This is a genomic window from Paenibacillus jilunlii (assembly GCF_900102965.1).
GTDB classification, from domain to species: Bacteria; Bacillota; Bacilli; order Paenibacillales; family Paenibacillaceae; genus Paenibacillus_AQ; species Paenibacillus_AQ jilunlii.
This window is the reverse complement of record NZ_FNGM01000017.1, coordinates 1-57,671: the sequence shown is the minus strand read 5'-3', so window position 1 is coordinate 57,671 and position 57,671 is coordinate 1. Positions and strand designations below refer to the sequence as shown.

Below are 57,671 nucleotides of genomic sequence, written 5' to 3'. Positions count from 1 at the left end.
TTCAACGAGTAGCTGCTATCTTCGTTCTGTACCACTGTCGGCTGCGGGAGGAACGGGATCAGCTTTGCCTTCACGCCGACCGGTCCGGCTCCCGGACCGCCGCCGCCGTGCGGGGTGCTCATTGTTTTGTGCAGATTCAAATGCACAACGTCAAAGCCCATGTCGCCGGGGCGGGTAATGCCCATAATTGCATTGGAGTTCGCTCCATCATAATAGAGCAGCCCCCCGGCTTCGTGTACAATCCGGGCGATTTCCACGATTTGTGTCTCGAACAATCCTAGTGTGCTCGGGTTGGTCAGCATGAGGGCTGCGGTGTCGCTCCCGACAGCTGCCTTTAGAGCCTCGAGATCGACCATCCCTTTGTCATTGGAAGGGATCGTTACGGTTTCCAGACCGGCTGCAGAGGCACTGGCCGGGTTCGTGCCGTGCGAGGAATCAGGCACGATGACCTTGGAGCGGGTTTCGCCGCGGCTCTCATGGTAGGCGCGGATCATCATCAGCCCGGTCCATTCACCATGGGCCCCGGCTGCTGGCTGCAGGGACACAGCATCCATGCCGGTCAGGGCAGCCAGATCCTTTTGCAGGGTATGCATCAGTTCGAGTGCCCCCTGAATGCTCTCTTCCGGCTGGTACGGGTGAATCTTGGCCAGGCCGGGGAAACGGGCGACATCCTCGTTAATCTTCGGATTGTATTTCATCGTGCAGGAGCCGAGCGGATAAAAGCCGTTGTCGACGCCGAAGTTGCGGCGGGAGAGCGCGGTATAGTGGCGGATGACATCCACTTCCGATACCTCCGGCAAGACAACGGGCTCACTGCGCAGCAGTCCCGCCGGAATCAGCGCATCGATGTTTTCTTCCTGTGGAACATCGCACTGCGGCAGGGAATAGGCCGAGCGGCCGGGACGGCTAAGCTCGAAGATCAGACTTTGTTCCGGTTTCATATACAGCCCTCCAGTGCGCCTTTGAATTGGTCAATTTCCGTTTTGCTTCGTTTCTCGGTTACGGCAACCAGCATATGTCCGGCCAGCTCGGGATAATCCCGGCCCAAATCATAGCCTCCAAGGTAGCCTTCCTTCAGCAGCTTGGAGTTGATCTCACTGACACTGCTTCCTTCCGGCAGCTTCAGGACAAATTCATTGAAGAACGGTGCCGTAAACGCAGGGGATGCACCGGTTATTTCGCCGAGCTTGCCCGCAGCATAATGGCTCTTGCGGATATTCAGTTCCCCAACCTCGCGCATGCCCTCTTTACCCATAACGGACAGGTAGACGGAAGCGCACAGCGCAAGCAGCGCCTGGTTGGAGCAGATGTTGGAGGTGGCTTTTTCGCGGCGGATATGCTGCTCGCGTGCCTGCAGTGTCAGCACGAAGCCGCGTTTGCCGTTACGGTCAACGGTCTGGCCGACGATCCGGCCCGGCATGCGGCGCATAAGAGGTTCGGCTACGGCGAAGAAGCCGCAGGTTGGACCGCCGAGAGAAGCTGGGATGCCAAGCGGTTGAGCGTCACCGACTACGATGTCGGCGCCAAGCTTGCCCGGCGTTTCGAGAATGCCAAGAGCGAGCGGGTTGGCGCTGACCACGAACAGGCCTTTGACGGCATGAATCAGCGGCTCAATGGCGCCAAGGTCTTCTATAGCGCCGAAGAAGTTCGGCGACTGCACCAGTACGGCAGCCGTGTCGCCGTCGATCGCAGCGGCGAGTTTCGCCTGATCCGTTACTCCGTCTTTGTAGTCTATTTCTACAACATCGAGGCCCCATGCACCCGCAGAGGTGCGCAGTACCTGGCGTGCTTCCGGATGTACCGTGCGGGAGACGACCAGCTTTTTGCGTTTCGTCGCACCGGCGGCAAGCACAGCGGCTTCTGAGAAGGCGGTTGCTCCATCATACATACTGGCATTGGCTACCTTCATGCCGGTCAGCTCGCAGATATAGGACTGGAATTCGAAGATTGCCTGCAGCTCGCCCTGGCTGATCTCCGGCTGGTAAGGGGTATAGGCGGTATAAAATTCCGAGCGGGAAATGACATGGTTAATGACAACGGGGATATGGTGGTCATACAGCCCTGCGCCAAGGAAGCTGGCGTGGGTGTCGAAGCTAGCATTTTTGTCGGACAACTCTTTCATATGGCGCAGCAGCGCGTACTCATCAAGCGCTTCTGACATCGGCATCGTTCCCTGATAGCGGACAGCTTGCGGGATATCGGCGAACAGCTCCTCCACGGACTGAATCCCGACAGCCTCCATCATCTCCTTGCGGTCTTGCTCGGTCATCGGCAGATAACGGTGCTTCATTGCGGCTTCACTCCTTGGCTCTTTTTATAAAATGGTGCTTTGACCACGGCCGCCTTAAGCTGCTTGCCGCGGATCTCCACATAAACCTCTGTTCCGATTTCTGTATAGGCGGCATCCAACAGGGCCAGGCCCAGATTGCGTTTCAGTGTCGGGGACTGCGTGCCTGTGGTAACTTCCCCGATCTTCACTCCATCCGCATAGACCGGATAATGGGAGCGCGGAATGCCGCGGTCAATCATTTCGAGGCCCACTAGGCGGCGGGGCAGTCCGGCTTCCTTCTGCTTCAGGAGCGCGTCTCTGCCGATGAAGCCGGCTTTGTCCAACTTCACGAAGAACTGGACGCCTGCTTCCAGCGGCGTAATATCCGCCGACAGCTCCTGGCCGTAAAGTGGCAGTTTTGCTTCGAAGCGCAGCGTATCGCGTGCGCCAAGCCCGGCGGGAGTCAGACCGTGCGGGGCACCTGCGGCAAGCAGGCCGTTCCACAGCACAGCCGCTGTGTCCAGCGGGGCGTACAGCTCGAATCCGTCCTCGCCGGTATATCCGGTGCGGGAGAGCAGAACCTCCACGCCGCAGACTACGGCGCGCTCGATAAAGTGGAAGGGGGCAAGCTCCGCGAGGGGAGCCGTTGTCACTTCGGCCAGGATCGTTTCGGCCAGAGGTCCCTGCAGTGCGAGCAGCAGCGTCTCATCCGAGACATTTGTCAGCGTCACTCCGCTGAATTCATCAGTAAGATGCTCCTGCAGCCACTCGAAATCCTTGTCGATATTGGAGGCGTTGACGACCAGCATGTAACGCTCTTCGCCGAGGCGGTAGACCAGGAGATCATCGACGACTCCGCCGGTTGGGTAGAGCATCAGCGTGTACTGCGCACCGCCATCCTGAAGACGGCTGACATCGTTGGTGGTCATCAGCTGCAGGAAGGCCTCTGAGCCACTGCCGCTGACCATGAATTCACCCATATGCGATACATCGAACAAGCCAGCCTGCTGGCGGACAGCCTCATGCTCTTTCACGATTCCCGTGAACTGCACCGGCAGCTCCCAGCCGCCGAAATCAATACATCTGGACTCCGCGTAGGCGGAGTAGAGATCGTAAAAAGGCGTTCTTTTCAAAGCATCCATCTGCTCACTCCCTTGTCTGATTACATGCGAAAAAGGACAGGCGAAAGACAAATATGCACAACCCGCATATAAGTCCTTCGCTCTGTCCTTTGTACCTGAGAGTTACCCTGCCGCCCAGCGCGCAGGTTTCCCCGTTGGTGATCCAGACCCTGCCAGGCGGGGCCGGATAGCTCTCCAGAGATGCGTCCGGCAAAGGTCCTTTTGCCTGAGAGATTCACCCTCCCGGGCTTACTCCTTCGGCGCTGTCTTCCTGTGAGACAGTCTCTCCCTATGCCATCATTCGCAAACCGTATTGTTTTCTACTGACTCCATTAAACCGGGTATACAACTCCGCTGTCAACAAAAAAACGTCAAAAAGATGACAAATTTTATTTTCCTGTTAGTTATATTGACATTGAGCAGCGCGATAACTTAGTCTATAACTAATTTTACAACTCCAAATTTGGAAAAGAGGCGGCTTAAGAATGAGTGAAGTGCTAGACAACCTGTTGTACAGCGAAGAGCACGAATGGGCACAGCAGGGTGAAGGGCGCATAGTACGTGTCGGGATTACGGATCATGCCCAGCATCTGCTTGGCGATATCGTATTTGTGGAATTTCCTGAGGTTGGCACAGCCATCTCGGCAGGCGACAGTGTAGGCAGTATCGAATCCGTCAAGACGGTGTCGGAGCTCTATTCCCCGGTATCGGGAACTGTGACCAAAATCAATGACGCGCTGGAAGCCAGCCCGGAATTGATTAACGATCAGCCATACAGCGGCGGATGGATTTTTGAGCTGGAAATCACTGGGGAGTTCGCGGAGGCGGCATCCGGACTGCTTGCGGCGGCAGCTTACCGCGAATTGATCGGAGAATAAAATACCAGGAAGACGGCGGTTTTCCGGCTTTTAAAAAAGGCAGACCCTTCACATTACATTTATTGTCACTAATGTGTGAGGTCTGTCTTTTTGTGATATTTTATTTTGGGAAGATATTCACATGCTGTCAAGAATGGGATTTCACCTGCTGATCTCTGAGTTGACAGTTGAGGCTACTCTTCTTCCTGAAGCTGCCGCAGGACCGTAATCTCAACGCGGCGGTTTTTCTGCCGCCCCTCTGGGATGGAGTTGCTGACAGCAGGGCGGGTATCCGCATATCCGGCATACTGAAACTTACCAGGACTGAGCCCCTCATTATCTAAAAAGAAGCGCAGCACCGAAAGGGCGCGGGCGCCGGACAATTCCCAGTTATCATTATAACGTGACCCTGCAGACACTGGCGTATTATCCGTATGGCCTTCGATGCTGATCGTGGCTCCAATCCCGCGGAACAGGCCAGCCAGCTGCCGCAGCGCGGGAAATGCAGGCGCCTTGAGCTCGGCTCTGCCGGCATCGAACAGATAGCGGTCGCTGAGCGTAATCGCGATACCCTGCGGCTTGTCCGCCACAAAGATCTGACCGCCCAGATTATTGTCTTCGACATATCGGGTGATGACGCCCATCAGCGCAGCAAGCTTCGCTTCCTGATCGCGGAAGGCCTGTTCACGTGCCGATGGCTGTGTATCGGCTGGAGGACTGGCTGCCGGGCTGCCGCCCGCATTCTGCTGCTCCTGATTCATACCGGATTCAGCACCGTCTCCGGTTTTACCCTTCTGCCCGTTGCCTGTTCCTTCGGACTCCATTCCTTTTTGACCCTCCAGCAAGCCGTCTCCGCCATCCAGCACCGGATTTCCGCTTTTGAAGGTGTCCGATAAAGAACCGGTCACGATATTGAATTTCTGTGTGTCCAGACTGCTCATGGCATACAAAATTACGAAAAAAATCAGCAGCAGCGTAATAAGATCCGCATAGGTGATCATCCAGCGGTCACGGCTTTCCCGGCCTCCCGTGCGGGGTTTTCTCCGGTTTCTCTGTCTCATGACAGGCCTCTTGTATTGTCGGTGCTGCGTTCTCCGGCGGACCGGTTCAGGAACGAGCGGAGCTTTTTGCGCACAAGCTGGGGATGATCCCCGTTCTGCAGGGCAAGAATGCCTACCATAAGCATTTCCATCGAACCCAGCTCACTTTGGCTGCGGGATTTGATTTTGGAGGCAATGGGTAAAAATATTAGATTAGCACTGGCTACACCGTAAAGCGTTGCCGTAAAAGCAACTGCGATTGATGCTCCCAAATTGGAGGGATCGGTAAGGTTGCTGAGCACGCGGATCAGCCCCATGACCGTGCCGATGATGCCCATGGTGGGCGCATAGCCGCCTGCGGCTTCAAATATTTTGGCATAGCCTTCGTATTTCAGCTCCTTGGCGTCCATCTCCAGCTCCAGAATCTGCCGGACCTGCCCGGGGTCTGTACCGTCAACAATGAGCATAAGGCCCTCGCTGGTAAAAGGATCGGTATGCTCTTCTGCCCGTTTCTCCAGGGCGAGTACACCGCTGCGTCTTGTCACGGCAGCCATAGAGATCAGCTCTTCGGCTTGTTCTTCCGTAGTGTCCGCATGTCTGCCAAAAGCCAGCCGCAGCGCCGCTGGGACGGAACGCAGCCTGGAGGCCGGGAAGCTGATCATTACGGCGGCAAGCGTGCCTCCGAATACAATAAGCGCTGCATTCAGCTGGAGCAGCCCGGACAGGCTTCCGCCTTCCCAAAAAAAGCCGCCGATCAGCGCAGCCAGACCGGCCAGCAGGCCGATAATTGAAGTAATATCCATGAGTTCAAGCTCCTTAAATTTCTATATATTATGGTTTGCATGAATCTGGGCAACACTGTATAATAAACGGGAACAAGTATTCTTATCTTCCATATATTTCAGAGCAGTATGGAGAGAGAATCATCGGGCCACAATTATAATATATTCATATATTTTAGACGATAGAGGGGAGACGGGCAAATGAGTGATATTGTCGTCAGTACGCAGACTTTTCAATTGGAGTCCGAGTATACACCCCAGGGCGATCAGCCTCATGCCATACAAGAATTAGTAGACGGCATCCGGCAGGGCAAGAAGCACCAGACGCTGCTGGGAGCGACCGGTACAGGGAAGACCTTTACCATCGCACAAATGATTTCCAAGCTCAACCGGCCTACGCTGGTTATTGCGCACAACAAGACGCTGGCTGCCCAGCTGGCGAGCGAGTTCAAGGAGTTTTTTCCTAGCAATTCTGTAGACTACTTCGTCAGCTACTACGATTACTACCAGCCAGAGGCGTACATTCCCTCCTCCGACACCTACATCGAGAAAGATTCTAGCATCAATGAAGAGATAGATAAACTGCGCCACTCCGCGACCAGTTCCTTGTTCGAACGGCGTGACGTTATTATTGTCGCCAGCGTTTCCTGTATTTACGGCCTCGGCTCGCCGAAGGAATATGGAAGCCTGCTGCTGTCGCTGCGGGTGGGGATGGAGAAGCCGCGGAACCAGATACTGAGCCGGCTCGTGGATATCCAGTATCAGCGCAACGACATTAATTTTGTGCGGGGCACGTTTCGTGTGCGCGGTGATGTGGTAGAGATTTTCCCGGCCTCACAGGGCGAGCATGCCATCCGTGTAGAGCTGTTCGGCGATGAGATCGAACGAATTACAGAAATCGACGTGTTGACCGGGGAATTGATCGGGGAACGCGACCATGTGGCGATTTTTCCGGCCTCCCACTTTGTTACCCAAGAGGAAACGATGCGCGTGGCTCTTGTCAATATTGAGCGGGAACTGGAAGAACGGCTGGCCGTACTCCGGGATGCCGGCAAGCTGCTGGAGGCCCAGCGGCTGGAGCAGCGCACCCGCTACGATATCGAGATGATGAAGGAAGTCGGCTTTTGTTCCGGGATCGAGAACTATTCCGGACCGCTTACCTTCCGTGAGCCTGGAGCAACACCGTATACACTCATGGATTATTTTCCTGATGATATGCTGATTGTAATCGACGAATCCCATGTGACATTACCGCAGATCCGGGCGATGTACAACGGCGACCGGGCGCGCAAGACCGTTCTCGTGGAGCATGGCTTCCGCCTGCCGTCTGCGCTCGACAACCGGCCGCTGAAGTTTGAAGAATTCGAAGACAAGGTGAATCAGATCGTATATGTGTCAGCCACACCGGGTCCTTATGAAATGGAGCACTGCGATACTATGGTTGAACAGATTATACGTCCTACCGGTCTTTTGGACCCGATTATCGAGGTGCGTCCGACTGAGGGGCAGATTGATGATCTGATCAGCGAAATCCGTGAACGGGTGGAACGCGACGAGCGTGTGCTGGTTACAACCCTGACGAAAAAAATGTCCGAGGACCTGACCGATTATTTCAAGGAAATCGGCATCAAGGTGCGCTATATGCACTCCGACATCAAGACGCTGGAGCGTATGGCGATTCTGCGCGATCTCCGGCTTGGCACCTTCCATGTTCTTGTGGGGATCAACCTCTTGCGGGAAGGGCTTGATTTGCCCGAGGTATCCCTGGTTGCGATTCTCGATGCCGACAAGGAGGGCTTCCTCCGCTCGGAGCGTTCGCTGATTCAGACCATTGGCCGTGCGGCCCGTAACTCTGGCGGCCGTGTAATTATGTATGGTGACCGTATCACAGAATCCATGGAAAAAGCTATGACCGAAACCCAGCGCCGCCGGGAAACACAGATTGCCTACAACGAGAAGCATGGCATCACCCCAACTACGATCAACAAGAAAGTGCGCGATATCATTGAGGCGACGAAAGTTGCCGAGTCCAAGGCCGAGTATCTCACCGGAGTGGGCGGCAAGATGAGCAAGAAGGACCGCCAAAGCCTGATGCAGCGTTTGGAGGCCGAGATGAAGGATGCCGCCAAGAACCTGCAATTCGAGCGCGCCGCCGAGCTGCGTGATGCACTTCTGGAGCTGCGGGCCGAATAATGCTCCCCCAGCCACACTCTTGGTGTTTCCGCAAGTACAGGACGGCGCTGTCCCGGCCGTTACTTTTAAATAAATGTTGCCCTTGCGCATCCCGGAGGGACAGCCCGCAGTTCGCTTTATCTTTTGCGTATCCCGAAGGGACAGCCCGCAGTTGAGGCACTTTGCGCATCCCGAAGGGACAGCGGGTTTTCCCTGTAGCGCCCACATTTCAGCGGTCCCGTTAGGGACAAGCGCTCCTTTCGTCACACTAGCTAGGTCCATTCTCTCCAGCTCTTTCGCCAGCAGCCTTGCGGGTGTCCAGAGGGTGCAACCCTCGGGGCCCTCCCTTGGCTAAGGGAGGGTTTGGGAGGGATCGAAAATTTTTATTCAATTTAAAAGGTTTTTAGGAGGGTATACCGTTGGCGAACGAAAATATTGTAATCAAAGGTGCGCGAGCGCACAATCTCAAGAACATTGACGTAACGATTCCGCGTGACCGCTTCGTCGTGCTGACGGGACTTAGCGGCTCCGGCAAATCGTCGCTGGCGTTCGATACAATCTACGCTGAAGGACAGCGCCGTTATGTAGAGTCCCTGTCGGCCTATGCCAGACAGTTCCTCGGGCAGATGGAGAAGCCGGATGTCGACTCCATTGACGGGTTGTCTCCGGCAATATCTATCGACCAGAAGACAACAAGCCGCAACCCGCGTTCAACCGTAGGCACAGTGACGGAAATTTATGATTATCTGCGGCTGCTGTTCGCCCGGATCGGGCATCCGCACTGCCCGGATCATGGCATCGAAATCACTTCCCAGACGGTTGAGCAGATGGTAGACCGGATTATGCAGTATCCCGAGAAAACCCGGCTGCAGATTCTGGCGCCGGTAATCTCCGGCCGCAAGGGTGAGCACAAGGGGCTTTTCAGTGATATCTCGAAGCAGGGCTTTGTCCGTGTACGTGTGGACGGTGAGCTGCGTGAAGTCACTGAGGATATCGTACTGGAGAAGAACAAGAAGCATACCATTGAGGTTGTAGTCGACCGGATTGTGATCAAGGATGATGTGCAGACGCGGCTGACGGACTCTCTGGAGACCGCGCTGAAGCTTTCCGGCGGGCAAATTCTGGTTGACATCATCGGCCAGGAGGAACTGCTGTTCAGTTCAAGCTTTGCCTGCCCGGTATGCGGGTTCAGCATCGAAGAGCTTGCCCCGCGCATGTTCTCGTTCAACAGCCCCTTCGGAGCTTGCCCGGAATGCGACGGGCTTGGGATGAAGATGGTTGTCGATCCCGACCTTTTGATTCCAGATCAGGGGAAGAGCATTGAAGAGGGTGCTTTCCTGGCTTGGACAGGCAGCACATCGAACTACTATCCGCAATTCCTGAAATCGGTGTGCGAGCATTTCAAAATCCCGCAGAATGTTCCCGTGAGCAGTCTGTCGCCAGAGCATATGAATAAGCTGCTGAACGGCACAGGCAGCGAGAAGATCCGCTTCCGGTATGAGAATGACTTCGGACAGCGGAAGGATGCGCTCGTTGCTTTTGAAGGGATTATTCCCAACCTGGAGCGGCGTTACCGTGAGACAGCCTCCGATGGCATCCGCGAATTCATTGAAGGCTTCATGAGCGCCAAACCTTGCCATGTGTGCAAAGGCAAAAGATTGAAGAAGGAAATTCTCGCTGTAACGGTCAATGACCGTAATGTTGCCGATGTCACTGATCTGTCCATCGGCGATTGCCTCCAATTTTTTGACAACATTGCCCTGAGTGAGAAGGAAACGGCCATTGCCCACCTGATCCTCAAAGAAATCAGCAGCCGCCTGGGCTTCCTGGTCAACGTGGGACTGAATTATCTGACGCTTAGCCGTGCGGCCGGCTCGCTCTCCGGTGGTGAGGCGCAGCGGATCAGACTGGCGACCCAAATTGGCTCCAGCCTGATGGGCGTGTTGTATATTCTCGATGAACCGAGTATCGGTCTGCATCAGCGGGATAATGACCGGCTGATCTCAACACTTGGGCATATGCGCGATCTGGGCAATACCCTGATTGTGGTCGAACATGATGAGGATACGATGATGGCTGCCGACTATATCATTGATATCGGCCCGGGTGCAGGGATTCACGGCGGTCAGGTCATGGCCCAGGGCACCCCGAAAGAGATTATGAATGACCCGAATTCCTTGACTGGGGAGTACCTGAGCGGTCGCAAGTTCATTCCGGTTACTGCCAAACGGCGTGCTACGGATGACCGTTGGATCGAAATCCGCGGCGCCAAGGAGAACAATCTGAAAAATGTGAACGTCAAAATTCCACTTGGTGTTTTTACAGCCGTAACTGGGGTATCGGGTTCAGGCAAATCATCGCTCGTGAATGAGATTCTCTACAAGAGTCTGGCCCGGCAGCTGAACAAAGCGGTGAAGGTCCGTCCGGGTCAGCACAAGGAAATCCGCGGGCTGGAAAATCTGGACAAAGTCATTGATATCGACCAGTCGCCAATCGGGCGGACTCCGCGTTCCAATCCGGCCACCTATACCGGTGTATTCGACGATATCCGCGACCTCTTTTCCAAGACCAACGAAGCCAAGGTACGCGGCTTCCAGAAAGGCCGCTTCAGCTTCAATGTCAAAGGCGGACGCTGTGAGGCTTGCCGTGGAGACGGCATTATCAAGATTGAAATGCACTTCCTGCCGGATGTCTATGTTCCCTGCGAAGTCTGCAAAGGCAAACGCTATAACCGGGAAACGCTCGAAGTGAAATATAAAGGCAAAAGCATCTCCGATGTGCTGGAGATGACCGTAGAGGATGCTACTGAATTCTTCAAGAATATTCCGAAGATTCACCGCAAAATGCAGACCCTGCTGGATGTTGGACTGGGTTACATCAATATCGGCCAGCCGGGAACAACCTTGTCCGGAGGTGAGGCGCAGCGTGTGAAGCTGGCTTCCGAGCTGTACCGCCGCAGTACCGGCAAGACGCTGTACATTCTGGACGAGCCGACAACGGGGCTGCATGTGGATGACATCGGGCGGCTGCTTGAGGTGCTGCATCGTCTGGTGGACTCCGGCGAATCCGTACTCGTCATTGAGCATAATCTTGATGTGATTAAGACTGCCGACTATATCATTGATATGGGACCTGAAGGCGGAAGCGGCGGGGGGACTGTGCTTGCTACGGGGACACCGGAGAAGATTATCGAGGTGGAGGAATCCTACACCGGGAAATACCTGAAGCCTGTACTGATCCGCGATACGGAGCGGACCAAAGCCCTGGAACTGCAGACTTCGGACATCGGATAAGCGGACAGCATATAAGCCGCGGCGACAGAACCGCTTCTGTCCTGTAGCCGAAGAATAGGTAGGGCCGTTGCAATTCATACGGCCCTTTTACATACATGCAGCTAAATTAATAACTGCTGACCCCAATGATAATTTTGAAGGCATTACGCATTTTTCTGGAACGCTTGAAGCCTTCTCTGCTATCTATAATCCATACGGTCTTTCTTATCCATATTCTTATATACAACGAATGGAATTTGAGAGGGGGCACAATTCCCTTTTCTTCGGTCTCTGTGCCGTCACTCCATTCCGTTTCCGTCCGCAGCATCCATCTGTTGCCTATACCGAACTCAATATATTTCAAAAGATATTACTCCTTGGATTTTGTGTCATCACTCAGTCTCCAAAATAGCAGTAAGCTGCTCTTGAAGTACCGGCACACCCACCCGGTTCGTGAACGCATAGAAATTCTCCTGCTCCTGCCGCTGCTCTGTGTAGAAGGAGATGAACTGCTCCAGAACCGGGCCTACCCGATCACTCTTTATACGGCCCTTCAGCGGGCGGGCGAATTCGGCCGCAGGACCGCAGTCTCCGCAGCCAAGCGTCCCGCCTACAGCAATGTCGAACGCATCGACCATGCCGTCCGGTGTCTTGATCAGCGTACCTTGCAGACCGATATCGGCAACCTGCTTTTGCCCGCAGGCATTGGGACAGCCGACGAAATGAATGCGCAGCTTCTCATCCAGATGGACATGCTCATCCAAATATGCAGCAACACTGACCGCACGCTGCTTGGTCTCCACGAGGGCCAGGTTGCAGAATTCATTGCCGGTGCAGGCGACGGTGCGGCTGATGAAGTTTTTGGCGGTTGGCGACAGCCGCTGCAGCACCGGGGCATCCAGTAGGGCTTCAAGCTTATCATCCGGTACCCCGCTGATAATAATGTTCTGGGTCATCGTGGTGCGGAGTTTACCTTCGCCGTACTGATCGGCCAGCCCGGCCAACTGCTCCAGCTCATCGCTGTTCAAGCGGCCGACTGGAACGTTCAGGCCTACGTAGCTGAGACCTTTCTGGACTTCGGGATGCACGCCGTCAAAATAAGCAGCCTGCCACCCAGCCGTCTGGTCTTCTCCGCGAGAGGGCAGTTCGCCTACGGCTTCAATCAGCTTCGATTTGAATTTCTCGGCACCCCAGTCGGCGACGAGGAATTTCAGACGGGCATGGTGGCGTTTCTCCCGGTAGCCGTAATCCCGGAACAGGGTAACCACCCCGGCAGCTACCTTAAGCGCTTCTTCCGGCTTCACGAAGACATCCAGCTTTTGCGCCAGATGAGGTTTGGCCGAGAGTCCGCCGCCCACCATCAGATGGAACCCTTGGGTTAGAGCGCCATCGATGACTTTTACTGCAGGTGTATAAGCCAGATCGTTAATTTCCGCCTGCGCATTATTGTACTTGTTGGCAGATACAGAGATTTTGAATTTGCGCGGCAGGTTGGAGAAATCGCGGTTCAGCATGAAAAAATCATTCAACTGCTCGACTATACCTGTGGTATCAAACAGTTCATCCTTATCAATCCCTGCCAGCGGGTTGCCGACAATGGTCCGTGGACAGTCGCCGCACGCTTCGAAGGAATAGAGCCCGGCCGCTTCAAGCCGCTTAAAAATATCCGGCAGATGCTCGACCGTCAGCCAGTGGAACTGGATGGCCTGCCGTGTAGTTATATCGATTAGATTCCGCCCGTACAGTCTGGCGATTTCAGCCAGTGTTCTGGCCTGGTCTGAGGTCATAATGCCTGTATTAATGCGCACACGCATCATGAAATGTCCTTCACGCGGCTTTTGCTGGTATACCCCGGCCCACTTGAACAGATCCAGGTCATCGGCCGGAATGGAGCTGTAGCCCTCCAAGGCATATTTTTCAATAATGGTGCGGATCACATCAAGCCCGTCTTTCTGCAGTTTGACGAATTCGAACTTGCTAAGTTTCTCGGGAGCAGCGCTCCATAATGGTTCGTAAGCCATATCCAGCATCCTTTCTGTATACGTTCATAAGCCCGATGGTAACACAGGTAAGGAGCCGCAGGCAGTGAGGGTTGTGGCAAAGGGTATAACGATTGTTTATGAATAAATAAGGACTTGCTGATAGTTCGAACAGGCATAAGCAGAGCATGTCCACCATAAGATTCAAAGAAGGATATTTTCGTTAAATAATGATATAAGCACGCTCTTTGACAAAGGATGCACACACGCAAGTGAAGATCCCCAATTGCTGTTGTGCAGCATAATTTTCAGCCCGGAAAATATTTTTGTGACAAATACATAATTTTTTAAGCATTTTCTATTGCGTCACTGAAATGGTAGCGATAACATAGAAGGAGATATGGAATAGATGAACTTGCTTGACAATACTCTCGGGGAGGTAATGCCATGCTGCTTGCTGAAGCTGCCGTGCAAGAACCGTCTAAATTTCATACCTTCGATGTATTTATGATTTTGTTCACCATTCTGATCTTTATTGGAGTGATCCGCCTGCTGCGGGCACCCCAGAAGAACAAATTTGCCATTGCCTTTGGAGTCGTGAGCCTGCTGGTATTCGTGGTTTCGGACTACGCGATGGTGATGAACTGGTTAAGCTAGGAAGGGTTAAAATTACCCCTGGTACAGGCTATAAAATTGCAGAGTCGGAAATGCCCAAAAGACACCTTTACCGCCGCTGACGTGGCTGAAGGCGTCTTTTTATCATTGTGCAGGAGTGTATTAAGCATCTTTTAGAGTTTTGTAGACAGGGAGAGGGCCGGTGAAGGCGATGAAGTGGGGGAAATGGATGTATAAAAAGAGCCTTGGCATACTGCTGTGCGGGGTGCTGTTGTCCGGGGCGGGAGGCGGTACACCTTCAGCGCTTGCAGCGGCATTTCCGGACAACCGTCCGGCTGCGGGTGCAGTTAAGAGCTTCGGTGACGTGGCTTCTGGACAGGTGGCCGCTGCGGCAGCCATCAGCAAAAAGAATACAGCGGTCACAGCCGATGCTGTGCCGCAGATTATTAAGGCGGTGTCCCCCTCAGTGGTGGGTATCATCGGCAAATATACGGGTGATCCCGGCAGCGGACCGGATGACCGGTACAATTTGACCCATGGCTCTGGCATTGTAGTCAAAGCAGACGGCTGGATTATTACCAATGCCCATGTCATAAAAGGGCTGCAGAACGCGGTCGTGGTAACATCAGACGCTAAAAGCTACAGCATCACCGCCTCCTATCTGGATGAGGTCAGTGATCTGGCTTTGGTCAAAATCAATGCCAAATTCCTGAAGCCTGCCAGGTTTGCCAGTGCAGCAAATCAGATTCAGGTCGGGGAAAAGGTGATTGCGATTGGGACACCGATCTCTTTTTCATTGCGGAACTCGGCTACAGTAGGCGTGGTGAGCGGACTGAACCGTGCGGTGGATGCCGCCTACAGGCTGATCCAGAGCGATACGGCGATTAATCCCGGCAACAGCGGCGGTCCGCTGGTCAGCATGAAGGGCGAGGTGCTGGGGGTGAACAGCCTGAAATACGCTGCGGTTGGTGTGGAGAATATGGGCTTCTCCATTCCGGCGGATACGGTTCAGTACATCATGAACCAGCTGTTCAAATACGGAGAGGTGAAACGACCCAGTCTGGGGCTGGAGCTGGAGGAGAGCTGGTCTGCGATTGTCGGGCTGCCTGCACAGGATCCGCTGACTGTAACGAAGGTCGTGTCTGCGGAAGCGGAAAAGGCGGGGATTGCCGCAGGCGACGTGCTGTACGCTATTGACGGTCACCGGGTTGCTTCGCTGGTGGATATCAACGAATGGTTCAAAGGCTACAAGCCGGGTGCGGCAGTGAAGCTGCTGATGCAGAGTGACGGGGATATTGTGACCCGCAGGCTGGTGCTTGGTCAAGGTGACCCGCTGATCGGCGGAGTGGAGGCGGAGGGAGATGGAGATGCTGAGGCACATACAGAGGAATAACAGATCCCCGATGGAGGCACAGATCACAGTAAGCAGAATGTTGCGGTGCGGGCTTTGCACATTGCTGGGAGTACTGCTGCTGCTGGCATGGCTGCCCATCCGGGAAGCACAGGCGGCGGAGCAGAAGCTGCTGCAGCTGAGCCTCAAACCCGGGAGTACAGCTGCAACCGTTAACGGTGAGAAGGCTGTGATTCAAAAGCCCATAGAGGATAACGGAGTGGTGCTCGTCCCGCTGGGAGTATTCAAAAAAGCCTTCGGCAGCACTGTATCCCTTGACGGGGACGATGTGGTTAAAGTAATGTACGGACCCCATACCGGGGCCATGACCATTGGCAGCACAACCGCCTGGAAGGATGGGGTCAAGGTCACACTGCCTGCTCCGCCGCGTATCGTAGATGGGACGCTGCTGGTGCCGCTGCGTTTTGTGGCCGGAGTGCTGGGAGCGCGTATCTCTCCCGTCAGCGGCGGAGGGCTGGTGGTGACACTGGCCTCATCAGCGAGTGATGAAGACACGCCGGAAACCAGCGGCATTGACAGCGATGTCGGCAAAACACGGATAGGCAACAGCTACTATCACTGGAGCCTGAACTATCCGCCGGGTCTTGTGGTCGGTGACAGCGGCGGCAATGAAAGTGTAGCCACCTTTACAAGTGCGGAGAATCAGTATTACCTGGAGGTTCATGCCTTACCGCTCGAAAAAGCCGCCGATCCGGAAGAACTGCTGGACAGGCTGGTCCGTGAGGCGGAAGAAGGCGGAGAGACCGTTCTGGACCGGGCGGCTTTTCCGGATGAGGCTGTGCCTTACGCGCGTATTGTCAGTAAGGACACCAGCGGTGCTTTGTGGGAAGGAAGGCAATATTATAGCGGCGGAATATTGTATCAACTCTATCTGACCGACGATACGGCAGCCAATTACAAGGATCTGAACAAATATGCTTCACTGCTGAACTCATTCCAACCCTCATTCAACGCCGGGGACAAAAGCATCCGCGACCTTTCAACAGTCAAAAACGGATTGCGCGAAGGCTACAACGACGATTATGGCTTATCGCTGCAGGTGCCTGCGGATTGGAGTATGGATGACCAGCACCTGAACTATGAGAGTACAGAAGGAAGCTATCTGCGGGCAAAGGTCACTTCCGTCCCGTCAGGGTCTACGCTGGAGAGCTGGAGCAAAGATCTGGATTCGCAGATAAAAGACACCTATGTGACCGGCGCCTACGCCATACAGGACGCTGTAAAGGCGGAAGTTTCCGGTGAACCGGCGCTCGTAAAAGAAACAAGGCTGAATCCAGGCAGCGGCTGGAGCACCAAATATCAGATCCTGCTGCAAAAATCCGGGTACCGCTACTACGTGGAATATCTGGCAGCGGCGGGGCAGGACGAGGATAAGGCGAGGTTCCAGACGATCTTAAGCTCGATAGATATTGATTTTGACCGGGTCAAGGAGAATTTCGGCAAGCTGGAGACGGAGGATTATCCGGCGCTCCGCAGCCAGGCTGTAACCAAAAGCTCCAAAACCTACGGCTACAGCATCGATATTCCACGGCTGTGGACACCTTATCAGGATGTTTTTGAGACCCAGACCGTGGAGTACCGCTTCACCGGCGGGCGTTTTCTGATCAATACGAGTCCGGAGGGTTCAGTGGACTATGCCGTGGGCTTGCTGCAGAGCTATTACAAGAACAGCAAAAATGACCCTAAAGGCCCGCAGCTCATCAAGGTAGAGGAAACCACCTTTGCCGGAGTTCCTGCTACCCTGCTGACTGTCCGCCAGACTAAAGGCAGCATCCCTGTGCAAACGCAGCAAGTGGTTTTTGGTAATAATGATCTGGTCTATACCCTCACCGTAACCCTGAACGACGCCAACGCAACTGCTGTACAGCAGGCTGATCTGGAGAAGACGCTGAAGTCGTTCCGGCTTGCGGGAGGCGAGTAGGGGATAGTTAGGGAGAGTACCGAACGCAGAGGGCTTCGGGAGTACAGAGGAAAGTATGGATCTGTGCAGATGTACAATTGGGCCAGACAAAGAACGTCCCATTGCCATTTTGGCAGCTTGGGGCGTTCTTTTTTTATCTTAAAAGGGGGAGAGGTTAAGGGGTGGAAATTTTGAGAAGGAACATGAAGCATTAGTAGAGCGGCATTTAAGCTTAAGAACGGGTGAACGGCAGGGACGGCTGGCCAGAGGGCATCAATATGCGGAGAAGCTGCTGCTGGAAAATGTATGGTGGCCGTTGTTCGGGAACTTGGATCATCTGCATCCAGAGTATGAGGTGTACGATTGGAACCGGAAATCGCAATTTCTCGACTTTGCGTTCCTTCCGCCTTATGGCAGATTCGGACTGGAATGTGACGGCTATCAGAGCCATGTGGAAGACATGGACAGAGAGAAGTTCAGCTATTCTTTAAACCGGGGCTTTCTATAACCCCCTCCTAAACATCTGGCGGCAAAATGTCCACAATTCGGTGTCCGGCCGATTTGACGCCCCGCAATCCATATAAATCTTGGCAAATCAATGGCGCGCAGATGTGATATTTGATACAATTAATAAGTTAAAAAGCTGTAAATGACCCGCCGGCAAGGCGGTTTGGGAGGATATAAATGAACGAGAAAGAAATACGCAGAGAAGACGTGGAGCTGCTGGCTCCGGCCGGTGACTGGGACTGCATGCGTGCGGCGGTGGCGAACGGGGCGGACGCTGTCTTTTTTGGCGTAGAGAAGTTTAATGCAAGGGCGAGAGCGAACAACTTCCGCATGGACGAGCTGCCGGAGATTATGGCGTTTCTGCACAGCTATGGTGTGAAGGGCTTCCTGACCTTTAATATACTGGTGTTTGAAAATGAACTGGCAGAGGCTAAAGAGCTAATCGATGCCTGCGTGGATGCAGGTGTGGATGCAGTCATTGTGCAGGATTTGGGGCTGGTTAAACTGATCCGCGAGATTTCCCCGGACTTCCCGATCCACGGTTCTACCCAAATGACAATTACTTCACCGGAAGCGGTGGAGTTCACGAAGCCTTGGGGGCTGGAGCGCGTAGTGCTTGGCCGCGAGAATAACCTGAAGCAGATTCGTACGATCGGAGAGCAGGCGCGCCTGCCGATGGAGGTTTTTGTGCATGGTGCGCTGTGTGTCTCCTATTCGGGCCAGTGTCTGACCTCGGAAATGTGGGGCGGACGCTCCGCCAACCGGGGGGAATGTGCGCAGGCCTGCCGTCTGCCGTATGACCTCATGGTGGATGGTGAAGTCAAGCCGATGGGCGATGTCACCTATCTGCTGTCGCCTAAGGATCTGGCGGCGATTGATCTGATGCCGGAGCTGATCGAGGCAGGGGTAACTTCCTTCAAAATTGAAGGCCGCCTCAAAAGCCCGGAATATGTAGCGAACGTGGTCAGTAAGTACCGTAAGGCGATTGACCGGTATTTTGACGGAAATTGGTCCCCGGCGCCCAAGGAAGATATCCGCGAACTGCAGCAGAGCTTCTCCCGCGGCTTCACGCACGGGTTCCTCGAAGGAACGAACAATAAAAAACTCGTTGACGGCACCTTTCCAAAAAGCCGGGGCGTCTATATGGGGACTGTCGAACAGATTCTGCGTGACGGCGTCGTATGCCGGATTCATGCTCCCCTGAAGCGCGGGGATGGCATTGTATTTGATGCCGGTGATCCGACGAAGAAAGAAGAAGGCGGCCGCGTCTACGATCTGCGCCGCAAAGGCGTGAAGCTTGAGGGCGAGGCCGGAGAAGGGTGGATCATTGACATTGTTCCTGGCCGCAACGACGTAGACCTGCGCCGCCTGCATGTCGGCGACCGCATCTGGAAGACCAATGACCCGGCGCTGGATAAGGCGCTGCGCCAGACCTATGAAACCGAGAAGCCCTATCGGGTCTTCCCGGTGCAGGTGAAGGTCGAGGGGCGCGCCGGCGAGCCGCTGGCCACCTGGTGGACGGACGTTCAGAAGAACGTTACCGTCCGTGTGGACTCGGAGCTGCTGCTGGAAGCTGCGCAGAAGCGTCCGATGGATGCCGCCCTGCTGGAAGAGCAATTCGGCCGCCTGGGCGGGACCGTATTCCAGCTGGAGGCGCTGGAGTCGCATCTGGAAGGCGACGTGATCGTGCCCATGCGCGAGCTGAACAGCATCCGCCGCCAGGCGGTGGAGCTGCTTGCGGGCGAGCGCCCCAAACCTCCCGTATACGTGAAACGGGAGGTAGAGGTTTACGGCGGCGCCTCCCGCAGGGGCGCCGCAGGGAGCACCATCCCGGATGTGAGGGATGGTGCGGGTGCGCGCGGCGGTGAAGCGGAGCTTACCGCGCTGTGCCGCAGCCTGCCGCAGGTGCAGGCTGCCCTCGAAGCCGGCGTAACGAACATTTACGCCGATTTCGAATTCATTAAGCAGTTCCCGGCAGCGGTGGACGCTGTACGGGCTGCTGGGGCCAGCATTGCGCTGGCCACGCCGCGCATTCATATGCCCGGCGAGAACGGCTACCATGCCAACATCCTGCGCCTGCAGCCGGATGCTGTCCTGGTGCGCAATACAGGTGCGCTCTATTACTACTTGAAGCGCCGCATGGAGCAGCCGGATGCCGTGCATCCGCGCCTGATCGGCGACTTCTCCCTGAATATCGCGAACCACCGGGCAGTGGATTTGTTCCTGGAGGCGGGCTGTGACAGAATTACACCGTCCTATGACCTGAACATCCAGCAGATGGTCGATCTGCTGGAACACAGCGATACCTCGCGTATAGAGGTCGTGATTCATCAGCATCTGCCGATGTTCCACACAGAGCACTGCGTCTACTGCACCTTCATGAGCGAAGGCACAGACTATACGAACTGCGGACGCCCGTGCGAGGAGCAGCGTGCTTCCCTGCAGGACCGTATCGGAATGGCTCATCCTGTCCGTGTAGACGAAGGCTGCCGCAATACCGTCTACAATGCGGTCGAACAATCCGGCGCGGAATACTTGAATAATTTCCGGGAGCTGGGCGTGAACTCATTCCGCGTCGAGTTTTTAGAAGAAACCCCGGAGCAGGTTGAAGAGGTCATTAGCCTTTACAGCCGTGCGCTGCGCGGAGAGATTTCCGGCACACAGGTATGGAAAAGCCTGAAAGCCACCAACCAGCTCGGAGTGACTCGCGGACAACTGGTAAATGCAAAGTAAGCCGGAAACGGTTGGATTGTCAGTAGAGCTTACAGCAGACAGAATAACCGTGATCCCGCTTTTGCCCGGTTGGATGCGGACCCAACTGGTTCTGAAGAGCCTGAGGCCTAGTTCTGTTGTTATGGGCTGTTTATAGCTTAATTTAAATTACTTAAGCCAGTGTGACTGAAGAGATTGCAAAGCTCTCAGCGCACTGGCTTTTTTTCGTAATATAGGCCTGCTTTCTCCAATAACCACACTGCCAAAATCAAACCAGAACTGCTATAATTAAAGCAAATATGCCATTTTCCTTTAGCGCTAGAATGAAAATGAGAGAAGATTATTGAAGGAGTCCTGTCATGAAGATCCGTAAGGCTATTATTCCCGCGGCCGGTCTGGGTACCCGCTTTCTGCCCGCGACCAAAGCAATGCCCAAAGAAATGCTCCCGATAGTAGACAAGCCTACCATCCAATATATTGTTGAGGAGGCCGTTGCTTCCGGCATTGAGGATATCATCATCGTAACGGGTAAAGGCAAACGGGCGATCGAAGATCATTTCGACAATTCGTTCGAGCTGGAATTTAATCTGGCGGAGAAGCAGAAATGGGAGCTGCTGGAGTCTGTACGCAAATCCTCTGAAATGGCTGACATTCACTACATCCGCCAAAAGGAACCAAGAGGGCTGGGACACGCTATCTGGTGTGCCCGCAAATTTATTGGCAATGAGCCGTTTGCCGTACTGCTCGGGGATGACATTGTCCAAGCGGACAAGCCATGTCTTAAGCAGATGATTGAAATATACGACCAATACAAGTCGTCTATTGTCGGAGTTCAGCAGGTGCCCTGGGAGGAAGTCTCCCGCTACGGTCTGGTAGATGGTACGGAACTGGCTGAGCGGGTATATAAGGCCAACCGACTGGTAGAAAAGCCAAAGAGAGAAGAGGCGCCATCCAACCTCGCGATCCTGGGCCGGTATATTCTGACTCCGCGTATTTTTGACATGCTGGAGGAGCAGCAGGTAGGTGTTGGCGGGGAAATCCAGCTGACCGACGCCATCTCCCGTTTAAGTGAAGTGGAACGCATTATTGCTTATGATTTCGAAGGCAGACGCCATGACGTCGGCGAGAAAATGGGTTTTATCCAGACGACCATTCATTATGCCCTCCAGCATGAGGAGCTCAAGGAAGGCCTGCTTGATTACCTCAAAGAGGTGATCGACAGCGAAACGCAGAAAGCGTCGAGGTAGGCAGGCTGACCTGACAGCTTTCAGTAATTATCAAGAGAATTAAGCGCCCCGTTGAACTCAGTCCGCAGGGCGCTCTTCTGATTTTAATCCGGCCATTAAATCTACAGATCAGAAGTAATAATACCTTTCCCTTATCTCTCGCAAAAAGGTGCCATCCTCCTCAGAGGACGACACCTTTTTTGTTTAAATATATAAAATTATATGCTTCACGCAATAAATCAACCTTAGATTTCTCGCTGAAACGATACCGTCCTTTTTAAGGACGGCATAGCCGTTTCTGCTTGACCAGCCTATTTGATTAGTACTGCGTATTCACAATAGCATCTATCTGAGCGGCTTCCGCAGGATCTGCGGCAATCAGCTTGTCGTAGACTGGTTGATCTTGATCAAGCCCAGCCTTCTTTAAGGCTGCCAGATACCAGCGGGCCATCTCACGGTTAGTGGCATCGTTATAATCTCCGCTCAGCCCAAGCTTTAAGGTCTCTGAAGCGGCTGGAATCTGACCGGACATCAGCTGGATTCTGCCTGCGTTCAGCGCAATTGCCGGAGGAATGGCAAGCGATTGGACTTGTAAGTCAGCCTGCACCTGATTATAAGCGCTAAGACCGACATTTAGGTAAGTTGTTTTACTGGTGGCATCCTGCTGGGTGAAGGCCTGCTGAGCCAGCTCATACGAGCGGGCAATGAGCGAGCTGTACCAGTTCGTATCCCAGAGCGTTCCACTGTTTACGACATCCGTATAAACATCGCCAAGTCCAAGCTTTAAGGTTGCTGCCGCTTCCTCATTTTGTCCTGCCATCTGCTGCATTTTACCGGCATTCAGGGCAATCGTTGGTGTTACTGAGAATGCCCGGCCCTGCAGCTGCTCTGGAGGCAGAGTTTTCAAATGTTCTACACCATCAGTTACATGTTTATAGGCATCCAGACCAATGGTCAGGTATTCCTGCTTTTTAGCTTCATCTTTTTCGGCATTTGCCGCACGTGCTAACGCCTGGGAGCGGCTGATCAAAGATTCGTACCATTCAATATCCCAGTTGAACTTATCTGCGTTATCCCGATAGACGGCGAAGGCGAGATCGTTTTGCCCCTTCAAATCATACGAGGAAGCGAGTAGAGTGAGCAGAATCTTATTATTAGGTTCGTACTTGAGCGCACGGTTCAGCACGCTGAACGCTTCGTTCAAGTACTGCTCATCTTTAGTTTGATTAAAAACCTGATGATCCATAGAGGCGAGATATGCCGCTGCTTCCGGATGGTAAGGGCGATCTTTTAGAGTTGCTATCAAAGGTGCCTTGAGCTCCTCATAGGACTGGCTTACACCGATCAACCGCTTAGCTTTCATTACAGAATTGCTTGAGCCGATCGCACTGACCGACAGGAAGAACATGAAAATTATACCGATAGCCAGGACTGCAAGGTAACCGTAACGTATACCTGGCTTATTCCAGTTCCGGCGCAGCGGTTTGCTGTCCATGGCGGCGCCCATTCCGGCAAGGCCGATAAACACCAGAATTCCCATAAAGGCATAACTGAGATTGAAGTCCAGTATGCTGTGAACAAGAATCGACAAAGCAATGATGTAGAATATAAATCCATTATCAAATTCATTTTTGTCCCGTTTAAGGTATCCACGAATGTATTTATAGAAAATGTAGCCGATAAAGCCCATGAAGACAACAAATCCGACAATTCCGACTTCGATCAAATATTGCAGGAAGAAGTTATGCGCCTGGCGGCTTGTATACGGGTAGTCCTGGTAATGCTCATAGAGCGAAGCCCAGCCTCCACCCCCGGCGCCAATAATGGGATAATCCTTCACGACTTTCATAGCATCTTTATAAAAAGTAATACGTTCCAGTACACTGTGCTGCTTGAAGTTGATGTTCTCCAGCCGTGTCTCCATGTTAGCGGGGAGAATGGTACGTGCGCTTGTCCCGATCAGCAGAAATGCGGCTACGGCGACCAGTACAACCGAAAGGAGCGGCAGCCACAGCCCTGCAAGCTTGCGCGATTCCCAGCTCTCCAGTTTATTTTGCAGCCAAGGTTCCACAAAACGCTGAATGATCCACCCGCACGCGGCAACAATCGCGGAGGCGCCAAGCAGATAAGCCCAGCCTTTAAGAGCAGCAGAAGAGCTAAAGGCCGTGCTCAGTTCAGTCCCAAGATTGGTCACCGGGCTTGCAATCGCAAGCGAGGCGAGACCGGCAATTCCTAGATGGAGAATCCAGAGAATCTGCTTCACAGGCTTCAGAGACAGCAGGAGCAGAATAAAGACTACGGGCAGCATAACTAGTCCCCCGCGGGACAAGGTCAGCAGCAAGGAAACAATGATTGGTACGAGCATGAATCCGTGAGTCAGCGTCCCGTACCATTTTTTGGAGCGAACCAGTGCAAAGACAGCTACGAACAGAAAAGCCATCAGGAAAGCTGCGTATGTATTCGCATATTGAAAAATCGAAGTCAGCCGCAAACCGTTGGAGTCGGTCATAACCGCATCCAAATATTTACCGCCGCGCACCGTATCGGAGAACCAGCCAACCAGTCCACCGGCAAATTTCCAGGCGCCCAGCCAGTTCAGCAAGCCAAAGCCCACGATAAAATAGGCAACGGCCAATACGGCATTTTGAATGACAACATTTAGTTGCTTTTGCTTCAGCAAATATAACGCTATAATGAATACTGCAATATACATACTCTGAATAAAGAGAATGTTCATCGCCATATAATGCGAAGCAGCGCCAAATAGCGACAGAGCATAAGTTATCGGCAGCAGCAGCGAAGCCACAGCCAGCAGGTCACGCTGCTCCTCTAGCTTGAACTTCTTATAGTACAAGCCGATCCAGACCAGCAGCATTAGGCCGCTGAGCAGACAAGACACATAAATCGGCTTTTCATAGTCGATCTGCTGCCCATTAAACAATCCAACCTGAAATGGGGTCCACACCAAAAACACAATAAAAGCAACAACCAACGCCCACACCGGGCTGGATATCTTTTCAACATTTCTCGACTGCACAGCATTTTTACCGTATACTGGTTTCGACACGTTTTAATCTCCTTTTCCTGAAGGTACGAAAATATTTTAGCATATTCGTAGGGTGCACGACCACTTATTAACTTTAGGTAATATGTAGAGAAAGAGATGTATATAATCTCGTAAATATAGTTGGCCTAAAAACTTACTGTTTCATTAGAAACAATGAGTTCTTAGGCCAATTTCATTGGAATTCATAGCATTTATACAGTGTAATTAATATGTGAAATTTAAATTTGCATCCTTTAAAAGCGGCGCTGTTTCATCTTTTGCGGATAACACTGGCACTATATCGATAGGCCACTTAATTCCTATCGAAGGATCATTCCACAGAATTCCTCCGTCACACTCTGGAGCATACAGCTCATCACACTTATACTGTACCTCTACATTCTCGGTTAAAGTCATAAAACCGTGAGCGAAACCCTTAGGGATAAGAAGTTGTTTTTTGTTTTCGGCGGACAGTTCAATCCCGAACCATTGTCCGTAATTAGGACTTCCTTTGCGGATATCGACAGCAACATCAAAAATAACTCCTTTTGTGCATCGAATAAGCTTGCTTTGCGCTTTTGGATTTAGCTGAAAATGCAAACCACGGAGTGTTCCTTTAGTTTCCGAGAAGGATTGATTGTCCTGTACAAAATCAAGCGATATTCCCTGATCTTTAAACTTGCTCTCGCTGTATGTCTCCATGAACCAACCACGGTGATCACCAAAAACTTGTGGTTCGATTACCCACACATCTTTCAACTCAGTTTCAGTGAATTTCATTGTTCTCACACTTTCTGTAATTAGTATTGAATCTTGCCAGTGGCTACTTTCATAAGATATTGCCCATAGCCCGTTTTACTCAACTTTTGCCCACAATCCCATAGATGTTCTTTAGTAATCCATCCATTAATATATGCAATCTCTTCAAGGGCTGCAATCTTAATCCCTTGGTGATCTTCTATCGTTCTTACAAAGTTGGTGGCGTCAACTAAACTCTGATGTGTTCCCGTGTCTAGCCAAGTGAAACCGCGGCCAAGAAGTTCAACATCCAACTGCCCGAGTTCAAGATAGGCTTCATTTACTGAAGTAATTTCAAGTTCCCCACGAACGGATGGCTTTACGTTTTTGGCGATTTCCACTACACGGTTATCGTAAAAGTATAAACCTGTCACGGCATAGTTTGATTTAGGCTTATTAGGTTTCTCCTCTACACTGAGTACCTTGCCCTCCTCATTAAACTCAACCACGCCAAACCGCTCCGGATCTTGTACATGATAGCCGAATACAGTTGCGCCCGCATCCTTGCTGGACGCACGCTGTAACATTTTACGAATTCCGTTTCCATAATAAATATTGTCTCCGAGAATCATTGCTACCGAATCATCACCAATAAAAGATTCACCTAAAATAAAGGCTTGTGCCAAACCGTCTGGGCTAGGTTGAATAATATATTCGAGTGTAATTCCAAACTGTGATCCATCCCCGAGTAAATTGGAAAATCTAGGAGTGTCCTCAGGAGTAGAGATAATAAGGATTTCTTTAATGCCTGCTAACATTAAGGTAGACAAAGGATAATAAATCATAGGTTTGTCGTAAATTGGAAGTAACTGCTTGCTGGTAACCATGGTTAAGGGGTACAGTCGAGTTCCACTGCCACCCGCTAAGATAATGCCCTTCATTGTTTATTCCAACTCTCCCTTTATTCTGAGTAATGATATAATGACTGATGCTGTTTATGTGGACGGTGTGGCTATAGAAAACTATACTCATTTTACTCTGAATTATTGCAGCCTGTCCATTTTTACTCAGCAATACTGTTCTCAAACAGAAAAAGTCTTTATATTCTTAAGTTCCTTATAGAATTTTCACGAAGATATTTTTACATATCTGTAAACGCTATGGGGCAAGCTACTGTAAACCAATCGCTTTGTGTGATAACATTAACTTGTTTTTGTTATTAGGAGGGGATAATTTAGAATTGATTAATGAATCGGCGATTTCGTCAATTAATCCCACTTGAATTGCTGAATACATAAAAATAAAATGAAAGAATGTTATTTGACTTGGTGGTCTAATACGAAGTTATAACTAAATTAAGACTAATCAGTAGTTAGGAGAAGTACTAAAATGAAAGCAGTAAAACGCATTCTGTTGTTAATTTGTTCAATTATTGTTTTAATGATGTCCTATCACTTTATAAACCTATACTCTAAAGAAAACGTCAAGACGTATGTTCAAATGAAGGTAAGAGCGGACGTTCCTATCAAGTTCCAACTCTTTTTTTCAAATACTAATAATGAATGGAAAGAAGAGAATTCCAGTACTATAAATTACAACAATACTCAAAGTTGGCAAGATTTAAAATTTCTGATTCCTGAACAGAGCCGTTATATTAGACTTGATACTGGTAGCGCAAAAAATCAGGTTGATATTAAAGAGGTTTTTATTCGAAGAAATACGGATGTAAAGGTGAATTTAGATAAAGCTAATCCAACGTTCAATCAAATGTCAATAAAGATTATTGACGATAAAGTGGCACGCATTTCGTTACAATCAACTGGCAATGATCCATTTCTATTTTTTGATGCAAGTAAATTCATACAAGAAGCCCAATTGAAATCGAAATGGAGCTTTAATGGAGTTGCTGTAACTCTGGCTTTTTTAACTGCAATTTCCGTTTATTTTATACTCAGATATATCAAAGATTCATTACGATTAATAAAAGATTTTATGAGGAATAGAGAGTTAATATTAAATTTAGCGAAAAACGACTTCAAAACAAAATATGCTTCTTCTTATCTAGGTATTTTATGGGGATTCATTAACCCTTTGTTGACTATAGCCACCTACTGGTTCGTATTTCAGGTTGGACTACGAAATGGTGATGTTGGGGATGTGCCATTTATTATCTGGTTTATCGCTGGTATCATTCCATGGTTTTTCTTCTCCGACGCTCTATCGAGTGCAACGAATGTATTTACTGAATACAGCTATCTTGTGAAAAAAGTAGTATTTAAGATCGAATTATTACCTATTGTCAAAATAATGTCTGCGTTTTTTGTTCAATTATTTTTTATAGTTTTTATCTTTATAGTGTATGCGGGTTATGGCCGTTTCCCAACGTTATTTAGTTTTCAATTATTATACTATTTGGTATGTTTAGTTGTGCTTGCTGTTTCAATATCTTTTTTTACTTCAGCTATCTTTCTATTCTTTAGAGACTTGAATCAAATCATTGCGGTTATACTTCAAATGGGATTTTGGTTTACGCCTATTGGATGGTCTGTAAGTATGCTCTCTGACACTTGGGCTAGAATTTTCAAACTGAATCCAATGTATTATATCGTCCAGGGTTATAGAGACTCCTTGGTCGATCATATTATGTTTTTCAATCGTCCATATCAGACGGCTTACTTCTGGTTGTTTTGTCTTGTGATGTTTACTGTAGGTCTTAAAACATTTAGGAAACTAAAACCGCATTTTTCTGATGTGCTATAGGAGTGTTAATTAATGGACAGAATAATTGAAATTAATAATATAGTTAAGAGTTATAAACTTTATAATAAACCTGCAGATCGATTTAAAGAAGCAATACATCCTTTTAAAAAAAACTATCATAAAGAATTCGTTGCGTTAAATGGAATAACACTTTCAGTGGAAAAGGGAGATGCCATTGGGATATTAGGGAGGAATGGATCAGGCAAATCTACTCTATTGAAGATAATTACAGGGGTATTAACTCCTACCAGTGGGACCGTAAATATTGACGGTAAAATATCAGCTATTCTAGAGTTAGGAGCAGGATTTAACCCTGAATATACAGGAAAAGAAAATATTTACTTAAATGGACTTATGATGGGATATAGCAGAGAAAAAATGGAAGAGAAAATAGAATCAGTTATAGAATTTGCAGATATAGGTAATTTTATTAATCAGCCAGTCAAGCTCTACTCCAGCGGGATGTTTGCAAGACTGGCATTTGCAGTTTCTATAAACGTTGAACCTGATATATTAATAGTTGACGAAGCATTGGCTGTAGGAGATACCAGGTTTCAGACAAAATGTATAGATAAAATGAAAGAATTGAAAAAAAGTGGAACAACAATACTGTTTGTATCGCATGCATCTGAACAAGTTAAAAGATTTTGTAATAAAGCTGTTTGGATTAAAGATGGAAAGGTAGCAGCTCAAGGCGACTCTAGTGAAATCGTAGACTTATACGAAGACTTCATGAGAAACGATGTGGAAATAGCGGAAAGGGAAATTGAAAATCAATTACCAGAGGCTGTTCTTCAAATGGATTCGGATTTTGTTTTGCCTGCGAATCCAGATGTATTAGGACTTATCACGGATGTTAAAATAAATAAAACTTCATTTAGGACATTTGAAGAGGTAATAGTAGAGATAGAATATGAGATCTACGAAGAGATAATAGAAGATTTATTATTAGGCGCGGCTATTTATACTCCGAACCGTGATTATATATTTGGCCCTAATACCTTTCTGGAAAAAGTTTCTATACCAAATAGATTGGGCAGACATAAAGTGAATTATTGTATACCTCAACTCCCTCTACTTGGCGGTACATTTTGTTTAGATGTAGGACTTTTTAACAATGAAGGAATTGTTAATATTCATTATAAAGAAAATGCAGTATCTTTTGTTATCACCAATAAGTATTTTTCTGAAGGGTTAGTATACATTAAGCATAACTGGGAGGTGCTCAAATGATCGATATTCTCTTTGATCAATATCAACGGTATAACAACGTTACAAATATAATTAACTCTTTGAGAGGTAGTGGTCAGACATTCAACATTTTAGAAGTGGGAGCTAATGAGCACCAGAATTTGGAGAAATTTTTACCACTTGATCAAATAACTTATCTTGATATCCAACTGCCAGATAGTTTAAAGGACAATCCTAAGTATATTTTAGGGGATGCAACAGCAATGGGTTTTTCAGATGGATATTATGACATTGTTGTTGCACTGGATGTGTTTGAGCACATTGCTGAAGAAAACCGAGAGAAGTTTATAAGTGAAATTCACAGAGTGAGTTCTGAATTTTTTGTGATTACTGCCCCTTTTCATTCAAGTAAGGTTGTTGAAGCAGAAAGAAGAGTAAATGCTGTTTACAAGTCTATTTTCAATAAAGATTTCATCTGGTTGGAAGAACATATGGTTAATGGATTGCCAGATTTGAAAAAACTTTCAGCTTATTTGGATTCGAGAGGTATCAACTATACGATAATGAGCCACGGGAGTTTGGAAATATGGGAAAAAATGATGACAATCCATTTTATTGCTGCACAAAATTCCAGATTAGGTATATACAGAAATGAAATTGATAGATTCTATAATCAATACATGTTCGATAATGATTTTGTGGAAAATTCGTATAGGAAGATTTGTGTTGGGACTAAAAAAAGAGATTTAATCTCACTCCCCTCAATTCAAACGAATGAGCAACTCAGAGAACAGCATTCTTTTATGCTGGGGGTTTTAGAAGAACGTTTTTATGTGCTAGCTAATCTTAATATTAGTGAGGATGATAATGCTCCAAAAGATTTTGTGCAGATTTTTATGGATGAAGGAAACGGTTACTCGGAATTAAAAAGTATAAAAATTGAACTGCAAAATAATAGACAGCATATTAATATAGAATTTGAGCCTGGTATGCTCAAAGCGCTACGAATAGATCCTTCAAATTATATGGGGACATTCGAAATTAATAACATTCGTTTAACTGCTACCCACGGTGATGGTGATCTTATTTCTATGGAAGAATTATCAATGAATGGAAACTGGGATTTGAGATTTGAAGATACATTTGTTTTTTTAAACGACGACCCATTTGTTATATTGAATTTTGCTTCGCAATTATCCGTAAAAAGTTTTAGTTTCGATCTTATTTCTTTATCAAAAGATGAGGCTCTTATTTCTGCAATAGGACATTTTGATAAGCAATTGGCGAAAGCTAAATTAAAAGATGAGGCTAATATGAAGGAAATACATGCAGTTAGAGAACTATTAAAGGAAGCCAAAGAAAAAGAAGAGAATATTGAGGGGGAAATGCAACTAATCAGTGAACAATCTTCAAAACGTATAGATATATTAGAAAGTGAAAATAAAGATCTGATGTCTACAATTAATAATTACGAGCGTTCTAATAATTTATATCAAGAAAAGACAGAAGAATTACATCAGGAACTGATTAAGATACAACAATCCAATGAAAAATATAATAATGAACTAAATGCTATTTATTCATCCAAAGGTTGGATATACTTAACGAAGCTTAAAAAATTTTTCGGGAAATAAAACTGGGGAATAATAAGAAAGTAGGTGCACTTTTTGTTTTATAGTATAAAAAAATTCTTTTACTTAATAATCGGTACATTTGGATTTAGAAGTAAATTGAACTTGATACCCACTAATGACTTATTTGGTAATGAAAAGCAGTGGTCCTCGGTGGGGTCAGACCCTTATTTTATTGTGGAGGGTCCTGTTATTAGCGGTTGGAATGAATTGTTTTGGGAGTCTGTCTCTGAAGAGAATATCCCGCTTAAGATTTACTGGGATAATGGGGATGGGTTCAGTGAGGATAGAAGTGCTATAATTGGAGAGATTTCAAAAGGGGAAAATAAAAAAAAATTATTAATCTATATTGCTGACGATGCTAAGAAAATCAGAATAGATCCTGGTGAAAAAGAAGTGAGTTTTACATTCGAAAATTTGAAAATTCGTAAAGTAAGCAGACTTTCCGTTTTTATAAGTGCCATAAAGAAATATAGTTCACAAAGGGGACTGAGTGTAAGACAGTCTGGAGATATATTGAGAAAAGCAATTAAGATTTATAGAAGTCGAGGTGTGAAAGCGTTATGGGTAATTGCTAAACAAAACATTGGTCAATATAGTAGTAGTGTCGATGACTACAAAGTATGGATTGAAAATAACGCCTTAAATGATAAAGATGTGCTAGTTATAAAAGAAAGAATTAAATCGTTGAGTTACAAACCATTAATATCTGTCATTGTCCCAGTATATAATGTTGACGAAATTTGGTTAAGAAAATGTGTTGATTCAGTTATTGATCAGTATTATCCTAATTGGGAATTGTGTATTTCTGATGATGCATCTACCAAGACATATATTAAGAGAGTGCTAGAAGAGTATGTTGAACTTGATCCGCGAATCAAAGTGATTTTCAGAAATGAAAATGGTCATATCTCAAAATCATCAAACTCTGCTCTTGAAATAGCAGAAGGAGAGTATATTGCTCTTCTTGATCATGATGATGAACTAGCATTAAATGCATTGTATGAAAATGTATTATTACTAAACAGCTTCCCTGAAGCAGATATAATTTATAGCGATGAAGATAAACTCTCTGTAAAAGGCGATCGTTTTGATCCCTTTTTTAAACCGGATTGGTCCCCCGACTTATTGTTATCCCAAATGTATACTTGCCACCTATCACTTTATCGTAAAAGTTTGGTAGACCAAGTGGGGGGATTTCGCGTCGGTTATGAGGGGAGTCAAGATTTTGACCTTATGTTAAGAATTTCAGAGCTCACAAGTAATATTTATCATATTCCTAAAATTCTCTATCATTGGCGGGCGATTCAAAGTTCGACGGCCTCCAGTGGCTCTTCTAAAGATTATACTCATATGGCTGGACTAAAGGCTGTGCAGGATGCGATAGAGAGAAGAGGGTATGATGCCGAAGTGGAGTCTATTGATGATCATTCAAATGTATATCTAACAAGATTTAAACCAACAGGAAATCCTAAGGTTTCTATTATTATTCCTTCAAAAAATAATTTCGAAATAGTAAAGAATTGTATAGACTCTATTTTTAATAAAACGAAGTATTCAAACTTTGAGATTATTATTATCGATAACGGAAGTAATGATCCGGCAGTACATGAGTTGTATCGATATTGGACCGACTTGGAAAAAGAGAGATTTAAAATGTTTGTTTTAGACATCCCCTTTAATTATTCTAGTTTGAATAACTTTGGTGTTTCCAAGGCTGATGGTGATTTATTGCTATTATTGAACAATGATGTTGAAATCATTACAGAAGAGTGGCTGGATGAAATGGTAGGACAAGCCATTCGTCCTCAGATAGGAGCGGTTGGAGCTTGTCTGTACTATCCAGATAATACATTACAGCATGGTGGTGTTATACTGGGAATTGGTGGCGTTGCGGGTCATAGTCATAAATATTTCCCATCAGAACATACGGGTTACTTTCGCAGGTTGAAAATCGTTTCAAATTATACGGCGGTTACTGCTGCGTGTTTAATGATAAAAAAAGATATCTTCCTTGCAGTAGGTGGCTTAGAAGAGGACTTACAAGTAGCTTTTAACGACGTGGATTTTTGTCTAAAAGTATGGAGCGCTGGATATAGAAATCTTTGGTTACCTCATGTTAAGCTATACCATTATGAATCAAAAAGTAGAGGACATGAGGATACTCCAGAGAAGCAGGAGCGTTTTTTAAAAGAGATTAATTTTATGAAGAAAAAATGGTCTCACTTATTAGAGAATGATCCTGCCTACAGTCCTCACTTGACAAGGATTAAAGAGGATTTTTCTATTGGAGAACCAGTAGCGAGGAATGGATAATGTTAGGATACTGAATTTTTATGTATAAAATATTTAATATTCACAAATATAAAATGAATCACTAAGGAGTTAAATGATGAATGAAATAAAGACGGGAAATAGTCCGATGAGAGAGGAACTTTTTTCTATATTATATTTTTTCAAGAACAACATGTTTCTTGTTTATATATCTGTTTTTGTTTCATTATTTGCTTATGGGTTTTCTATGACACATTTTACACTATCGATTGACGAAGAGATTGCTTTGACCCTTGGTGATCAGTACAATTGGAGCAATCAAGGGCGGTTTGGCATAGATATCTTAAAAACACTTTTTAACTTTTGGAATACAAATTCTATAACTAGTACATTTCTAGCTGTGTCATTATTTTCTTTATCCGGAATATTATGGGCATATTCTTTTTCTAGCATAACTCCTCGAAAAGAGGGGAAATATATTCCGGGCAGTATAGTTATTCTGCTTTTTCTCACTTTTCCGGCTCTAAGCGAGAATATCGGTTTTTCGATGATGAGTTTTGAATTAGGCGTAGGCTGGATAATTATTGCTCTCGCATCAATTTTTATTTCTAGATGGGCGATCTCTTCTAATAATAGTAAATTATTTTTACTGCTTGGAGTAATTTTTGTTTCATTCGCAACCTCCATATACCAAGCTTTTCTGTCTGTATTTATCATCGGGTGTTTTATACAACTAATTATATATATATTACACTTAGAAGAATCAAAAACCAAATTAAATCTTAAGTTGTATTTCTATATTTTGCTTAAAATAACACTGGTTTCAGGAGTGAGTTTAGCATTATATAAAATCGCAGATAAAATTGTTCAACTCTTTATACCTTCCTCAGGATATATAGAAAATTTCATAATGTGGGGCAAGAAACCTACCAGTGAAATAATTCTAGGTTTATTATCATCGTTTTCAAAATTGATGAGTGGAGAACTGATTTATGGTTCGAAAATGCTTTTACCGAGTATGTTTATTAGTCTTTTTTTAATTGCTTATTTCTTAGTTAAGTTTTTGAGAAATAAGGATAGAGGAAATGCTGGCATTCTCGTTTTCACTTTAATTGGTTATTGCTTGATTCCCTTCTTAATCTACTTTATTTCAGGATCTCCTGTTCCAGTTAGAGGAAACCTTGTTTGGCCTTTATTTACATCTTCTGCATGTTTGTTTCTGTTTATACTTGTTAGAAAAGTTCAATATCGAATGTTTATAATTTTTGTAATATGTATAATCTCTTTCTACCAAGCAAACTCTATTGCACAATTATTCTATAGTGATTACCAAAGGTATGAAGATGATGTGAAACTTGCTAATCAAATTGGGTATGCAATCACAAATATGGATCTAGGAGACCCCCCCCCATTTCCTGTTGTTTATGTGGGCAAACATGAGCAAGGAATAAGGAATGGAATCATTAAACAAGAAGTACTGGGATATTCTTTTTTTGAGTGGGATGGGGGAAATCAACTCAGAATCGGAGACTTCATGCAATCATTGGGTTATATGTACATATCTCCAAGCGAGGTGCAGAAGGAGAGGGCTAAGCAGATAGCTGCCTCTATGCCTATGTGGCCACATAAGGGATCTATCGATTTAAAAGAGGATATGATAATAGTTAATTTTTCGGGTAGCACAGGAAAACCTCTATTGAAAATTTCAGAAATACAACCGTTTGGTGAGAAATATAAGTCTATTAAACTAGCAATAAGCTCTGTGAACTTTGACACACATAATGTTGAATTAGCAATGAAGATAACTGGAACACTCGGTGCTTTCTCTAGAGGCGAGGATCCTTACTTTTCCTTTCCTACTGCACCACATGCCCAAAATCAGTCGTATAAATTCGTGAAAATAGAATTCAGTTCTGATATTGAAGGAAACCTGCAACTTTTTTTACTTCCACCCAATGGAGAATATAGTGAAGTGTTCAGCGGAACTCAAAATATTCGGTCTGGTGAAAATGTTATATACTGTACAATCCCAGATGCAATCACAGAGATTAGTGCAGTTAGAATTGATCCTCCAGATAATTCGGTACTAAATATTAAAAATATTGAACTTATTTTTTAAGGATTCCCCAAAAAACTGTTAACTTTTAAAAGACTCCCTTTCCTAAGAATGGGAGTCTTTTAAAAAATATTAGTTTGTTGTGCCTACAAGTTCCTTTATTTCTTTGTTTCTTTGATCCGGCAAATTAAGAGTAGACTTCTCAATAAAATACTTAGGACGAGCCTTTACTTCTCTGTAAATTTTTCCTATATACTCACCTATAAAGCCTAAAGCAACAAGCTGAATACCACCTATAAACCATATAGATATCATTAATGAAGACCAACCAGAAGAAGTATGGCCCAAAAACTTATTGATTATAATATAAATGGCCATAAAAAAACTAAAAAGAAACATTAAAAAGCCTATAGCAGAAATTAGACGAATTGGAGTTACACTAAAAGAGGTTATTCCATCAAACGCAAATGCTAACATTTTCTTTAAAGGATATTTAGATTCTCCGGCAAACCGTTCATTTCGATCGTAATATACTTCAGTAGATTTATAACCAATAAGCGGAATGAGTCCTCTTAAAAAGAGGTTGACTTCTTTGAACTCTCCTAAATGTTCTAAAACCCGCTTGCTCATTAATCGATAGTCAGCATGGTTATAGATAATGTTAACTCCCATAGAATTCATTAACTTATAGAAGCCTTGGGCAGTAGTCCGTTTAAAAAAAGTATCGGTTGACCTACCTCTCCTAACACCATAAACGATATCATTCCCATTATTAAACTCTTCAATGAATTTGGGGATTACAGCTAGGTCGTCTTGAAGGTCGGCATCTATAGAGATAACGCAATCAGAAAAATCCTTTGCATAATTCAATCCAGCTAAAAGAGCGTTCTGATGACCAGCATTTCGAGCTAATTTCAGTCCCTGTACATACTTATTGAATATATTTGCATCCTCAATAATACCCCACGTTTTGTCACGACTACCATCATCTACAAATATAATCTTGCTGTCACTATGGATATTTTTATATTTTACTAACTCATCTAAAATAACCGTTAGACGTTTAATAGTTTCAGGTAGTACATCCTCCTCATTAAAACAGGGGATTACGAGTGCCAAAGTAATTGGTGTAACACTTTTTCTTTCCAAAAGATTATCGCTCCTTCTCTTCCTATTCAGATATTGCTTGCTAAGTATATATTAACATTCAACTAAATGTAATTGTATAATTGAACATAGTATTATAGTGATTTTCGGTATATTGGTTTTCAATAGATGCTGGCCCCCCTTCCTTAGCAATAAACTTATAAGACCATCCGTAAAATAGGAAGTGTAGAAGGGATCGTTAAAAGCTATAATCAAATATTATTATTCTATTTACTTGTATTTTAAGTCTATTCCTCATTCTATTTAATCTTACTTTGACCTCCTTTATTTGACAAGTTAAATGGTTTGGTAAATGTTATAAATTGGACGTGATGGATTAAGCAATTTATTACTAAAAAATAATTTTTCTTTCAAGCTCTGGTGTATCCTGCATTTCATTGATATACTAACTTTGCATGTATATTTTTATAACAAAATAAATTTATAATTTATTGTTGGGATTCTGTATCCCCACCCAAGTCTTATACAAAGTGGACGAATATTCTTCCCCTGAGAATGACCGCGGCATATTATGGAGTGATCCGGCGCTTGGCATTGATTGGCCGGCGTCTGCTCCGGTGTTATCGGATAAAGATCAGCGTCATCCGCTTTTGAAGGATGCGGAACTGAATTTTGAACAGTAATGGACACCAAGCCCATTTTTTTAATATAGCGATTATGATGGGCATTATATTTCAATGAATAAAAGGTGGGTACACACATGAAACTGCTAGTTACCGGCGGAGCCGGCTTCATCGGCAGCAACTTTGTAATTTACATGCTGCAGCAGCACCCGGATTACCAAATTTTGAATGTGGATGCTTTGACGTATGCAGGCAATCTGGAAAATTTGAAGTCGATTGAGAATCATCCGAATTATACGTTTGCCAAGGCTGATATCACGGATGTACAGGCGATGGATGCGCTGTTCAGCCAAGGCGTTGATGTGGTGGTCAACTTTGCGGCGGAGTCGCATGTGGACCGGAGTATTTTGGAGCCGGATGTGTTTGTGAAGACGAATGTGCTGGGGACGCAAGTGCTTTTGGATGCGGCCAAAAAATATAACGTGACCAAGTTTGTTCAGGTCTCTACAGATGAGGTGTATGGAACACTTGGGGCGACTGGCCTGTTTACGGAAGAAACGCCGCTTACTCCGAACAGTCCGTATTCCGCCAGCAAGGCGGGCGGGGATTTGCTGGTGCGTGCTTATCATGAGACCTTTGGTCTGCCGGTGAATATCACCCGCTGCTCCAATAACTACGGTCCCTACCAGTTCCCTGAGAAGCTGATTCCGCTGATGATCTCGCGGGCTTTGGCGGATCAGGCGCTGCCGGTCTACGGTGATGGAATGAATATCCGCGACTGGCTGTATGTTGAGGATCACTGCAGCGCGATTGATCTGGTTATTCATGAAGGTGTGATTGGCGAGGTGTACAACATTGGCGGCAACAATGAGCGTACGAATGTGCATATTGTAAAGACGGTGCTGCAGGAACTGGGCAAACCGGACTCGTTAATTACCTATGTTCAGGACCGTCCAGGCCATGACCGCCGCTATGGCATTGATCCAACTAAAATCACGAGAGAGCTGGGCTGGAAGCCTAAGCATACTTTTGAGACGGGGATTAAGGAAACGATCCAGTGGTATCTGAATAACCAGGAATGGTGGACCCGTATTCAATCCGGCGAGTACCAAAAATATGCAGCACTCCAGTACGGCAGCCGTCTGGGGGATTCACTATAATGCCGAAGATGAAGGTGCTTGTTACAGGTTCAGCCGGGCAATTGGGCCAGGATTTGGTGCTGTTGCTTCAAGCACAAGGTCATGAAGTACTGGGCTGCGACCGCCAGGAGATGGACATTACTGATCTGGATCAATGTGTGGAGATCATTGGTGGATTCGCACCGGATGCTGTCATTCACTGTGCCGCTCATACTGCGGTAGATGTCGCTGAGACAGACATAGATGCAGCGTATTTGATTAATGCCACCGGAAGCCGGAATGTGGCGCTTGCTGCCGAGAAGGCAGGGGCGAAGCTCGTGTATATCAGTACAGATTATGTTTTTGACGGCATGGGCACTCAGCCTTACCATGAATATGATAATACCGATCCACAGAGTATCTACGGTAAATCGAAGCGGGCTGGAGAAGTCTTGGTACAGTCTTTGTCCTCCAAGTTCTTCATTGTGCGTACTTCCTGGGTATACGGCAAGTATGGCAACAACTTTGTCAAAACCATGCTGAAACTGGGGCAGGAGAAGCCGCTGCTGCAGGTAGTAGATGACCAAAAGGGTTCACCTACTTACACCGTTGATTTAGCCAATTTTCTGCTTGAGCTGATTCAGACCGAGAAGTATGGCGTATACCATGCTTCGAATACGGAGTTCTGTACCTGGTATGAGTTCACGCAGGCGATCTTCGCTGAAGCAGAGGATATCCTGGGGCTGAAGTTTACCGCAAAGCTGGAGCCATGTGCGACGGAGCAATTTCCACGGCCGGCGCCGCGTCCACGTTATTCTGTAATGGAACACCTGTCGATCCGCACGAACGGCTTTCAGGATATACGGCCATGGCGTGAAGGACTGAGAGACTTTTTGCTTGAGCTGAAGTAACTGAAGCTAGAGCGAAGTAATTACCATCACAAATGATTCTGCAAGCTCCTGACTCGCAACTAGCGGGTTGGGAGTTTTTTTGTGGGCGTATGTATTACTCAAGAAGAGGCTCGGCCCCCGCAGAGAATGAAAAATATCTTCTGAGTTGTAGCAATGAATCAGGGGATATTCTCCCGTAGGATGGCATAGCCGCTTGTTCGTGTTTTCGATATAATGAGGAGGATGTTAGAAGCCGGAATTCGAGGATACTGAGGGTACTTATGAATAACTATATCAGCAATAAAACAGTAAGCGTACATATCGTGACCTATAACAGCGCAGATGACATTGCGGATTGTCTGACGGCAGTGTATGCCCAGGAATACCCCGTCGAGCAGATCGTCGTCGTAGACAATGCCTCTGCAGATGGCTGTGCGGGCAAGGTGAGAGCGTTCAGCGATACACTTACAGCGCAAGCTCCTTCAGCTCAACAGCAGGAAGCCGGAGCGGAGGGGAGCTTGAAGTCGGAGCTACATGTTCCTTCACTGACTCTTTTGGGAAACCACACCAACACCGGCTTCGCCCCCGCTCACAATCAAGCCATAGCTGCTACGAATACAGATTATGTGCTGGTCCTTAACCCGGACCTGACGTTGGAACCTGATTATATCTCCCGTCTGATCGCGAGGATGGAGGCCAACCCCCGGATCGGCAGTGCCACAGGCAAGCTTTTGTTAAAAGCAGATCACTCCCGTGTAGACAGTACAGGACTGCGGATGAACCGGGCGCGGCGCGCCTTTGACCGTGGAGCCGGAGAGCCTGCTGCGCAGTGGCCGGAATCCGGAATAGTGTTTGGGGTGTCTGGTGCAGCTGCGATGTATTCCCGCCGGATGATTGAGGATATCAGCGTGAATGGCGAGTTTTTTGATGCGGACTTCTTTGCGTATAAGGAAGATGTGGATGTGGCTTGGCGGGCAGAGCTATTTGGCTGGCTGGCCTACTACGATGCAGAGGCCGTCGGCTACCATGAGCGGGGCTGGAAAACGTCGGGCCGCGACAGCAAGCCGATGTTCATCCGGAGAATTTCCTATATTAACCGTTATAAAATGATCTATAAGAACGAGCCTGCGCGCACGTTGTTTTCGACTTTGCTCTACTCCCTGCCCTACGAGGCCGCAGCACATGGATATATGCTTCTAAAAGAACCAAAGTTAATTAAAGCCTGGGGCTCATTTTGGGCACAGAGACGGAATCTAAAGAAAAAACGGAAGTATATTCAGGCGAAGATTAAGAGCCTCAGAACAGGTAAAACCAGCCAAGGTAACAAGGCAGTGGAAAGATAACTTTAGTAGTGAAGGTTGGCAGTTACGTGAACAGCAGTAACAATCAAGAAATCTGCAGATGGACAGCTGCCGGAAGTCCAAGCATTCTCTGGAGTCACGACTAATCCAAATAGAAAAATCACAAGTTCAGTTTATATAGCACAAACTTAAGTTTAGCACATATAGTTTCTAACAAATCACTCTGCAAAAACCTCCCAAACAGGCGGCGCCTATCAAGGAGGTTTTTGTGTTATAATAATTGTCGGTAGATTACTATATTTGTCAGGAGCGTATTGCAGTGAGTGTAGATGTCAGTATTATTGTGCTAAATTACAACACATGCCGCCTGACGATGGACTGTCTGAGGTCGGTATATGATTCGGAAACTAATTTTGTCTATGAAATTATTCTGATAGATAATAACTCGCGGGATGACTCGGTTGAGAAGATCAGCCGGGAATTTCCCGGTGTGATGCTGATTGCCAACTCTGAGAATGTCGGGTATGCCCGTGGCAATAATCAGGGGATGGAGGTGGCTTCAGGCCGGTATGTGCTGCTGCTGAATTCGGATACGGTCGTGTTGAAGGACACGCTGCAGACGATGATCTCCTTTATGGACGACCGGCCGGATCTTGGAGCTTCGGGCTGTAAGGTGATTTTGCCGGATGGTTCACTGGATAAGGCCTGCAAGCGGGGATTCCCTACGCCTTCCGCTTCCTTCTATTATGCTTTCGGCTTCAGTAAGCTGTTCCCGGACCGGCCGAGATTCAATGGCTATCAGTTAGGTTACCTTGATCCTGATCAGGATTATCCTGTAGATTGTCTGGTCGGAGCGTTTATGCTGCTGCGGCGGGAGACGATTGAGCAGGTGGGCGGATTGGATGAGGACTTTTTTATGTACGGTGAGGATTTGGACTGGTGCTTCCGGATTAAGGAGGCCGGCTGGGGAATCTATTATTATCCGAAGACGTCCATCATACATTTGAAGGGCGGCAGCGCGCGGCGCAGGCCGTTCAAGATCGTCTATGAGTTTCATCGGGCGATGATTTTATTTCACCGCAAGCATTATAGCAAGCGGTACAATAGTATGATAAATGGAGCGGTCTATACCGGTGTGGGCGTGAAGTTCGTGCTCTCACTGGTGCGAAATGCCCTCATCCGTCCCCGGACTGCACCATCCCCGGCGCAGACTCTTACAAATACCGCAGAAGCGGGTTCAAGAACGGAATCGAATGCTGAGGTGAGATTATGATTCGCCGTAACCAGAGGTTTTTAACACAGCTCTACATGGTTGCCGATTTTTTAGTGATACAACTGTCCTTTTTGGCAGCTTGGTGGTTTAAATTCCGAAGCGGTCTATTGGAATCGTATAATACGCTGCCCATAGAGTCGTATGCCTATTGGAGCTTTGTCTACGGCGGTATTGCCGTACTAATTGGGATTATACTTTCGCTGTACCTGCCCAAGCGCAAGAAGCGCTTCGTCGATGAGTTCCTTAAGATTTTCCAGGTCCATATCATGGCTGTCTTCATGCTGCTTGGCTTAATGTTTTTCCTGAAGGAAATTGACGTATCCCGGCAATACCTCGCGATCTATATGGGTTTTAACGTCCTTTCAATTATGCTGTACCGCTATGTGCTGAAGAAAATGCTGAAATCGCTGCGCGAAAAAGGCCTTAACCGCCAGTTTGTCCTGATTCTAGGTGCCGGTACGTTGGGTAAAAGATTTTACAACAACCTGGTGCAGTACCCGGAGCTGGGATATGAAACCATCGGCTTTCTGGATGATTTCCATACGTGGGATGATATTGAAGCGAAGCGTTACAAGCCGATTCTGGGAACTGTGGATGAGCTGTCCGGGATGCTGGAAATGCTGCCGGTGGACGAAGTGATTCTAGCCCTTCCCCTGGATGCCCATTCCAAGTATCCGGCCATTATTGCCGCCTGTGAAAAGGCTGGGGTGCGGACGCTGATTATTCCCGATTTCTTCGATTATCTGCCGGCCCGGCCGTACTTTGATAATTTTGCCGGCATGCCGATGATCAATGTCCGTGACATTCCGCTGGACATGACCGGCAACAAGCTGGCCAAGCGCGCCTTTGATGTTCTGTTCTCGCTGTTCGCCATTATTATGTTGTCACCTGTGATGCTGATTGTGGCGCTGGGTGTGCGTCTGACTTCCCCGGGTCCAGTCATTTTCAAGCAGGAGCGGGTGGGGCTGAACCGGCGCAATTTCATGATGTATAAGTTCCGCTCTATGAAGATGCAGCAGGAAGGGGTGGAAGATACGGGCTGGAGTACTCCGGTCGATCCCCGGCGGACCAAGTTCGGTACCTTTATCCGCAGGACCAGCCTGGATGAGCTGCCGCAATTTTTCAATGTGCTGTTTGGCCAGATGAGTGTAGTCGGTCCCCGTCCGGAACGACCCTACTTCGTGGAGCAGTTCCGCGGTGAAATTCCGAAATATATGGTCAAGCATCATGTGCGTCCGGGAATTACCGGCTGGGCACAGAGCAACGGGCTCCGTGGTGATACCTCTATTGAAGAGCGGATCAAGCATGATATTTTCTACATCGAGAACTGGTCGCTGCTGTTCGATATCCGGATTATTTTCAAAACCATCCGTAATGGATTCAAAAATGCTTACTGAGCTTATAGTTGTTTCCTAATAATCTAGACTGCTGAAACGGTTGCCTTCCTTGAATCCGGGAAAGACACAGCCGTTTCTTTTTGTTTCTACTCCAAGTGATGGAAAGGAAACCGCATCTATGAAAAACACAAGGATTATTGCCACAGTCGTTATGATCTTCGCTTTGCTCTCTCTGCTGGTGATCACACTGGATGACCGGAATAAAGAGCCGTCAGCCGGCTTTCAGTCCCACCGGATCGTTGCCCACGCTATGGGAGGCGTCAATGGGCATGCGTATACGAATACCCTTGAAGCTTTTGTGGCCAATTATGAACAGGGAACCCGTGTGTTTGAGGCCGATTTGATGCTTACGAGCGATGATCAGCTGGTTGCCCGCCATGAGTGGTCTAAGAATATGAGCCGTCTGCTGGGACAGCAGACGGTACTGCCTGCCGCCAAACAAGGCACCGTGCTGGAATATGCCCAGTTTATGGACAGCCCTATCCTGGACATCTATTCTCCGCTGGATATTGAGAAAATCCTTGATCTCCTGCAGGCCTATCCGGATGCCTATATCGTTACGGATACGAAAGAGATTAAGCCTGAGCTGGTAACACAGCAGTTTACGTTGCTAACAGAGGCTGCGGAGCGCCGTGATCCGGCTTTGCTGGAACGGGTGGTTCCGCAGATTTACAGTCAGGACATGCTGGACGTAATTAATAAGGTGCATGTTTTTCCGGAGGTGCTGTATACCCTTTACCAATCGCAGGACAGCGACGAGCAGGTAATCGATTTTGCAAAAGAGCGCGGTGTGGATATCACCATGCCGTCCGAACGGGCCACCAAGAGCTTTGTGCAAAAGCTGAAAAAGGCCGGAGTCCGCGTCTATGTGAATACGGTGAATGATGAAGCCGAAATTGTGAAGCTCTCGCGTCTTGGTGTGGATGGCTTCTATACAGACTTTGTTTCCGAGGAAGACTTGAGCACGTTCAAGGGGCTTCGTTAAAACCCGGAAAAAGGCGAAAAAATGTTCGTATTTTTCCGTTCTTTAAATTGACACCCCCTCTGTGCTGACATAGACTAGAGATACAGCTTTTGCGGCAGCGGGAAGTGTTTTTGGCATGAAATATTTGCCTGGGCCAGCGGGTGTCTGAATTAAAGTCGGTTGAATAATGAGGATGGACGAAGATGATAGAAATGCGGCAAAAGATACAGTCCTGGAGGCATGTATTTAAGCTGGACCCGGACCGTGAGCTAGGGGACCGTGAGCTGGAGGCAGTCTGCCTGTCAGGAACGGATGCGATACTGGTCGGAGGCTCCACTGGAGTGACCTATGAAAATACGGTTGCTCTGTTAGCCAGAGTGCGTCAATATGAGCTGCCCTGTGCCTTGGAAATCTCGGATTTAGTGGCCGTTGTGCCGGGATTTGATCTGTATATGATTCCAATGGTACTGAACAGCCCCGATACCGATTGGATATTGGGCCATCACCGCCGGGCGATTGAACGCTACGGGAGTCTGATTCCGTGGGAGCAGCTGCTAACCGAAGGCTACATCGTACTGAACGGCGATTCTTCCGTAGCCCGCCTTACAGGGGCTGACAGCTCGCTGAGCGGGGAAGGGGCAGCAGCTTACGCGCAGATTGCGGACAAGCTGATGAGTCTGCCGGTGGTTTATCTGGAGTATAGCGGTACCTTCGGCGATATGGATACGGTGCGCACAGTAAGAGAGACTGTGGAGCACAGCCAGCTTTTTTATGGCGGGGGAATTACAGGGGTGGAGGAAGCGGAGCAGGCCGCTGCGTTATGTGATACTGTAGTGGTCGGCAATGTGATCTACCAGGATGTGCAGCAGGCGCTGCTTACCGTAGAAGCGGTGAAAAGAACACCGCAGATTGAATTGTAAAATATAAGGACGGCGAAGCCGTTTCTGCTTAATTCGTAATCTCAGAAAGGAGCATGTCACACATGCAACTTGTTAACATACAGGATGCCGTAAGCCGGCTTAATCCTCCACAGCGTCAGGCTGTAGAAACTACTGAAGGCCCTTTGCTCATTATGGCCGGAGCGGGCAGCGGTAAGACGCGCGTGCTTACCCACCGCATTGCCTGGCTGATTGCGAACCGCAAAGCTCCGCCGTGGGCGATTCTGGCGATAACCTTCACCAACAAGGCCGCCCGGGAAATGCAGGACCGTGTCTCCAAGCTGGTAGGACCCGAGGGCCGGGATATTTGGGTATCCACCTTTCACTCGATGAGTGTGCGGATTCTGCGCAAGGATATCGAGCGGATTGGTTTCACTTCCAACTTCTCTATCCTGGATTCTACTGATCAATTGTCTGTCATCCGCAACTGCATGAAGGATCTGAATATTGATACGAAGAAGTTTGAGCCCAAGGCTGTCCAGGCCATGATTAGTGCCGCCAAGAATGAACTGATCACACCTGCGCAATATGAGCAGAAAATCGGCGATTATCTGGAAGGCCTCGTGGCCAAAGTATATACGATGTACCAGAAGCGGCTGAAGAGCAACAACTCGCTGGACTTTGACGATTTGATTATGAAGACGATTGAATTGTTCAAGGAAGTGCCGGAGGTGCTGGATTTTTACCAAAAGAAATTCAAATACATCCATGTCGATGAGTATCAGGATACGAACAGGGCACAGTATATGCTCTGCCGGATGCTGGCGGACAGCCATCACCGCATTTGTGTGGTCGGCGACAGCGACCAGTCGATCTACCGCTGGCGCGGGGCGGATATCACGAACATTCTGAATTTCGAAGAGGATTATCCCGAAGCGAAGACGATTCTGCTGGAGCAGAACTACCGCTCCACCTCCAATATTCTAAATGCCGCCAACGGCGTGATCGCGCTGAATACCGGACGCAAGCCCAAGAAGCTGTGGACGGATTCAGCGGAGGGCGCGAAGATCAAGGTTTTCCGCGGCGACTCTGAGCATGACGAGGGTTATTTTGTAACTGGAGAAATCAGCAAGAATGTGAAGCAGGGGCAGTCATACCAGAACCATGCCATCCTGTACCGTACCAACGCCCAGTCGCGTGTAATAGAAGAAATCCTGATTAAGTCGGATATTCCTTACCAGATTGTCGGCGGGATCAAGTTCTATGACCGCAAGGAAATTAAGGATCTGCTGGCGTATCTGCGCCTTCTCTCTAATCCCGATGACGATATCAGCTTGACGCGTATTATCAATGTGCCCAAGCGGGGGCTGGGCGATACGACAGTGGGCAAGCTTGCTGCAGCCGCTGCTTCACAGGGCGTGTCGATCTTCCGGGCACTGCAGACGGTGGATGATCTGGGTTTTGCAGGGCGGACGCGAAATACGCTCGTAGAGTTCTACGATATGATCGAGGCGCTGCACCGGATGGTGGAATTCCTGTCCGTGACGGAGCTGACGGAGAAGATCCTGGAGCTGTCCCAGTACCGGCTGGAGCTGCAGAATGAGAATACCCTGGAATCCCGCTCCCGTCTGGAAAATATCGACGAATTCCTGTCGGTAACCATGGAATTTGAGAAGAATAATGAGGACAAGTCGCTGGTGTCCTTCCTGACCGATCTGGCGCTGATCGCAGACATCGACAGCGTGAATGACGAGGAGGAACGCAGCGATGCTGTGGTGCTGATGACCATGCACAGCGCCAAGGGGCTGGAGTTCCCGACCGTCTTCATTATCGGGATGGAGGAGGGTGTCTTCCCGCACAGCCGGGCCTTCCAGGACAATGATGAGCTGGAAGAAGAACGGCGGCTTGCGTACGTAGGGATCACCCGTGCGGAGAAGCAGCTGTTCCTCAGCTGTGCACGGATGCGCACGCTGTTCGGGCGGACGACGGCGAATCCGCCGTCGCGCTTCCTGGAGGAGATTCCGGAGGAGCTGAAGGAAGATACCGGCGGAGCCCCGGACCGCTTCCGCCGCGGCGCGGAGGTTGGCGGTGCCTATGGCGGCCGCGGCTTCGGCGGCGGCAGCCGGGGCAACTTCGGCAGCCGCAGCAGCGCTGCCGGGAACGCGCCGGCAGGCGGCGGGAACGCCGGCTTCGGCGGCAGCACAGCGTCCGCGGCGGCCGGCGCGGGCCGCGTGACCGTGGCCGCCGGAGGCGCGCAGCGCGCTCCGGGAGCGGCGGCGCCGGGCGACTTCAAGGCCGGCGACAAGGTCTCCCACGGCAAATGGGGCATCGGTACCATTGTGTCGGTGAAGGGCAGCGGCAACGATACGGAGCTGCAGATTGCTTTTCCGGCGCCGGTGGGAGTGAAACGGCTGCTGGCGGGCTTTGCACCCATTACCAAAGTCGAATAATTCGGCTGCGATTAACGAATGCGTTTTTGGACCACGCTAACCGTAGGACACTATTTGATGGAGGGATGTTCCCGGATGGATGTTATGCACACCATGGAAGAACTTGTAGCCGAACTGAATCAATATAATTATCACTACTATACGCTGGATGCGCCTCTGGTCAGCGACAAAGAGTATGATGCCCTTTACGATAAGCTGGTAGCTCTTGAAGCGGAGAGCGGCATTATTTTGCCTCATTCCCCTACACAGCGTGTAGGGGGAGAACTGCTCAAAGGCTTCACCCCGCACCGGCATCTGGCCCCCCTGTGGAGCCTGGATAAGGCGCAGAATATTGAACAGCTCCGCAGCTGGAACACGCGGGTACTGAAGCTTGTGAATGATTACAACACCAAAAATCCGGAAAACCCTCTTCCAGAGCCCTGCTACGCGGTGGAACTGAAATTTGACGGTTTGACCCTGAACCTGACCTATCGTGACGGAACGCTGGTGCAGGCAGCGACACGCGGCAATGGCGTGACCGGGGAAGGCATTCTTGCCCAGGTGAAGACGATCAAATCGGTTCCGCTAACGATTCCGTTTAAGGAAGGCGTTATTGAGGTGCAGGGTGAAGGGATTATGAATTTGTCTGTGCTGGCCGACTATAACACAAGGGCTGCGGAACCGCTCAAGAATGCCCGCAACGGGGCAGCAGGGGCGCTGCGCAACCTGAATCCCAAGACTACGGCGGAACGAAGACTGAACGCTTTTTTCTATAATGTAGGGTATGCAGAGGGTGTACAGTTTTCCGACCATCAGGAAATGATGGATTTTCTGCGGACCAACCGGTTTAAGGTCAATCCGTATCTGACTTATTTCGATAAGTTTGATGATGTCACCGAGCAGCTGGCTGAGATCGAAGAGAGCCGTTCCGGCCTTGACTACCTGATCGATGGGGCGGTCATCAAGGTAACGGATTTCCGCATCCGCGAGGTGCTGGGGTACACGGACAAGTTCCCGCGCTGGGCGGTGGCTTATAAATTCGAGGCGGAAGAAACCACAACGATTCTGGAGTCGGTAAGCTGGAATGTGGGCCGCACCGGCAAGGTGACTCCTTTGGCCCGTGTGGAGGCAGTTGAGCTGGCTGGCGTGACCGTCCAGAATTGTACACTGAACAATGTTGGGGATATTGAACGGAAGAATCTCAAGCATGCCCTAGGTACGCGTGTGTTCATCCGCCGCTCCAATGATGTCATTCCGGAAATTCTCGGCAAAGTAACAGAGGAGAGTGACGGGGGGGAGATTATATTCCCTGTAGACTGCCCGGCCTGCGGCTTCCCGCTGGAAATGCGCGGCGCACACCTCTTCTGCAACAATAAGCTGGATTGCAAGCCGCAGATCATCGGACGGATTACTCACTTTGCCTCCAGGGATGCCATGGATATCGAAACCTTTAGTGACAAGACGGCGGGTCAACTGCATGAGGAATTGAACGTGCGCGAGCCTGCTGATTTGTACGAACTCACTTTTGAGCAGCTGGTCAAGCTGGAACGTTTTGGAGAGAAGAAGGCGGCCAATTTGCTGAAGGCGCTGGAGGAGAGCAAGGGACGGGATCTTGCGTCTTTCCTGTTTGCGCTGGGTATCCCGAACACGGGCAAGGCAACCACCAGAATGCTCGCGGATCATTACCGCAGCCTGGAAGCGGTCATGAAGGCTACCGCCGAGGAATTGTCCGGACTCCCGGACATCGGAGGCATTGTTGCTGAGAGTATTGTCAGCTTTTTTGCCGATCCCTTTGTGGTCACAAGTATCAACCGTATGCTTAAGCTAGGGGTGGAAGCGAAGGCACCTGAGGCTCCGCGTCAAGTGAGTACCGATTCTTTCTTCAGCGGCAAAACGGTCGTGCTGACCGGTTCGCTGCAGAAGCTTACCCGTGAGGAAGCGGCGGAACGTCTGGAAGCGCTGGGTGCCAAAGTCTCCGGCAGTGTCTCCAAAAAAACCGATCTCGTCATCGCCGGCGAGAAAGCAGGCAGTAAGCTGGCCAAGGCACAGCAGCTGGGCATTCAAGTGATTGAGGATGAAGAAGAGCTGATCCGGCTGTTGGAGAGTTAGGCATTGCAGTTGAATACACAGGCATTTCCGAAGCCCTGATCCGAAAAATATCGGATACAGGGCTTTTTGCCATATCGTTCTTTAATATAAAATAGTGGGGAATGGTATTTTTGGGTTAGAGAGGATACTTGCCAATGAAACAAGAAACAATCCTGCTGGTTGACGATGAGAAAGAGATTGTAAACCTGCTGGATATCTACTTCCGCAATGAGGGATACCGGCTGCTCAAGGCGTATGACGGGATGGAAGCGCTGGATTACTTGAGAGAAGAGACAGTCGATCTGATTATTATGGATGTAATGATGCCCCGAATGGACGGAATCGCAGCCTGCATGGAGATCCGTGAAGAACAAAACATGCCGATTATTATGCTCTCCGCCAAAAACTCGGATATGGACAAAATTCTCGGGCTCAGCATAGGGGCCGACGATTATGTAGGGAAGCCGTTTAATCCACTGGAACTGGTGGCCCGGGCCAAATCCCAGCTGCGCCGCTACCATCGATTCAATAAGGATGCTCCGGTGAAACCTAACGAGAATGAACTGATATTCGAAGATTTGGTGATAGACATCGCGAAGCATGAGGTCAGTGTGGATAACCGCAAGGTGAAGCTGACCCCCCGGGAATTTTCCATTCTGGAGCTGCTGGCCAGACATCAGGGGCAGGTACTCAGCATGGAGCAGATTTATACGAATGTCTGGAGTGATCCTTTTCTGGATGGCGGCAACACCGTGATGGTACATATCCGCAATATCCGCGAGAAAATGGAGCTTGACCCGAAACGCCCCCGCTATATTCAGACCGTGTGGGGAATCGGATACAAACTGGACAGGCCGTCCTGAAAACCTGAGGTGAGAAAGGTTGAATGCCAAATTTGTAAGTACGATCCGCTGGAAATTCATATGGGCGTTTATACTTAGCGTTGTATCAGGAGCTATTCTGCTAATCGGAGGATACCGGTTGGTGAATTCCCTGGTCTATTTGAACCCTTCTCCGCCGTCAGCGGCGTATTCACAGCTTCTGAGATGGGTCATTAACCATATTGGCTCAGTACCCGTAATGACTGCTGCCGGTATTCTGAGCTTTCTGTTTTTCTTTTTTATCTATACGCGAAAAATAGTTCTGTATCTAGAGGAGATCACACGCGGCATTCAGCAAATTACGAAGCTGGGAGAATCGCACCGGATCGAGGTCCGGACTGCGGATGAGCTGGGTCTGCTGGCGGAGAACATTAATATCATGTCTGAACGGCTCCAGCATTCCCTCCTGGATGAACGCAAGACAGTTGCTGCCAAAAATGAGCTGATTACAGGCGTATCCCACGATTTGCGCACCCCGCTGACTTCCGTTCTTGGCTATCTTGAATATATCGAGCAGGACCGCTGCCGGGAAGAGACGGAGCTGCGCTATTACGTGAATATTGCCTACCAGAAAGCATTGGTTCTGCAAAAACTCATTGATGATCTGTTCGAGTATACCCGTGTCAGCAGCGGAGGGCTGCCGCTTGTACCGGAACGTCTGGATTTGAAGGCCTTTATGCGCCAGTTGGCGGAAGAGGCGGTTCCAGAGCTGGCCCGGGCGGGCATGACTTACGAACTGGTGGATGAGACCGATTCGCTATGGATTCAGGCCGCTCCTTATGAATTGCTGCGGGCTTACGAGAATCTGATTACCAATGCGATAAGGTATGGGAGAGAGGGCAAGAGGCTGGAGATCGGATTGTCCCGTGAAGGGAAGGAAGCTGTGGTACGGATCAGCAATTTTGGTGAACGGATTGCGGAAAGCGATCTTCCGCATATTTTTGAACGCTTTTACCGGGCTGAACGCTCCCGTTCCCAATATACCGGCGGTTCCGGTCTGGGTCTGGCTATTGCTAAGGGGATCGTTGAACGCCATAAGGGAGTCATCTCAGCTGCAAGCGACATGTACCGGACAGATTTTATTACACGTTACCCGCTCGCCTAAGATTTCTTAAGAAAATCTTCAGCATTTTGGCCGCTGCATCTTAAGAATTGGCCGATAGTCTAGTTGACATAAGGTGGTTATTGCCTGTGTGACTAGGAGGGGATGAGTTTGAAAAAATTCTATACGGTACGCTCCGGCTATCTGTATATCTTTGGAGGCAGTGTGCTGCTCAGCGGGATGCTGCTTGCTGCCGCGTATTGGACGATTGCATTGCTGTACTCGCACTATGGTGCTGAATCTACAGCAATTTGGATTAAGCTCCTGCACTGGATGACGAATCATATCGGCCGGAGGCCGCTTGCGGTGCTGCTGTTCACTGCCCTGTTTACCGTAATCTTTCTGCTGCGTTCGCAGAAAATATCCAGTGATCTCAAGAACCTGCTGCAGGCAACAGAAGACTTGTCCAGCCGGGGTTCCTTTGGGGAGCTGAGAGTAGACAGCGGCGGCGAGCTGGGCCAGTTGGCCGCTAATCTGCGCAGAATCAAGAGACCGGACACTGCGGCGTTAGAGGATATGACCGATTACAGGATCAGCCAGCCGGAAGAGCCGGTGCTGGATAGCGAAGTGCTTATGGCTCTGATATTAAGAACAAGAACGCTTCTGCGTTTGCTGCATGAAGCCGCAACGGAAGAGCAGGCACAAGGGCGGGTTCCGAAGGTAGCAGCGGCTCAACGGGAGGCGATGGGGATGGAAGGGTTCCTGGAGAACCTGATGACCCGGTCATGAGCAGGCTGGATACCAGAGTCGTACGAAAGCTGCAGCATGTCTTTTATACTGCTTTTGATATTGCGGTAGTCTCAGCTATACTGCTGCTGGCTATGCTGGTTTATGTCCATCAATACGGGGGTGCTGTACTTGGCCGTTATCCCGAAAAGCTGAAGCTCCCGGAGTCCAGTGTAATTCTTGCATCGGATGGGACGGTACTGCGGAGAATCCCGCTTCCCGAATCAGGTTACAGAACAACGGCCCGGCTGGAAGAGATGCCGGAATTGCTGGTCGAGACCTTTTTAGCTGTCGAGGACCAGCGCTTTTACAGCCATCAGGGACTGGATTACCCGGGAATCCTTCGTGCTGCGTTGCACAATACGGTGCAGCTCAGCGCCTCAGAGGGAGGCAGCACCATCACTCAGCAGCTTGCCCGCAATCTTTATCTGGACAGGGATAAAAATATGCTGCGCAAGCTGAAGGAGGCCTCCCTTGCACTGGCTTTGGAGAAGCGGCTGCCGAAACAGGAGATTTTGCAGCTGTATCTCAACCAAATCTACATGGGCCACGGCCAATATGGGGTAAAGTCAGCAGCGGAATATTATTTCGGTATAACTCAACTGAAAGAATTAGAGATCTGGCAAATTGCTGCCTTGGCGGCCATTCCCAAAGGGCCCTCTGTATACAACCCTGAGGCGGAGGGGGAGCGGTCTAAGGGAAGGAGAGACCTTGTGCTGCAGATTATGCAGCAGCGGGGGTTGATTACCCACGCGGAAATGGCTGCTGCGATGAGCAAGGAGTTTCAACCTGTAGAGAGGGCCAAGGCGGAGAGGATCGGCGATTCTTATATGGATGCGGCACTTAAGGAAGCTTCCCGGCTGACCGGACAGCCGCTGGAGGAATTGCGGACAGGGGGCTACACCATAGTGACCGGAATGAATCCCGGTGCCCAGCAGGCGCTGGAAGAGTCTTTTGATAATCCTGACTTCTTCCCCCCGGACGGGACTACGCAGCAAGTGGAGGCTGCAATGGCTATAATCAATCATCATACTGGTGATGTTGTGGCGTTGACTGGCGGGCGCCATCCAGGCAAAGGCGGTACAAACCGGGCTATTATTGATGCGCGCCAGCCCGGTTCTGCGTTCAAGCCAATCATTGATTACGGACCGGCGCTGGAAAGCGGACGCTTTGCACCAGACAGTATGCTCCCTGACCGGAAGGAGACGTATGGAGATTATAGTCCGGGTAATCTGAATGGTATATACCGGGGACAAGTCAACATGTCACTGGCGCTGCAGCATTCCATTAATGCTCCGGCCGTTTGGCTGCTGAAGCAGGTGGGAATTGCCAACGCCCGTTCTTTCGCTGCCAAGCTTGGAGTGGCACTGCCGCCGGAAGACAATAATCTGTCAATTGCCCTTGGCGGGCTGCATACCGGAGTGTCTCCGCTCAAGATGGCGCAGGCTTACAGTGTGTTTGCGAGTGGAGGAACCTTCCTCGAAGCCCATACCGTAAGAAGCATTACTGATGCAGAAGGGAAAAGATTGTACACCTATTCTCCTATACAGCGTCAGGTCATCTCGCAGAGAACTGCAGCAAGCATGACTGCTATGCTTCGTAACGCTGTTAATTACGGGACGGGGGCAAAGGCAAGAATGAATATTCCAGTAGCCGGGAAGACCGGCACGACCCAGGCTGATCTGCCGGGCATCACCGGCAAGGCTAACCGCGACCTCTGGTTCGTCGGTTATACCCCGGACTTAACAGCAGCTGTATGGATGGGATTCGACCGTACAGACAAGGATAACTATATGACCGCCGGCAGTGGGAAGGCGGCTGGATTATTTTCTGCTGTGATGAACAAAGTGTATGCCAGCAGGAGGCGGTAGACATACTGCCCGTCTATACCCGCTTCGCATTTGGCAGCCAGGCATCCTTGTCATAACCGCGTTGTTCCCAGTAGCCGACATGGTCCTCTTCAATAAGCTCTATCCGGTTAAGCCACTTCACCGATTTATAGGCATACATTTGTGGGGTTACCAGGCGTACTGGGCCTCCAAGCTGGTTCGGGATCGGTTTGCCGTCATGCATTACGGCGACCATTACATCCTCCATCTGCGCCTGAGCCAGCGTCAGCGAATCGGTGTAAACTCCATCGCCGGAATAGAACTTCACCATGGTTGCCTGCCCGCCTACACCGGCCATCTCAAGCAGCTTTGCGAGGGGGAGTCCTTCCCAGGTGTTTTTATATACCGACCAGCCCGTAACACAGTGAAAATCGCTGACCTGCACCTCGCGCTGCAGCTTGACGAATTCCTCCCAATTCCAAGTGAATTTTTGGTCAACCAGGCCATCGATGGTAAAAGACCAATTGCTGTTATCGAACGCAGGGATATCCGTAACAGTATACACCCTGAAGCTGCCTTCCGCTCCGCCTCCAATGGGAGGCGCTGAATCGGCCAGCGGTATAGGATCGGGAAGCAGAGCATTGGCATTGCCCGCGGCATACTCGGCAGCACCCGGAAGCTGAAGGGATTTGCCGATCCAGCGTACAAAGGTTGGACCGAGCGTAACGGCCAGCCCTGCGCCAACAGCAGCTTTAATGAACCCGCGGCGTGAATACATCGGCTGAGGCCCCGGTGCTGCTGCGGGTTTTTGAGTCCCTCCTATAATCTTGTCCTTGCTCTCCAAAGCTGTTTCCGGCACAATGGAGCGCTTCTTGGGCTCCTTCAGCCATTTGACCCTGGTAATGGAATGGTAGATCATGGCCGGAAGTCCAACCCAGGTGAGGAGATCATGAATAAACAGCGCCGCATTGGCTGCTCTTGTTCCGGCAAGTCTGAACTGCCAAAGGACAATCCCGGATACAATCCAGCCGATCAGCAGAACCAGCACAAAAATCACATTGGCCTTCTGCGGACCCTTGCCCTTCAGTCTTTTCCAATGCTTCGCTGCAAGCAGTAAATAATAAATGACCGGCACTAGCAGCACCAGCCCCAATGCGATATGCGCCCACTTCAGCCACACTCTTCCTTCGCCAAGCAGCTCCCGCCAGAAACCCCCAACCAGCAGCAATCCGCTTACTGCCAGAAACAATACCAGCCAGGCATTCCACATGTGAATGGAAACCAGCTTTTTTCCGTAGCCTTTGCGGAGCCTCTCCAAAGCTTTCCCCATTGCTGTCCCTCCTCTAGCTCTACTGCTATGACGAATCATTCAACTTTTAAATAATTGTACCGCAAAAATCAGCTGTTGAATAATTCTCTGTTTGGCTGCCGCTGCCGCCTAGTCCATTCGTCAAAAAGCCCATCTTTCTCAACAGCCGAGAAGGATGGACCAGGTTATAAAGAGGCTTTGAAGTTCGCGCACAGTACTTTATTCAGCCGCCCATTCTTCCAGCTTTTTGTCTCCGGGGAGCAGCAGTGCAAGCAGGCCTAGCAGAGGAAGGAATCCACAGGCCACGAATACTGTCGTAATGCCAATACGGTCAATAAGCTCACCAATGACAACAGAGCCGATGCCGCCGAGTCCAAAAGCAAGTCCGGTAATCAGGCCGGACACCGTGCCGATATTTCCCGGATACAGCATCTGTGCATAGATCACCGTCACGGAGAAGCTTGACAACAGGATAAAACCAGATATAACCAGTAGTACTAGAGCCCAGGCCTGATTTACAAAAGGAAGCGCCAGTGCAAAGGGAACTGTTCCCACCATAGAGAGCAGGATCAGGTTCCGCCGTCCAAAGCGGTCCGCAAGCGGCCCTCCAAAGAATGTGCCAACCGCACCGGCAGCCAGGTACATAAAAATGTAGATCTGGGCATCATCAATGGTCATCCCATAATTCTTCATTAAGTAGAAGGCATAGTAGCCGCCGATCGAGGCGCCGTACCAGGAACGGACGAATACAAGGAAGACCAGAATAATAGTGGCAGTCAAAATACTTCTGCTGCGTGCAGGATCAATTGTTCGTGCAGCGGATTTTTTACGGAAGGTATATCCTTCGTTCAGCATTTGCCGGTACCATTTGGCCACGTAGGTCTGAACAGCAATGCCAGCTGCCGCAATGACAGTGAACCCCAGCGCGCCCATCTGCCCGAACGGGATGAATATCCATTTCATCAATAGTGGACCTAAGGATTGTCCGGCGTTGCCGCCAACCTGAAAGATGGATTGGGATAATCCCTTGCGCTGTCCCGCCGCCATATGAGCCACACGCATCCCTTCCGGATGGAAAGCAGCCGATCCGAATCCGACCAGCATCACTGAAAATATGACGAGCGCATAATTGCCGGCAAAAGCGAGCAGGAACACTCCGGCAAAAGTGCAGCACATTCCCAGCGGCAGCAGGATAGGCCGTGGTTTGCGGTCAGCGGCATATCCTATAACAGGCTGGATCACTGAGGATGTAATGTTCAGGGCAAAAGCGATCCATCCCACTTGAGCATAAGAAAGCAGCATATTGTCCTTCAAGATAGGGAACATGGCCGGAATCAGTGCTTGAATGGAATCATTAAATAAATGAACAAAGCTGACAGCCAGTAAAATACGGTAGATGGTAGCCTGCTGCAGATGGCGCTGATCCTGCTCTTCTTTCATTATTGGTGCTGTGGACGATAGGGTTTTGTTATTCATCAGTTCTCCTTTCAGAGCTGGTTGATAATGTGAGTAATTGCTGGCTTTTATTATGCTTTATTCTAGCCATAAGTATTGTATTATGGAAATCAATTTGTGCCCTATCCGTACAAATTATGCGCCAGTTCATTTATTTATAAAAAATACTTGCAATCATCAGAATGGCGTGATATATTATCTCTTGTGCTTATGAGGCATCGACGCTGAATAAATGAGCGGAGAAGAAATAAGTTGACAAGATACAATGAAACATGATATGATCTAATTCCTGCGCTTAACACGAAGTGTTGAGAAGACGGGAGCAAGTTCTTTGAAAACTGAACAAATGGAACGCGTTAATTTTTAAGAGATTCATATAATGAATCGTCAGTTTCAAAATGAGCAATCGCTCTTTCTAATATCTTTTTCGGATGGTTATTTCCTCGGAGTGATTCGGGTGAAGTAGCCACCCGGAAAAACCTATTTGGAGAGTTTGATCCTGGCTCAGGACGAACGCTGGCGGCGTGCCTAATACATGCAAGTCGAGCGGAGTCTTGTTGGAAGCTTGCTTCCAACCTGGCTTAGCGGCGGACGGGTGAGTAACACGTAGGCAACCTACCCTCTAGACTGGGATAACTACCGGAAACGGTAGCTAATACCGGATAATTCCTTGGCCCTCCTGGGCTTGGGATGAAAGGCGGAGCAATCTGCTGCTAGAGGATGGGCCTGCGGCGCATTAGCT

39 protein-coding genes, 1 rRNA gene, 2 pseudogenes and 1 riboswitch (1 of these 43 running past the window's edge) are annotated in these 57,671 nt (G+C 48.8%); of the genes and pseudogenes, 29 read left to right on the top strand and 13 right to left on the bottom strand.

Features of this window, described 5'->3' with window-relative positions; translation table 11 throughout:
• The 3 genes in view from gcvPB to gcvT are tightly spaced (each overlapping or abutting the next) and all read right to left on the bottom strand, a layout consistent with a single transcriptional unit that may run on beyond the window.
• Window positions 1–941: the 5' portion of an aminomethyl-transferring glycine dehydrogenase subunit GcvPB gene (gcvPB, locus tag BLQ82_RS23980; RefSeq protein ID WP_062523014.1), read on the bottom strand. The gene continues 520 nt to the left of window position 1, outside the view; 941 of the gene's 1,461 nt are visible here — the first part of the coding sequence; its start codon is at window positions 939–941; its stop codon lies beyond the left edge, outside the window.
• Window positions 938–2,290 (bottom strand): aminomethyl-transferring glycine dehydrogenase subunit GcvPA, encoded by a 1,353-nt coding sequence (gene gcvPA, locus BLQ82_RS23975; protein WP_062523012.1) that lies wholly within the window; start codon window positions 2,288–2,290, stop codon window positions 938–940. The genes gcvPB and gcvPA overlap by 4 nt, the downstream gene beginning before the upstream one ends.
• The gene (gene gcvT, locus BLQ82_RS23970) at window positions 2,287–3,411 is read right to left on the bottom strand and encodes a glycine cleavage system aminomethyltransferase GcvT (RefSeq protein WP_062523010.1); all 1,125 of its coding nucleotides are present in this window, start codon (window positions 3,409–3,411) and stop codon (window positions 2,287–2,289) included. The genes gcvPA and gcvT overlap by 4 nt, the downstream gene beginning before the upstream one ends.
• A 183-nt stretch (window positions 3,412–3,594) precedes the next feature.
• A riboswitch (glycine riboswitch) is annotated at window positions 3,595–3,691 on the bottom strand.
• Window positions 3,692–3,875: 184 nt separating this feature from the next.
• Here gcvT and gcvH point away from each other — a divergent pair.
• Window positions 3,876–4,268 (top strand): glycine cleavage system protein GcvH, encoded by a 393-nt coding sequence (gene gcvH, locus BLQ82_RS23965; protein WP_062523008.1) that lies wholly within the window; start codon window positions 3,876–3,878, stop codon window positions 4,266–4,268.
• Between the two features lie 173 nt (window positions 4,269–4,441).
• Here gcvH and BLQ82_RS23960 read toward each other — a convergent pair whose 3' ends face one another.
• Entirely contained in the window at window positions 4,442–5,308 is an 867-nt protein-coding gene (locus BLQ82_RS23960) for a flagellar motor protein MotB (RefSeq protein ID WP_062523006.1), read from the bottom strand.
• The gene (locus BLQ82_RS23955) at window positions 5,305–6,090 is read right to left on the bottom strand and encodes a flagellar motor protein (RefSeq protein ID WP_062523004.1); all 786 of its coding nucleotides are present in this window, start codon (window positions 6,088–6,090) and stop codon (window positions 5,305–5,307) included. Before BLQ82_RS23955 ends, BLQ82_RS23960 begins: the two co-directional genes overlap by 4 nt.
• Window positions 6,091–6,270: 180 nt before the next feature.
• Here BLQ82_RS23955 and uvrB point away from each other — a divergent pair, with 180 nt between their 5' ends.
• Together uvrB and uvrA are read left to right on the top strand one after the other, a co-directional pair.
• A complete protein-coding gene (uvrB, locus tag BLQ82_RS23950) occupies window positions 6,271–8,262 on the top strand; it encodes an excinuclease ABC subunit UvrB (protein WP_062523002.1) in 1,992 nt (663 codons plus the stop codon).
• 398 nt (window positions 8,263–8,660) lie between these two features.
• A complete protein-coding gene (uvrA, locus tag BLQ82_RS23945; RefSeq protein ID WP_062523000.1) occupies window positions 8,661–11,534 on the top strand; it encodes an excinuclease ABC subunit UvrA in 2,874 nt (957 codons plus the stop codon).
• Between the two features lie 106 nt (window positions 11,535–11,640).
• Here uvrA and BLQ82_RS23940 read toward each other — a convergent pair whose 3' ends face one another.
• Both BLQ82_RS23940 and BLQ82_RS23935 read right to left on the bottom strand, forming a co-directional pair.
• Window positions 11,641–11,877: a DUF3977 family protein gene (locus BLQ82_RS23940; RefSeq protein WP_062522997.1), complete on the bottom strand. Its 237-nt coding sequence runs from the start codon at window positions 11,875–11,877 to the stop codon at window positions 11,641–11,643.
• A gap of 28 nt (window positions 11,878–11,905) precedes the next feature.
• Window positions 11,906–13,534, bottom strand: coding sequence for a nitrite/sulfite reductase (locus BLQ82_RS23935; RefSeq protein ID WP_062522995.1), 1,629 nt, complete (start codon window positions 13,532–13,534; stop codon window positions 11,906–11,908).
• Between the two features lie 405 nt (window positions 13,535–13,939).
• Between BLQ82_RS23935 and BLQ82_RS23930 the strand changes: the two genes are divergently transcribed.
• From BLQ82_RS23930 to galU, 6 genes and pseudogenes are all read left to right on the top strand, one after another.
• Window positions 13,940–14,149: a hypothetical protein gene (locus tag BLQ82_RS23930; protein ID WP_020426461.1), complete on the top strand. Its 210-nt coding sequence runs from the start codon at window positions 13,940–13,942 to the stop codon at window positions 14,147–14,149.
• Window positions 14,150–14,318: 169 nt separating this feature from the next.
• The gene (locus BLQ82_RS23925) at window positions 14,319–15,500 is read left to right on the top strand and encodes a S1C family serine protease (protein ID WP_082722642.1); all 1,182 of its coding nucleotides are present in this window, start codon (window positions 14,319–14,321) and stop codon (window positions 15,498–15,500) included.
• Window positions 15,501–15,561: 61 nt separating this feature from the next.
• Window positions 15,562–17,439: a stalk domain-containing protein gene (locus tag BLQ82_RS23920; protein ID WP_163704293.1), complete on the top strand. Its 1,878-nt coding sequence runs from the start codon at window positions 15,562–15,564 to the stop codon at window positions 17,437–17,439.
• Window positions 17,440–17,677: 238 nt separating this feature from the next.
• Window positions 17,678–17,914: pseudogene (locus BLQ82_RS32820) on the top strand (hypothetical protein); the annotation flags it as partial.
• 188 nt (window positions 17,915–18,102) lie between these two features.
• Window positions 18,103–20,658, top strand: coding sequence for a U32 family peptidase (locus tag BLQ82_RS23910; RefSeq protein ID WP_062522991.1), 2,556 nt, complete (start codon window positions 18,103–18,105; stop codon window positions 20,656–20,658).
• Window positions 20,659–20,996: 338 nt separating this feature from the next.
• Window positions 20,997–21,884, top strand: a complete 888-nt coding sequence (gene galU / locus BLQ82_RS23905; RefSeq protein WP_062522989.1) for a UTP--glucose-1-phosphate uridylyltransferase GalU — start codon at window positions 20,997–20,999, stop codon at window positions 21,882–21,884.
• 298 nt (window positions 21,885–22,182) lie between these two features.
• Here galU and BLQ82_RS23900 read toward each other — a convergent pair whose 3' ends face one another.
• The 3 genes from BLQ82_RS23900 to rfbA form a co-directional block, all read right to left on the bottom strand.
• Window positions 22,183–24,930, bottom strand: a complete 2,748-nt coding sequence (locus BLQ82_RS23900; RefSeq protein ID WP_062522986.1) for an O-antigen ligase family protein — start codon at window positions 24,928–24,930, stop codon at window positions 22,183–22,185.
• A 204-nt stretch (window positions 24,931–25,134) separates the two neighbouring features.
• Window positions 25,135–25,689 carry a dTDP-4-dehydrorhamnose 3,5-epimerase gene (rfbC, locus tag BLQ82_RS23895; protein WP_062522984.1) on the bottom strand — a complete coding sequence of 185 codons (555 nt, stop codon included), beginning with the start codon at window positions 25,687–25,689 and terminating at the stop codon, window positions 25,135–25,137.
• Between the two features lie 20 nt (window positions 25,690–25,709).
• Window positions 25,710–26,588 (bottom strand): glucose-1-phosphate thymidylyltransferase RfbA, encoded by an 879-nt coding sequence (gene rfbA / locus BLQ82_RS23890; RefSeq protein ID WP_062522982.1) that lies wholly within the window; start codon window positions 26,586–26,588, stop codon window positions 25,710–25,712.
• Window positions 26,589–27,036: 448 nt separating this feature from the next.
• On the opposite strand from rfbA, the gene BLQ82_RS32415 reads away from it, so the two are divergent.
• From BLQ82_RS32415 to BLQ82_RS23865, 5 genes are all read left to right on the top strand, one after another.
• Window positions 27,037–28,407 carry an ABC transporter permease gene (locus BLQ82_RS32415; protein WP_074648580.1) on the top strand — a complete coding sequence of 457 codons (1,371 nt, stop codon included), beginning with the start codon at window positions 27,037–27,039 and terminating at the stop codon, window positions 28,405–28,407.
• 12 nt (window positions 28,408–28,419) lie between these two features.
• Window positions 28,420–29,640, top strand: a complete 1,221-nt coding sequence (locus tag BLQ82_RS23880) for an ABC transporter ATP-binding protein (RefSeq protein ID WP_062522981.1) — start codon at window positions 28,420–28,422, stop codon at window positions 29,638–29,640.
• Complete coding sequence (locus BLQ82_RS23875; RefSeq protein WP_062522979.1) at window positions 29,637–31,232, top strand: class I SAM-dependent methyltransferase; 1,596 nt, start codon at window positions 29,637–29,639, stop codon at window positions 31,230–31,232. The genes BLQ82_RS23880 and BLQ82_RS23875 overlap by 4 nt, the downstream gene beginning before the upstream one ends.
• A gap of 24 nt (window positions 31,233–31,256) precedes the next feature.
• Window positions 31,257–33,545: a glycosyltransferase family 2 protein gene (locus tag BLQ82_RS23870; protein ID WP_248845171.1), complete on the top strand. Its 2,289-nt coding sequence runs from the start codon at window positions 31,257–31,259 to the stop codon at window positions 33,543–33,545.
• 76 nt (window positions 33,546–33,621) lie between these two features.
• Window positions 33,622–35,622: a glucosyltransferase domain-containing protein gene (locus BLQ82_RS23865; RefSeq protein WP_062522977.1), complete on the top strand. Its 2,001-nt coding sequence runs from the start codon at window positions 33,622–33,624 to the stop codon at window positions 35,620–35,622.
• Window positions 35,623–35,691: 69 nt separating this feature from the next.
• Here the strand turns inward: BLQ82_RS23865 and BLQ82_RS23860 are convergent, their stop codons facing one another.
• Window positions 35,692–36,708, bottom strand: coding sequence for a glycosyltransferase family 2 protein (locus tag BLQ82_RS23860; RefSeq protein ID WP_062522975.1), 1,017 nt, complete (start codon window positions 36,706–36,708; stop codon window positions 35,692–35,694).
• 455 nt (window positions 36,709–37,163) lie between these two features.
• On the opposite strand from BLQ82_RS23860, the pseudogene BLQ82_RS23855 reads away from it, so the two are divergent.
• The 14 genes and pseudogenes from BLQ82_RS23855 to BLQ82_RS23790 form a co-directional block, all read left to right on the top strand.
• Window positions 37,164–37,349: pseudogene (locus BLQ82_RS23855) on the top strand (dTDP-4-dehydrorhamnose 3,5-epimerase family protein); the annotation flags it as partial.
• Window positions 37,350–37,426: 77 nt separating this feature from the next.
• Window positions 37,427–38,449: a dTDP-glucose 4,6-dehydratase gene (gene rfbB / locus BLQ82_RS23850; protein ID WP_062522973.1), complete on the top strand. Its 1,023-nt coding sequence runs from the start codon at window positions 37,427–37,429 to the stop codon at window positions 38,447–38,449.
• Window positions 38,450–38,457: 8 nt separating this feature from the next.
• Window positions 38,458–39,318: a dTDP-4-dehydrorhamnose reductase gene (rfbD, locus tag BLQ82_RS23845; protein WP_062523128.1), complete on the top strand. Its 861-nt coding sequence runs from the start codon at window positions 38,458–38,460 to the stop codon at window positions 39,316–39,318.
• Between the two features lie 185 nt (window positions 39,319–39,503).
• Entirely contained in the window at window positions 39,504–40,640 is a 1,137-nt protein-coding gene (locus tag BLQ82_RS23840; RefSeq protein ID WP_483143699.1) for a glycosyltransferase family 2 protein, read from the top strand.
• Between the two features lie 331 nt (window positions 40,641–40,971).
• Window positions 40,972–41,871 carry a glycosyltransferase family 2 protein gene (locus BLQ82_RS23835; protein ID WP_062523127.1) on the top strand — a complete coding sequence of 300 codons (900 nt, stop codon included), beginning with the start codon at window positions 40,972–40,974 and terminating at the stop codon, window positions 41,869–41,871.
• Window positions 41,868–43,268: an undecaprenyl-phosphate glucose phosphotransferase gene (locus BLQ82_RS23830; protein WP_062522969.1), complete on the top strand. Its 1,401-nt coding sequence runs from the start codon at window positions 41,868–41,870 to the stop codon at window positions 43,266–43,268. Before BLQ82_RS23835 ends, BLQ82_RS23830 begins: the two co-directional genes overlap by 4 nt.
• Window positions 43,269–43,386: 118 nt before the next feature.
• A complete protein-coding gene (locus BLQ82_RS23825; protein ID WP_062522967.1) occupies window positions 43,387–44,253 on the top strand; it encodes a phosphatidylinositol-specific phospholipase C/glycerophosphodiester phosphodiesterase family protein in 867 nt (288 codons plus the stop codon).
• Window positions 44,254–44,444: 191 nt separating this feature from the next.
• Entirely contained in the window at window positions 44,445–45,152 is a 708-nt protein-coding gene (gene pcrB / locus BLQ82_RS23820; RefSeq protein ID WP_062523125.1) for a heptaprenylglyceryl phosphate synthase, read from the top strand.
• A 62-nt stretch (window positions 45,153–45,214) separates the two neighbouring features.
• Window positions 45,215–47,560, top strand: coding sequence for a DNA helicase PcrA (gene pcrA / locus BLQ82_RS23815; RefSeq protein ID WP_074648576.1), 2,346 nt, complete (start codon window positions 45,215–45,217; stop codon window positions 47,558–47,560).
• 75 nt (window positions 47,561–47,635) lie between these two features.
• Window positions 47,636–49,648, top strand: a complete 2,013-nt coding sequence (ligA, locus tag BLQ82_RS23810) for an NAD-dependent DNA ligase LigA (protein ID WP_062522963.1) — start codon at window positions 47,636–47,638, stop codon at window positions 49,646–49,648.
• 134 nt (window positions 49,649–49,782) lie between these two features.
• A complete protein-coding gene (locus BLQ82_RS23805) occupies window positions 49,783–50,490 on the top strand; it encodes a response regulator transcription factor (RefSeq protein WP_062522962.1) in 708 nt (235 codons plus the stop codon).
• Window positions 50,491–50,509: 19 nt separating this feature from the next.
• A complete protein-coding gene (locus BLQ82_RS23800; RefSeq protein WP_062522960.1) occupies window positions 50,510–51,613 on the top strand; it encodes a sensor histidine kinase in 1,104 nt (367 codons plus the stop codon).
• 108 nt (window positions 51,614–51,721) lie between these two features.
• Window positions 51,722–52,339 carry a hypothetical protein gene (locus tag BLQ82_RS23795; protein WP_062522958.1) on the top strand — a complete coding sequence of 206 codons (618 nt, stop codon included), beginning with the start codon at window positions 51,722–51,724 and terminating at the stop codon, window positions 52,337–52,339.
• Window positions 52,336–54,207, top strand: a complete 1,872-nt coding sequence (locus tag BLQ82_RS23790; RefSeq protein WP_062522956.1) for a transglycosylase domain-containing protein — start codon at window positions 52,336–52,338, stop codon at window positions 54,205–54,207. Before BLQ82_RS23795 ends, BLQ82_RS23790 begins: the two co-directional genes overlap by 4 nt.
• A 13-nt stretch (window positions 54,208–54,220) precedes the next feature.
• On the opposite strand, the gene BLQ82_RS23785 is transcribed toward BLQ82_RS23790, so the two are convergent.
• Together BLQ82_RS23785 and BLQ82_RS23780 are read right to left on the bottom strand one after the other, a co-directional pair.
• Window positions 54,221–55,495, bottom strand: coding sequence for a molybdopterin-dependent oxidoreductase (locus BLQ82_RS23785; RefSeq protein WP_062522954.1), 1,275 nt, complete (start codon window positions 55,493–55,495; stop codon window positions 54,221–54,223).
• A gap of 198 nt (window positions 55,496–55,693) precedes the next feature.
• Window positions 55,694–56,914, bottom strand: coding sequence for an MFS transporter (locus BLQ82_RS23780; protein WP_062523123.1), 1,221 nt, complete (start codon window positions 56,912–56,914; stop codon window positions 55,694–55,696).
• A 496-nt stretch (window positions 56,915–57,410) separates the two neighbouring features.
• Between BLQ82_RS23780 and BLQ82_RS23775 the strand changes: the two genes are divergently transcribed.
• A 16S ribosomal RNA gene (locus BLQ82_RS23775) occupies window positions 57,411–57,671 on the top strand; the annotation flags it as partial.

Bases quoted from the DNA above. Each gene is read 5' to 3' on its own strand.
- BLQ82_RS23925 (WP_082722642.1), top strand. From the start codon at position 14,319: ATGAAGTGGGGGAAATGGATGTATAAAAAGAGCCTTGGCATACTGCTG.
- BLQ82_RS23960 (WP_062523006.1), bottom strand. From the start codon at position 5,308: ATGAGACAGAGAAACCGGAGAAAACCCCGCACGGGAGGCCGGGAAAGC.
- rfbA (WP_062522982.1), bottom strand. From the start codon at position 26,588: ATGAAGGGCATTATCTTAGCGGGTGGCAGTGGAACTCGACTGTACCCC.
- gcvPA (WP_062523012.1), bottom strand. From the start codon at position 2,290: ATGAAGCACCGTTATCTGCCGATGACCGAGCAAGACCGCAAGGAGATG.
- BLQ82_RS23785 (WP_062522954.1), bottom strand. From the start codon at position 55,495: ATGGGGAAAGCTTTGGAGAGGCTCCGCAAAGGCTACGGAAAAAAGCTG.
- pcrB (WP_062523125.1), top strand. From the start codon at position 44,445: ATGCGGCAAAAGATACAGTCCTGGAGGCATGTATTTAAGCTGGACCCG.
- BLQ82_RS23910 (WP_062522991.1), top strand. From the start codon at position 18,103: ATGAACGAGAAAGAAATACGCAGAGAAGACGTGGAGCTGCTGGCTCCG.
- rfbD (WP_062523128.1), top strand. From the start codon at position 38,458: ATGAAGGTGCTTGTTACAGGTTCAGCCGGGCAATTGGGCCAGGATTTG.
- BLQ82_RS23935 (WP_062522995.1), bottom strand. From the start codon at position 13,534: ATGGCTTACGAACCATTATGGAGCGCTGCTCCCGAGAAACTTAGCAAG.
- BLQ82_RS23790 (WP_062522956.1), top strand. From the start codon at position 52,336: ATGAGCAGGCTGGATACCAGAGTCGTACGAAAGCTGCAGCATGTCTTT.
- BLQ82_RS23805 (WP_062522962.1), top strand. From the start codon at position 49,783: ATGAAACAAGAAACAATCCTGCTGGTTGACGATGAGAAAGAGATTGTA.
- BLQ82_RS23780 (WP_062523123.1), bottom strand. From the start codon at position 56,914: ATGAAAGAAGAGCAGGATCAGCGCCATCTGCAGCAGGCTACCATCTAC.
- pcrA (WP_074648576.1), top strand. From the start codon at position 45,215: ATGCAACTTGTTAACATACAGGATGCCGTAAGCCGGCTTAATCCTCCA.
- BLQ82_RS23830 (WP_062522969.1), top strand. From the start codon at position 41,868: ATGATTCGCCGTAACCAGAGGTTTTTAACACAGCTCTACATGGTTGCC.
- galU (WP_062522989.1), top strand. From the start codon at position 20,997: ATGAAGATCCGTAAGGCTATTATTCCCGCGGCCGGTCTGGGTACCCGC.
- BLQ82_RS23880 (WP_062522981.1), top strand. From the start codon at position 28,420: ATGGACAGAATAATTGAAATTAATAATATAGTTAAGAGTTATAAACTT.
- gcvH (WP_062523008.1), top strand. From the start codon at position 3,876: ATGAGTGAAGTGCTAGACAACCTGTTGTACAGCGAAGAGCACGAATGG.
- BLQ82_RS32415 (WP_074648580.1), top strand. From the start codon at position 27,037: ATGAAAGCAGTAAAACGCATTCTGTTGTTAATTTGTTCAATTATTGTT.
- BLQ82_RS23875 (WP_062522979.1), top strand. From the start codon at position 29,637: ATGATCGATATTCTCTTTGATCAATATCAACGGTATAACAACGTTACA.
- ligA (WP_062522963.1), top strand. From the start codon at position 47,636: ATGGATGTTATGCACACCATGGAAGAACTTGTAGCCGAACTGAATCAA.
- BLQ82_RS23865 (WP_062522977.1), top strand. From the start codon at position 33,622: ATGAATGAAATAAAGACGGGAAATAGTCCGATGAGAGAGGAACTTTTT.
- rfbC (WP_062522984.1), bottom strand. From the start codon at position 25,689: ATGAAATTCACTGAAACTGAGTTGAAAGATGTGTGGGTAATCGAACCA.
- BLQ82_RS23930 (WP_020426461.1), top strand. From the start codon at position 13,940: ATGCTGCTTGCTGAAGCTGCCGTGCAAGAACCGTCTAAATTTCATACC.
- BLQ82_RS23825 (WP_062522967.1), top strand. From the start codon at position 43,387: ATGAAAAACACAAGGATTATTGCCACAGTCGTTATGATCTTCGCTTTG.
- gcvT (WP_062523010.1), bottom strand. From the start codon at position 3,411: ATGGATGCTTTGAAAAGAACGCCTTTTTACGATCTCTACTCCGCCTAC.
- BLQ82_RS23835 (WP_062523127.1), top strand. From the start codon at position 40,972: ATGGACTGTCTGAGGTCGGTATATGATTCGGAAACTAATTTTGTCTAT.
- rfbB (WP_062522973.1), top strand. From the start codon at position 37,427: ATGAAACTGCTAGTTACCGGCGGAGCCGGCTTCATCGGCAGCAACTTT.
- uvrB (WP_062523002.1), top strand. From the start codon at position 6,271: ATGAGTGATATTGTCGTCAGTACGCAGACTTTTCAATTGGAGTCCGAG.
- BLQ82_RS23955 (WP_062523004.1), bottom strand. From the start codon at position 6,090: ATGGATATTACTTCAATTATCGGCCTGCTGGCCGGTCTGGCTGCGCTG.